The organism is Aestuariivirga sp., from assembly GCF_046294715.1.
Classification (GTDB): domain Bacteria; phylum Pseudomonadota; class Alphaproteobacteria; order Rhizobiales; family Aestuariivirgaceae; genus Aestuariivirga.
In genome coordinates, this window is record NZ_JBKBKI010000014.1 from 1 (window position 1) to 56,539 (window position 56,539).

Sequence of the window (56,539 nt, forward strand, 5' to 3'; positions counted from 1 at the left end):
CGGGGAAGGGGACATGGCGAAAGGGGGAACGGAGGGCAGGTCCCGTCCGGCCGGCGGTTCGCGCTCCAAGGAAGCAAACAAGCTGATGATGAACCGCTCCCTCGCCCTCAAGATGCTGTCGGCCATGCTTGTTTTCGGAGCGTGGGAAATCGCCGGACGCATCCCGGTGAGCTACGCTTTTCCGACCTTCACCGAATCCATGGCAGCGCTCGTCCGCATGATCCTCGACGGCACGATGTTCGTGGCCTACGCGGAGACCCTGAAGCCGCTCGTCGTCGGCGTCGCCCTGTCGGCGATCGGCGGAATCGGCCTCGGCCTCTGGATCGGCCTGAGCCGGGGCTTCGACTGGCTGTTCTCGCCGATCTTCATCGTCATGCAGGCAGCACCGCTCGCCGCACTGATCCCGATCCTGGTGATGGTCTATGGCATCGGCCTCACCTCGAAGGTCTTCGTGGTCTGCATCATGGCGCTGCCGGTGATCGTGCTGAACACGGCTGGTGCCGTGCGCAACACGCCGGCCTCGCTGAGGGAGATGGCCCGCTCCTTCATGGCCAGGGACAGCGACGTGCTGCTCAAGATCATTCTTCCTTCCGCCTCGCCGCTCATCTTCTCGGGCTTGCGGCTCGGCGTCTCGGCGGGTTTCATCGGCGCCATTCTCTCGGAATTGAAGATCACCCCGACGGGCGTTGGCGACATCATCACCCACAGCCGTTCCATTGCGGATTATGCCAGCATGTATGCGGCGATCTTCTCGATCATCCTCCTGGCCGTGCTTTTCCTGAACCTCCTCGAGAAACTCGAAAACGTCCTCTTCGAAGGGAACAACCGTGGCTATGTCTCAGATTAAGCCGGTCGTGCCGGAGCCGGCCGCCGGCACGTCGAGCGCGGTCTCGGTGCGCGGTGTCTCCAAGACCTACCAGGACGTCGAGGCGCTTCGGAACATGTCGCTCGAGTTTCCACGTGGCGAGCTCACCTCGCTGCTCGGGCCCTCCGGCTGCGGCAAGACGACCTTGCTCAAGATCATCGCCGGTCTTCTCGAGCCCTCGGCCGGGGAGGTGGAGGTCGATGGGAGGAAGGTCACCGGCCCCGGCCCTGACCGCGCCTTCGTATTCCAGGATTTCGCCCTGCTCCCCTGGGCAAACGTGCTGCGCAACGTGGCCTTCGGGCTTGAATTGCGCGGCGTCGCCCGCTCCGAGCGGGAGAGCATTGCCGAGAGGTACATCAGCCAGGTGGGCCTCTCAGGTTTCGAAAAGAAATACCCGCATCAGCTTTCGGGCGGCATGCGCCAGCGCGTCGGCCTTGCCAGGGCTCTCTCCGTCGATGCCCAGGTGCTTCTCCTCGACGAACCCTTCTCGGCCGTTGACGAGCAGACGCGCCGCAAGTTCCAGGAAGACCTCCTGGCACTGGTCCGCCATGAGAGGAAGACCTTCATCTTCGTGACCCATTCGATCGAGGAAGCGGTCTATGTCTCGGACCAGGTCGCCATCCTGCTGCCGCGGCCGAGCCGCGTATCGGAGATCATCCGGCCTTCGAGCTTCCGCGGAAAGAACGTGGACAACATCCGCCGCGACCCGGAGTATCTCGACATCGTCGACAGGATCTGGGCCTCCCTTCGCAGCTACGTGGAGTGAGACTGAGCATGACACTCTTCGGCATCAGGCTTCCCGACATGTCCTCCCTGCTCATCTGGGCTCTGCTGTGGGAGGTCATCGGCCGGCTGAAACTCACCTTCTTCGTGCCGCCGATCTCGGAAGTCGTCGTCACGCTGTTCGAGCTGCTTCCCACGCCCTCATTTCTCAACGCGCTCGGCTCGACGGCCTATGCCTTCGCGCTGGGCGTGTTCTTCGCGATCGTGATCGGCATTCCGGTTGGCATTCTCATGGGAAAGAGCCGCCTGCTGGACGAGATGCTGCTGCCCTGGGTCAACATCTTCCTTTCGGCGCCGCTAACGGCGCTCGTTCCGGTGCTGATGGTGCTGTTCGGTTTCGGCACCAAGACCATCGTCATCACCACAGCGCTTTTCGCCGTCTGGATCATCATCCTCAACGCCCGCGCCGGGGTCCGACAAATCAACCGGTCGCTCGTCGAGATGGCCCGGAGTTTCGGCGCCAGTTCCATGGATGCCTTTTTCAAGGTCTATTTCTGGGCAGCGCTTCCCGAGATCCTGGGTGGCGTCAGGATCGGGGTGATCCGTGCGGTGAAGGGCGTCATCATCGGACAGCTGCTGATCTCGATCGTCGGCTTCGGCGCCCTCTTTGAGCTCTATTCCAGCAATTTTCTGATGCCGGAGTTCTGGGCCGTGCTCATCGTGCTCTTCGGACTGGCCTTCACGCTGTCGGAGTTCCTGGGCTATCTCGAGCGGAAGGTCTCCTACTACGCCGCGGCCCGCTAGCAGGCAGGCGCGTCATGAGGATCTGCATCTTCGGCGCAGGCGCAATCGGCGGGTACATGGCGGCAAAGCTGGCGCAGGCCGGGGCGGATGTGAGCATCGTCGCAAGGGGCCCGCACCTCGCCGCAATCCGCGAAAAGGGTCTGACCCTGTTCGAAGAGGGGCAGGAGCCGGTCACCGTTGCCGTTCGCGCCAGTTCCGAGCCAGCGGAGCTTGGGCCTCAGGACTACCTCGTCGTGACGCTCAAGGCCCATTCCGTTGCCGGTGCTGTAGGCGCGATGCAGCCACTGATCGCCGGAAGGACGACGATCGTCAGCGGCGTCAACGGCGTGCCCTGGTGGTATTTCCACAAGATCGGGGGTCCCCTCGAGGGTACCAGGCTCCAGACCGTCGATCCCGGAAACGTCCAGTGGGACGGGTTCGGCCCCGACCGCGTGCTGGGCTGCGTGGTCTATCCTGCGGCGGAGGTCAGTTCTCCGGGAACCATTCGTCACATCGAGGGAAACCGTTTTTCCCTCGGTGAGCCCGATGGCTCGAGATCCGAGCGGGTCCTCGCCCTTTCCCAGGCGCTGCAGTCAGCCGGCCTCAAGGCCCCCGTGCGGCCCCGCCTCCGGGACGAGATCTGGGTGAAGCTCTGGGGCAACCTCTCCTTCAACCCGATCTCGGCCCTCACTCATGCGACGCTCGATGTGCTCTGCACAGATTCAGGCACCCGGGACGTGGCGCGCCGGATGATGCTCGAGGCGCAGGCGATTGCCGAGAAGCTCGGCGTCACATTTCCTGTCGACGTCGAGCGGAGGATCGACGGTGGGGCCGCCGTGGGCGCTCATCGCACCTCCATGCTGCAGGACCTGGATGCAAGCCGTCCCCTGGAAATCGACGCGCTGGTGAGATCCGTCCGCGAACTGGGTGAGATCACGGCGACGCCCACCCCCACCATCGACATCGTTCTCGCGCTCATCACATTGCGGGCCCGGGTTGCTGGGCTCTATTGAAACACCCTCGCCTTCGGAGCATTTCTTTGCCAAATTCGCCGCGCCGGCATCCGGTGGGACGGCCGAGGCCGCGGACTAGAGGCGCTGCGACGTCCGGCTGCCCGCTGCGTGGCCGAGCAGGGAGAATTCCAGGATGGCGGAGCCCTTGGGCAGGTTCGATATCATCGGCCCCCACAAGACCATGAAGGCGGTGGTGACGACAGGAAATGGCGGCTACGACAAGCTCGTCTATCGCGACGTTCCCGTTCCGCGCCCCGGGGCAGGTGAAGTTCTTGTGCGCGTGCTGGCCGCTGGCGTCAACAACAATGAGGTCAACACGCGCGTCGGCTGGTACTCATCCAGCGTAACGACCGGCACATCGGGCGCGGCAGAAACCGGAGAGAGGGAGGTTCGCCCCAAGGCCGATGGGGGATGGGACAGGCCCACCCCCTTTCCGCTGATTCAGGGCACCGACTGCTGCGGCATTGTCGTGGAGGCCGGGAGTGCGGAAGGCGAGGCGCTGATCGGTCGGCGCATCCTCATCCGGCCCTGCATGCGAACCGCGGGTTTCGGTAACCTGGAGAACGTTTGGATGGGATCGGATTTCGACGGCGTCTTTGCCGAATTCGTGAAGGCGCCGGCCGCCGAGGTCTTCCCCGTCGCGTGCAATTGGAGCGATGTTGAACTCGCCACCATTCCCTGCGCCTACGGAACGGCCGAAAACATGCTCCACCGCGCGAAGCTCGCGCCGGGCGAAACGGTGCTGATCACCGGCGCATCGGGAGGGGTGGGATCGGCAGCGGTTCAGCTCGCACGCCGCCGTCGCACCCGGGTGATCGCGGTGACGAGCCGGGACAAGATGGATGCAGTGCGGGAACTCGGCTGCGATCTCGTCGTCTCGCGGGAACATCACCTTGCCGGTGTCCTCGGCGAGAGAAGCATCGACCTCGTGGTCGACAATGTCGCCGGACCAGATTTCGGCCAGTTCCCGAAGCTCCTGCGCCGGGGCGGCCGCTATGTCTCATCCGGAGCGATCGGAGGACCCATTGTCTGTTTCGACGCACGAGACGTCTATCTCAAGGATCTCACGCTCATCGGCTGCACGGCCTGGGACGAGCCGGTCTTCCCGCACCTCGTCTCCTACATCGAGCGGGGCGAAATCAGGCCGCTCGTGGCGGGCGTCTTCCCCCTCGAGAAGATTGCCGATGCACAGCGCGAATTCATGAAGAAGCGCCATCTCGGCAACTTCGTTCTGGTTCCTTAGGCCCGCTCAGACGAGCAGGTCCTTCGAGATCGAGGCGCCGAGCGTGTATTTCGGATCGACCATGTTGCCAAGGCGCACGCGGCCGGCTTGGGTGAGCAGCATGTAGGCATCGAGCTCGGTGAAGCCGTAATCCTGCGCCATCCAGCGTACAAGCTCCCGGTAGGCGATGCGCGCGGCATCTTCCATGGGACGGCCAGAGCCAATCGTCATGATGCACCGCTCGTTTTCGAGCCGTGCCCACTTGAAGGTCCAGCCCTTGATGAGATCCACCTGAACGGTGGTCACCGTCGGGTGTTCGATGGCGACGCCGCAGAGTTCGCCATCACCCTGGGCGGCGTGGCAGTCTCCGAGGTAGAGCAAGGCGCCCGGCGCGTTCACCGGAAGATAGATCACCGCTCCGGGGCAAACGTCCGGAAGGTCCATGTTGCCGCCGTAGTAGTCAGGCTGCAGCGACGTAATCGCCTCGATCTCGGGCGAGGTGCCGATGGTCCCGATGAATGGCTCGTAGGGGAGCGTGATCTTCTCGTTCCACTTCACGCCCTTGATGGAATCGACCTCCACCTTCTTCACGCGCTCCGGCAAGGGCGCATTGAGCAAGGCGGTCTCCCCGGTGCCCACGAGCCCGCCGAACTCCGGGATGAGGCAGGTCGTTCCCGCAGGCTGCGGACCGCGCGGGCGGATGTCCTTGATATAGACGGCGAGGCAATCGCCTTTCTCCGCCCCGTTCACGTAGATCGGTCCATTCTGCGGGTTGAGATAGGGAAAGTTCAGGATCTGGCTCGGAACATCGCTCTCGCTCATGATCTTGCCCTCGAAGGCGTCATGCGTCTCGACCGAGATTTCCGCACCGGGATCGACCTTCAGCACCGGCGCGGCGTAAGGGCCATAGACATAGTGGTACTTGCCCTGGTCAGCTTCGGTCATGCTGTAGCTCTTGAAGACCTTGCCCTTGGCGGCGCCCCTGCGTGCCATGATCGAACGTTCCAGCCAGTTCATTCCTTCTCTCCTCGACCGTCATGTCTTTCGTGTCGAAGTCAACGGCGATCCCTGCACTTGTCAAGTGCCTGCTGACCCGAGATCAGAAGCCGATTGATAGAGGGCAGCCAACTCCTGTACGAAGTGCCGATGCATGAGGTGATGCCGATGGACCGCGATTTCTTTGACCTTGGCCTGCAGAAGCGCAGCGAGACGCTCGGAAAGGACTATGTCGAGAGGAACCTGAAAGCCGCCGATGATTTCACGCGGCCATTCCAGGAGGCGATGACGGCGTGGTGCTGGGGCTTCGGCTGGGGCGACGAGACGATCGATGCCAAGACGAGGTCCATGATGAACCTCGCCATGCTCGGAGCGCTCGGCAAGATGCATGAGTGGGAGATCCACTGCAACGGTGCGATCAACAACGGCGTCTCGGTCGAGGAGATCAGGGCCATCATCCATGTCGTCGGTATCTATTGCGGCGTGCCGCAAGCACTCGAATGCTTCAGGGCAGCACGAAAGGTTCTGACGGAAAGGGGCTTGCTGCCTGTCCATGCCGCTCCGCAATCCTGATCTGGACGTCGACGCGCAGCGCCTCGCCCGGTGGAATGCTCCCGACCGGCGGCGGCAGAGTTTCCGCAACCTGCACCTCATACACCGCCGCGGCTCGAGCTTCCGGTCGCCAGAAGTCTGGCCGCTCGCGCTCCGACCCGACCCACTGCCTGCCGTCGCGCCAGGTCTCCGCCGGCTCACGGACCAGCCCGCCTTCTGCGCCCTCACCGTTGCCCAGGCCGACAGGATCGTGTTCGAGCGCTATGCCGAAGACTTCGGGCCTCGCCGGCTTCACAGCATCCAGTCGATCACCAAGACCTTCGTGCACCTCGCCATGGGCCGCCTCGTCGCGGACGGGCTCGTCGATCCGGGCAGGCCTATCGGCGATTACGTGCCGGAGGCAGGCTCCGCCTACGCCGCGGCGAGCGTCCAGCAGGCGCTGGACATGGATGTTTGCAGCAATTTCTCCGAGGACTATGCCGCGCCCTACACGCCTTGTCCTGCTCCTGGAGAGCCTGTTGGCTACGCTCGCCAGGAAATCGCCATGGGTTGGCGCCTTCCGCCCGAGGGCGAAGCGGAGTTCGGGGTGCGAGCCTTTGCCTCGGGCCTGGTGAAGCTCCCGCGCCAAGGTCATGGCCGAGAAACGCTCTACACATCCCCCAATACGGACATGCTGGGCTGGGTCATCGAACGGGCGAGCGGCAGAGGGCTGTCGGAGCACGTGGAAGCGATCGTGGAGGCCGCAGGGCTGGAGGATGCCTTCCACATCTCGGTCGATTGTGAGGGTGTGCCCGTGCTGAGTGGCGGCGGCGTCATGACGCCCCGCGACCTCGTTCGTTATGGCCTGCTGATCGCCCGGAGCGGTGCGGGACTGGTGGGACCCACGGTCGGCAGTGCCGCTTTCCTGGCAGACACGTTGACGGGCCCGGGGACCCGCTACAGCGGACCGGATAACCTTCGCTATCGCAACCACATGCTCACCAATGGCAGGTGGGTCGGCCATCCGGGCTATGCGGGGCAGTTCCTGATGATCGATCCGGCGAAGCAGGCCGCAGCGGCTTTCTTCAGCGTGCTCGAGACGCCCTACGGCGACCGCGAAGGCTACTTTCAGGAGATCATGACCTCTCTTGGAATCGTGCTCGCACGGCTGCCGTGACCTTCCGAGCGCTCCGGCGAAATCTCGGAGTTGCTGTCGGATTTCTGACAAACTCCGCAGGCGCCGCATTTGACTATCCTGCCAATGCTCGCAGAAGCGAGAGAGGTCAGGAGAAACGCTCATGAAATTCCAACTCGCCATCAACCTCGAGCGCATGGACGACAGCCTCGACATGCAGGACGTGGCTCGGCACACGCTCGAAATGGTGCAGATGGCGGAGGATGGCGGCTTCAACATCGCCTGGGCGGCCGAGCACCACGCGCTGGAGATGACGATTGCGCCAGACCCATTTCAGATCCTTACCTGGTGGGGTGCGCACACTTCGACGATCAGGCTCGGAACGGCCGTGGCGGTGGCGCCCTACTGGCATCCGATCAAGCTCGCGGGCGAGGCGGCCTTCACCGACCTCGTCACCGGTGGGAGGCTGGAATTCGGCATCGGATCAGGGGCTTACCAGCGCGAGTTCGACCGCATGCACCCCGGCCTCAAGCAGACCGACGGCTGGAAATACATGCAGGAGATGTTGCCCGCCGTCATGGCCCTCTGGCAGGGCGACTACGAGCACAAGGGCGAGTACTGGCAGTTCCCGCTCTCGACCTCGGTGCCGAAACCGTTGCAAAAGCCGCACCCGCCGCTGTGGGTGGCGGCGCGGGCCCCGATTACATACGATTTCGCCGTGAAGCACGGGCTCAACATCATGTCATGGCCGCTGACCAGGCCGATGTCCGAGGCCGAACTCTACAAGTCGAGGCTCGACGAGGCGATGGCCAACAACCCCGGCAAGCGGCGGCCGATCTTCGCCATGATGCGCCACACGGCGGTCTATGACCGCAAGGAGGACTGGATGGTGCCGGTCAAGGCGGCGCAGCGCCAGCTTGGCCAATTCGAGAACCTCTTCAAGAACTTGGGCGATGTGAAGAACGGCTTCCCGAAGGAGGTCGACCTGGGCGAGATCGCCAACCGGGCGGAGTATGACCCCAAGATGCTGTCCACCAACCTGATGTTCGGCACCCCCGACGAGGTGATCGCCAAGCTCAAGCCCTACAAGGCGCTGGGAGTGGACGAGTTCACCTACTACGCCAGCCTGGGTCTTGGGCTGAAGGAGCAGAAACGCTCGCTCGAACTGTTCTGCAAGCACGTTATTCCGGCGTTCAAGTGAGTGCATTTGCATGTCGAAAGTTGTCGAAATCACGCGCAACGGTCATGTCCTCGAGGTCAAGCTCGACAAGCCCAAGGTCAACGCCATCGACCATGCAATGAGCCGGGAGATGGGGGCGGCCTTCGCCCTCCTCCGCGACGACCCCGAGCTCCGCGTCGGCATCCTGACGGCCGAGGGCGACCGGATCTTCTCCGCCGGCTGGGACCTGAAGGCCCTGAACGCCGGCGACATCAAGCTCGACAACTGGTGGGAGGACGGCGACTATGGCGACGGCGGCTTCGCCGGCCTCACCGAGAACTGGAACCTGAACAAGCCGGTGATCGCCGCGCTGAACGGGCTGGCGATCGGTGGCGGCTTCGAGATCGCGCTCTCCTGCGACCTGGTCATCGCGGCCGACCACGTGGAGTTCGCGCTGCCTGAAATGCCGCTGGGGATCGTGCCGGACGCTGGCGCCCTGCAGCGCCTGCCGCGGCGCATTCCCTACAACATCGCGATGGAGATGCTGCTGCTCGGACGCCGCATGGGTGCGGAGGAGGCCGCGCGCTACGGGCTCGTCAACAAGGTGGTGCCCAAGGCCGAGCTGATGGCGACGGCGAGGGCCTGGGCGGACCAGCTGGCGAAGTCGGCTCCGCTTGCCATGCAGACGGTGAAGGAGGTGCTGCGCGCCATCGAGTGCCGGCCGCTCCGCGACAGCTTCGCCACCATGCGCACGGGCGACCTGCCGGTCTACCGCGCCATGCTGAAATCCGAGGATGCCGCCGAGGGTGTGAAGGCCTTCGTCGAGAAGCGCGAACCGGTGTTCAAGGGGAGATAGCGATGGCGAGGCCGGACGTGACGGCGGTGAAAAGGGTTGCAAGTCTCGGCGGGGGGCCGATCGGCGCCGGCTGGGCAGCGCATTTCCTGGCGCGGGGCTATGACGTGACGGGCTACCTCCACGACATGCGGGAAGAGGAGGCCTACCGCAACATCCTCGACACCGCCTGGATCAGCCTCACGGCACTGGGCCTAGCGCCGGGCGCCTCGCGCGAGCGGCTGAGGCTGACGAGCGATCTCGAGGCGGCGGTGGCCGATGCCGGCTTCGTGCAGGAGAGTGCGCCCGAGCGGCTCGAGCTGAAGCAGACGCTTTACGAGAGGCTGGGCGCCATCGTTCCCGAGGGCGTGGTGATCGCGTCGAGCACGTCGGGGCTCATGATGACCGACATCCAGGCCCTCTGCCCGACGCCGGAGCGCACGGTGATCGGCCACCCCTTCAACCCGCCCTATCTCCTGCCGCTCGTCGAGATCATCGGCGGCAGGAAGACCGCGCCCGAGGCGGTGGCCTGGGCGCGCGACTTCTACGCCCATGCCGGCAAGGCGCCGCTGGTGATGAAGAAGGAAATCCCCGGCTTCGTCGCCACGAGGCTGCAGGAGGCGCTGTGGCGCGAGGCGCTGCACATGGTGGCCAATGGCGAGGCCACACCGGAGGACATCGACATCGCGCTGATGAACGGCCCTGCCCCGCGCATGGCGATCCAGGGCCAGTGCATGGCCTTCCACGTGGCCTGCGGCGAAGGCGGCATGGCCACCAACCTCGACCAGTTCGGCCCCGCGCTGAAGCTTCCCTGGACGCGTCTCGCCGCGCCGGAACTGACGAAGGAGCTGCGCGACCGCATGGTGAACGGCTGCAACGCCATCGCCGGAAACCGCCATTTCGAGGAGATGGCCGCCGAGCGCGACCGGGCGATCGTCGGCGTGCTGAAGGCGGTGCGCGCTGCGCGGGCGGGAAGCTAGCCCTTCCGCCGCGGCTTCCTGCCCGTGCCCTGCAGGAAGGAATAGACGGTGCCGGGCCACGATGGGGCGGCGTCCTTCTCGGGCCAGGCCTGGCGGTATTCGCTGGGCTTCTTGCCGAAGGCCTCGAGGAAGCTCTGCGAGAAATAGGACATGGAGTTGAAGCCGCAGGCGGCCGAGACCTCGCGGATCGACATGCGGGTGGAACTCAGCAGCACGCGCGCGTATTGCAGGCGGAGGAGCTTCGAATACTGCACGATGGTGCAGCCGATGTCGCGCTTGAACAGGCGTTCGAGCTTTCTCTGCGAGACGCCGATCTCGCGGCAGACCCGCGGCACCGGTGTCGGCTCCTCGATCCGCGCCTCGAGCAGCGTCATCGCGGCGCGCACGTCCTGATGGACGTCGTCGTGCTTGCCGCCGGTGGCATAGCGCTGGAGAGCTTCCGGCGGCCTTCGCGGATGGTGCATCACCTGGTTGGCGATCTCGGCGGCGAGCTGGTCGCCGTTCTTGCGGCCGACGATATGGAGCATGAGATCGAGCCCCGCCGTTCCGCCGGAACAGGTCATGACCGGGCCTTCCACCGAAAAGAGCTGCTCCACCACCTGGAGCTCCGGATAGGCTTCGGCGAGACCCGCCATCATCGACCAGTGGGTGGTGACCTTCTGGTCGGTGACGATCCCCGCCTTGGCGAAGGCATAGATGCCGAGCTCCACCGCCACCATCTGCACCTTGGAGCGCGCCAGCCGGCGCAGCCAGCGGAAGAGGCGCTGGTCGTCGAGGTGCTCCGCGCCCCAGCTGCCGCACACGACGATCATGTCGGGGACGGGAAGCCCCTCCTGGTCGAAGCTGCGGCAGGCGACCGTCATTCCGCTGCTGGCCGAGACGGGGCCCTCGAAGGAGGCCCGGAAATCCCATTCATAGAGTTTTTGCGGTGCGAGATAATTGGCGATGCGCATCGGCTCCATGAGCATGGTGAGCGTCATCATGTTGAAGCGCGGCAGGAGCACGAAGCTCACGCGCGTCAGCTCGCCCTGCGCCGCGCCCCTGCCGTTCGGCTGACCTGCCTCGCTTTCCGTCATGCACCCGCCACCCGGCGAAAAAAACGAATTCGTGGCGATAAATTTATAACGTCCCGCGCCGTTCGGGCAAATCATTTCGGCCAAAACAACAGGACGGGGAGCGAGACAGCGTGAACTTCGAAGTCATCGTGACATGTGCCGTCACCGGCGCGGGCGATACCGTGGGCAAGCATCCCGGCGTGCCCGTGACGCCGGATCAGATCGCCCAGGCGGCGATCGACGCGGCCAAGGCGGGCGCCACGGCCGCCCACCTCCATGTGCGCGACCCGCAGACCGGCAAGGGCTCGCGCGACCCGGAACTCTTCAGGCGCGCGGTGGACATCGTGCGCGCGAGCAACACGGATGTGGTCATCAATCTCACCGCCGGCATGGGCGGCGACTGGATGATCAGCGAGGACGACCCCTGCAGGGCGGGACCCGGCACCGACATGATCGGCCCCGAGGAGCGCCTGCGCCACGTGGAGCTGCTCAGGCCCGAAATCTGCAGCCTCGACTGCGGCTCGATGAACTTCGGCGACGGCAATTACGTCTACATGTCCACCCCGCCCTATCTTCGCCGCATGGCGGCGCTGATCAAGGAGTGGGGCGTGAAGCCGGAACTCGAGGTGTTCGACCTCGGCCACATTCGCCTCGCCAAGCAGCTGATCAAGGATGGCCTGATCGAGGACCCGCCGATGTTCCAGATCTGCCTCGGCATCCCCTGGGGCGCCGACCAGTCGGTCGACAACATGAAGGCGATGAAGGACCAGCTTCCCGCCAATGCCAGCTGGGCGAGTTTCGGAATCTCGCGCATGCAGATGCCGATGGCGGCGGCGGCCGTGGCCATGGGCGGAAACGTGCGCGTCGGCCTCGAGGACAACCTCTATCTCGACCGCGGCGTTCTGGCGAGCAACGCGCAGCTCGTCGAGCGCGTCGTCGGCATCATCGAGCGCATGGGCGCGCGCGTTCTCACCCCGGCAGAGGCCCGGCGCAAGCTCGGCCTCAAGAAGCAGGCATGACATTGACGGAAAGCCCGACCGGCATCGGCGTCGCCTTCCACAGCGTGACCAAGCGCTACGGGAAGATGACGGCCGTCGACGGCATCACGCTCGACGTCAAGGCGGGAGAATTCCTGACGCTGCTCGGGCCATCGGGCTCCGGCAAGACGACGCTGCTGATGATGCTGGCGGGCTTCCAGGACGTGACCTCGGGTGACATCCTGGTGGGTGGCGCCTCGATTTCCGGAACGCCGCCCGAGAAGCGAAATTTCGGCATGGTGTTCCAGGGCTATGCGCTCTTTCCCCACATGAGCGTGAAGAAGAACATCGCCTACCCTCTCGAGATCAGGCGAAAGCCCGCGGCCGAGATCGAGCGCCGGGTGACCGAGATGCTCGAGCTCGTGCAGCTTGGAGGCTTCGCCGAGCGCTTCCCGCACCAGCTCTCGGGCGGCCAGCAGCAGCGCGTGGCGCTGGCGAGGGCCTTGAGCTTCGCGCCGCGCGTGCTGCTCCTCGACGAGCCGCTGGGCGCGCTCGACCGCAAGCTCCGCGCCGACGTCCAGGAGCAGCTGAAGGAGATCCACCAGCGGCTGGGCACCACCTTCATCTACGTGACGCACGACCAGGAAGAGGCCCTCACCATGTCCGACCGGATCGTGATCATGAACCGCGGGAAGGCGGTGCAGGTGGGAAGCCCCGTCGAGCTTTACGAGAGGCCCGCCACGACCTTCGCCGCGAGCTTCCTCGGCAAGAGCAATTTCATCCGGAAGGACGGGCGCACCTACGCGCTCCGCCCCGAGAAGATCGACGCCGCGCCGGCGGGCACGGGAACGGGCGAGCACCGCCTCACCGGAACGCTCCGCGCCATCACCTACATGGGCGCCACCCTGAAGCTGATGGTGGATGTGCCGGGCCATGGCGCAATCGAGGTTCACGTGCCGACATGGCGCAACACCGGGCAGTTTTCGGAATCACAGGCCATCGACCTCTGCTGGAGCCATGACGCTCAAGTCGAGGTCGAGGGCGGTGACGGCGAGGAAGCGGGCGCAAGACCCGCATGAGAAGGCCGGGCCGCAAAGCCCGGATCAACACCGGCGGTTGATGGCCGCCACAACTGGAGGAACTGACATGCAGGACAAGGCATTCATGCGCGATCTCGCCCACAGCGGCGCCGTCGCGTTCCGCTCCGGCCGGCTCGACCGGCGGAGCTTCCTGGCGCTCTGCGCCATGGCGGGTGTCGCATCGCTCGCCGTTTCGGCCGGCGACGCGGAAGCCGCCGCCAACGAGATCGTGATGTGGAACTGGGGCGGTGAGTCCGAACAGTGCCACGGCAGTGCCATCGGCACGCCCTTCACCGCGGCGACCGGCATCCCGCTGAAGTTCGACACGTCCGGGCCGCTTCAGGGCAAGATCAAGGAAATGGTGGATTCGGGCAAGGTGACGGCGGACGTCTGCGACGCCGACGGCTTCGACGCCATCGCACTCGGCCGCTCGGGCCATCTCGAGCCCATCGACTACAACATCGTCAACAAGGCGCAGATCAAGGAAGGCTTCGCCTGGGAACACGGCGTTTGCGTGATCTTCTACGGCTATGCCTTCATGTATGACACGCAGGCCTTCGGCAGCAACCCGCCGCAGAACTGGGCGGATTTCTACGACACCGCCAAGTTCCCGGGCAAGCGCTCGCTCTATAAATGGGCGAACGGCTCGATCGAGAGCGCGCTGATGGCGGACGGCGTTCCGAAGGACAAGGTCTACCCTTGTGACGTGCCGCGCGCACTGGAGAAGATCAAGTCGATCAAGGAGCACAGCCTCTACTGGGGCTCGGGCTCGGAAGCCCATGACATGATCGTCAACGGCGAGGTTGCGCTGGGCATGGTCTGGCAGAATCGCGGCAAGGCCATCGAGGAGCGCACCAACGGGCGCTACAAGCTCGTCATGAACGAGGCGATCGCCATGCCGGGCGCCTATATCGTGCCGCGCGGCAACCCGGCCGGCCGGGAGAACGTGATGAAGTTCATCCAGCAGGCGCTGCAGGTGGACTCGCAGCTCGCCATCCTTGAGTGCCTCGGCATGACCCCTTCCAACCCGGAAGCCTTCGCGAAGATCCCCGAGGCCTGGCAGCCCTATGCCGCCAACTCGGCGGTGAACATCGACAAGGTGGTGTTCAACGACCCGGTGTGGTGGGCCGAGAACGGCGGCGACGCCGTGAACGCATTCCTCGACGCGATCGGCTGATCGCGGGCGGGGCGGCACGCGCTCTCCGGGGGGAGCGCGTGCCGGTTTTACTCCAGGCCCAATTGCATGACCTCCATGGAACAGCGTGGACACTTCAATCCCTATTGGCTGCTGGTGGCGCCCGCGGTGCTGCTGGTGCTGGCGCTCTACGTGGCGCCGATCGCCAATGTGCTGTTCCTCAGCGTGACCGACCCCAAGCCCGGCCTCGCCAACTACTACAAGGTGATCGAGAGCGACACCGTGGCGAACCTGATCCTGCGCACGATCAGGCTCTGCCTCATCACCACGCTGGCCGCCGTGACGCTGGGATATGTCGTGGCCTATGCCATGCTGCATGCGCTTTCGCATGTGCGCCGCCGCATGATGGCGATCCTGCTCATCTCCTTCTGGATCTCGGTGCTGGTCCGCTCCTTCGCCTGGCTGATGCTGCTCGGCCACAACGGCCTCCTCAACAACGCACTGATCGGCGCCGGGCTGATAACCGAGCCTCTGCCGCTGATGCGCAACGAGCTCGGCGTGCTGATCGGCATGACCGAATACATGGTGCCCTATGCGATCCTCCCGCTGCTCGCCAACATGCAGGGGATCGACCCCCGCGTGACGAGCGCCTCGCGGAGCCTGGGCGCCAGCCACGCCCAGACCTTCTTCCGCGTCTTCCTGCCGCTGACCAGGCCCGGCATCATCGCCGCCTCGCTCCTCGTCTTCATCAGCTCGCTCGGTTTCTACGTGACGCCGGCCATCCTCGGCGGCGGCAAGGTGCAGATGATCGCGGAATATATCTCCGTGCAGCTCCTGGTGACGGTGCGCTGGGGCACGGCCGCGATGCTGGCGACGCTGATGCTGGCGAGCGTGCTGGCGCTCATGTATGTGCTGAACCGCTTCATGAAGCTTTCCACCGTGTTCGGCGGGGGCGCCAGGTGAAGCCCTCACCCGCCCGCCGCATCGCCAATATCGGGGCCTGGGTGATCCTGCTGGTCCTGATCATCCCCTCGCTCGTCTCGATTCCCGTCTCCGTCACCTCCAAGACCTATCTCTCGCTGCCGTGGGAGGGCGTGTCGCTGCAGCATTTCCGCAACCTCTTCACCAGCGCGGAATGGCTGTCGAGCTTCTGGCAGAGCTTCGTGATCGCGCTCGCCGCTTCGGCCCTCGCGACTCTCATCGGCACGCTGGCGGCCATCGGGCTGTGGCGGCTCTCCGGGCGCTTCACCGAGACGCTCCGCGCCTTCCTGCTCCTGCCGCTGATGGTACCGCCGATCATCTCCGCCATGGCCTTCTACCGCTGGTGGGTGCCGCTGGGCCTCATCGATTCCTATCTCGGCATCATCCTCGCCCACACCATCCTCGCCATTCCGATGGTGCTGATCACCGTCTCGGCGGCGCTCGCCAATTTCGACCTCCGCCTGGAACAGGCCTCGAGGAGCCTCGGCGCCCCGCTCGCAACGACGGTGCGGCGCGTGATCTTGCCGGTGATCCGGCCGGGCATACTGGCGGGTGCCGTCTTCGCCTTCATCCTTTCCTGGGACGAGATCGTCGTCACGCTGTTCATCTCGAAGTTCGACGTGTTCACCCTGCCGCGCCGGTTGTGGAACGGCATGCGCGAGAACACCGACCCGACGGTGGCGGCGGCGGCCGTCGTCCTGATCTCGATCACCCTCGTCGCGCTCGCCGCCTTCACGCTCCTGTCGAAGAAGCGGCGGGAGGACGAGGCCTGAAATACGCGGAGGACATGGTGAGTCTCGTCAATTCCCACGAAAACCGGCTGCTGCTCGAAACCGTGCAGGCCTTCATGAAGGCGGAGCTCCACCCGCACGAAGACCTCGTGGACAGGCTGGGCGAAGTTCCCATGGAGCTCGGCCGCCAGATCGAGAAGCGCGCGATGGCGGCGGGCCTCTATGCTGCGAACCTTCCCGAGGAGGTGGGCGGCGGCGGCCTGAGCCTCGAGGCCAAGACGATCATGGAGCGCGAGTTCGGCAAGACCAGCCATGCGCTGCACAGCTGGGTGGCGCGGCCCACCGAGCTGCTGCTCGCCTGCGAGGGCGACCAGCGCGAGCGCTACCTCTACCCTTGCGTGAAGGGCGAGAAGCGCGAGCTCTTCGCGCTCACCGAGCCCGAGGCGGGCTCGGACGTGATGGGCATGAAATCCCATGCCCGGCGCGACGGCCCCGACTGGATCCTGAACGGCTCGAAGCATTTCATCTCGGGGCCGGTGCTGCCGGACTTCGCCATCGTCTTTGCCGCGACGGGGGTGGACGAAACGCCGCGCGGAACGCGAAAGCGCGTCACCGCCTTCCTCGTCGATGCCGGGACGCCGGGCTTCGACGTGCGCGACGGCACGCATTGCGTGAGCTACCGCGGCTACAAGACCTTCCAGCTCAGCTTCGACAACGTCCGCCTGGGGCCGGGGCAGATTCTCGGCGAGGAAGGCCGCGGCCTCGAGCTTTCCGGCCAGTGGCTCACCTACGGCCGAATCTTCGTCGGCGCCTCCTGCTGCGGCAAGGCGGAGCGGCTGCTGGGGCTTGCCACCGAGTGGGCGGCGAGTCGCAAGCAGTTCGGCCAGGCCATCGGCAAGTTCCAGGGCACCGGCTTCAAGCTCGCCGACATGGCGACGGAACTCCGCGCCGCCGACCTCCTCGTCGAGGATGCGGTCCGCCGCGCCAATGACGGCACGCTGACGGATGCCGACATCTCCATGGTGAAGCTCTACTGCTCGGAGATGGTGAACCGTGTCGCCGACCACACGGTTCAGATCTATGGCGGCATGGGCCTGATGGAGGAACTCCCCGTCCAGCGCCTGTGGCGCGACGCCAGGCTCGAGCGCATCTGGGACGGCACCTCCGAGATCCAGCGCCACATCATCTCGCGCGCCATGCTGAGGCCGCTCGGCGCATGAACGAGAAGCGCCGCGCCAATCTCGAGCGGCTGCTGAAGCCGCGCCACGTGGCGGCGATCGGCGGGCGTGACGCCGAGACGGTCGCGGCCGAATGCAAGCGCATCGGCTTTGCGGGGCCGTTCTGGCCGGTGAACCCGAAGCGCAGCCACATCGGCGGGCATGCCTGCTTCGCCTCGCTCGACGAGCTGCCGGAAGCACCCGACGCGGTATTCCTCGCCGTTCCGAAGGACGCCGCCATCGAGACGCTGGCGAAGCTCGACCGGATGGGAGCGGGCGGCGTCGTCTGCTACACGGCGGGCTTCGGCGAGACGGGAGCGGAAGGTGCGGACGCCGAGGCGCGGCTCGTCAGGGCGGCGGGCGACCTCGCCCTCGTGGGACCCAATTGCTACGGCGTCATCAACTACGTGGACCGCGTGGCGCTGTGGCCCTTCGCGCATGGCGGCTCCTGCCCCGGCTCCGGTGCGGCGATCATCACCCAGAGCGGCATGCTCTCCTCCGACTTCACCATGAGCCAGCGCAGCGTTCCGCTGGCCTACATGGTCTCTGCCGGAAACCAGACGATCCTCAGGCTCGAGGATTTCGTCGATGCGCTGGCGGAGCGCCCCGAGGTCAGGGCCATCGGCCTCCACATCGAGGGGCTGAAGGACGTGGCCGCCTTCGAACGCGCGGCGCTGAAGAGCCTCGACCTTGGAAAGCCCATCGTGGCCTTCAAGACCGGCACCTCGCGGCTGGGCTCGAGCCTGACGGTAAGCCATACGGGTTCGCTCTCGGGCACGGAGGAACTCTATGACGCGCTGTTCGACAGGCTCGGCATCATTCGGGTGAGGAGCCCGGCACAGCTTCTCGAGACGGTGAAGCTCCTCTGCGTGGCGGGCGTGCCGAAGGGGCCGCGCGTGGCCGGCCTCACCTGCTCGGGCGGCGGGGCCACCATGCTGGCGGACTATGCCGAGAGGCTGGGCCTCGTCTTCACTCCGCCCGATGCCGCCACTGCGGAGAAGCTCCGGGCGCAGTTGCCCGCCACTGCCACCGTCTCGAACCCGCTCGACTACACCACGCCGATCTGGGGCATTCCGGAGAAGACGGCGCCCGTCTTCGAGACGCTCCTCTCCGCCGGCCACGACGCCGCGGTGATCGTGCAGGACTATCCCGCCCCGGGCCTCGACGAGAGCAAGTTCTATTACCGCAACGACACGGAGTCCTTCATCGCCGCCGCAAGGCGGAACGGGCTCGCCGCGGCGGTATGCAGCACCATTCCGGAAAACCTCGACGCCGACACGCGCGACGTGCTGGTGAGGGAGGGCGTGGCTCCCATGCAGGGCATCGAGGACTGCATGGCGGCGCTTGCGGCAGCGGCCTGGCACGGCGCGCGCCGGGCGGAGATTGCCGCGGTCCCGCCGCCGCCGCTCATGTTGGCACGTCAGCAGGAGGTCAAGCCAAGGCTGCTCGATGAAGCTGCCGCCAAGACGCTGCTCGCCGCGGCAGGAATTGCCGTGCCCGAGGCTCGGGTGGGAGACGGCGCGGAAATCGCGAAGCGTGCGGGCGAACTCGGCTTTCCAGTGGCCCTCAAGATGGTGAGTGCGAAACTGCCGCACAAGACGGAAGCGGGCGCGGTGAGGCTCGGGCTTTCTTCCGCCGAAGCGGTTGCGGAAGCCGTGCAGCGCATGCGGACGGACGTGGCGGCACATGATGCGCATGCGGTGACCGACGTTTTCCTCGCCGAGCGCATGGTGGAGGCCCCGGTGCTGGAGCTGATGGTGAGCATCAGGCGGGACCCGCAATTCGGCCTTGCCATGACGCTTGCCGCCGGAGGGGTGCTGGTGGAACTGCTTGCCGATGCCACGACGATCCTGCTGCCTGCAACCCGCAAGGACATGGCGCGCGCCATCGCCCGCCTCAGGCTGAGCCCGCTGCTCGAGGGTTTCAGAGGCAGGCCCGCGGCGAACCGCGAGGCCCTGCTGGACACGCTGGAACGGCTCGCGGGCTTCGCGGCGGATGAAGCCAACGAGGTGGTCGAGATCGAGATCAACCCGCTGTTCGTGGGCTCGGAGCGGAGCTGCGCCGTGGACGTGCTGATGCAGGTCAGCGCATGACGAAGGGGTTCGCCATGGGCTGGTCCGAGGTGTTGATCCACACCGTCTTGGGGCGCGTGTAGTCATAGAGGGCCTGGAGGCCGCTTTCGCGCCCATAGCCCGACTCCTTGAAGCCGCCGAACTCGGCGATCGGCGAAACCACGCGATAGGTGTTGACCCAGACGATGCCGGCGCGGAGCTGTTTCGTGACGCGGAGCGCCCTGCCGCCGTCGCGGGTGAAGATTCCCGCCGCAAGTCCGTGCTTTGTATCGTTGGCAAGCCGCACCACCTCTTCCTCGTTCCTGAAGCGGAGCACGCTGAGGACCGGCCCGAAGAGCTCGGTATCGACGATGCGGTCGGACTGGCTGCGGCACTCGATGATGGTTGGCTCGTAATAGAGGCCGCGGTTCTGTGAGGGTGGGCGCTGGCCGCCGGCGAGCAACTTTCCGCCCTGCTCCTGCGCGAAGGCCACTTCCTTCTCGATGCGCGCGAGCTGGCCCTGCGTGGCGAGCGGGCCCATCTGGGTTTCCTCGAGCAGCGGATCGCCGATGCGGATCTGGCGGGCCCGCGAGACCATGGTGTCGAGGAACTGGTCCGCCACCTTCTCCTGCAGATAGAGGCGCGAGCCCGCCACGCAGGACTGGCCTGCCGCGCCGAAGATGCCGGCGATCGAGCCGTTCACCGCACTTTCGAGATCGGCGTCCTCGAAGACGAGGAAGGGCGACTTGCCGCCGAGCTCGAGCGAGACCTGGGCGAAGTTCTCCGCCGAATTGCGGATGATGTGGCGCGCCGATTCAGGCCCGCCGGTGAAGCTGATGCGCTGCACCAGGGGATGGGAGGAGAGGACGCGGCCGCAAGGCTCGCCATGGCCCGTCACCACGTTGAAGACGCCGGGCGGAAAGCCCGCCTCCTCCATGAGACGCGCGAATTCCAGCATGGGGGCCGATGCATGCTCGGAGGCCTTGAGCACGACCGTGTTCCCCGCCGCGAGCGCCGGGCCGATCTTCACCGCGACGAGGAAGAGCTGCGAGTTCCACGGCACCACGGCGGCGACGACGCCCAGGGGCTCGCGCAGCGTCATGGCCAGCATGTCCGGCTTGTCGATGGGGAGCGTCTGGCCCATCACCTTGTCGGCCGCACCGGCATAAAACTGGAAGAACTCGGCGATGTATTTCGCCTGCCAGCGGGTCTCCTTCAGCATCTTGCCGGTATCGACCGTCTCGGTCCGGCCAAGCGCCTCGGACTTCTCCGCCAGGAGCTCGGCGAGGCGGCGGAGATACTTGCCGCGGGCCGTGGGCAACAGCCGCGCCCATTCGCCCTCGGAGAATGCGCGATGCGCCGCCTTCACCGCGCGGTCGACGTCGGCGGCCGTCGCCTCGGGCACCTCTGCCCAGTCATCGCCCGTCGCTGGGTTCATCGAGGTGAAGGTGCGCCCGTCGGCGGCATCCACCCATTTTCCGTCGATGAACATCTGGTAGCGCTGCAGCGTGCTCATGGTTCGGCCTCCATCAATCAGCGGAAGAGAGTGGCGCGCCCGCCGACCCTGCTATGCAAGATTTTCGCCGGACGCTGTCGGAAATTTTTGGGGCACGAAGGCCGCGCACCCTGGCTGTCCGCTTGACGCGGCGGGGTGCAGGTTCAACCTAAACGACCTTCGGGGGGCAAATCACGCCCCCCGAGACAATCCAGTAAAGTTCCCGAGGCGAAGTATTCCTGGGGGCTCATGATTTCGCGGAGAACGGCGAGGTGCTGCCTGCCGAGCCGTTGGCGGAGATGAAAGCTTGGTAGCCGGATGATGTCAGCCATGTGCCAAGAATCAGCGTCGATCCGTCGGCAAAGCGGACCTCTTCGATGCCTCCCGCACGATAGTTCACGATCTTGATGGCGCTCCGGGACTCGCCCTTGATTCCCAGCAGCATGTCCGAACCTGAATAGCTGACTGAAACGTCGCTCCGGCTAATACCCTCGCCGAGGATCAGACGATCCAAACCTGCACCCTGTTCCACGATCACGTCGTTGCCACCACCGCGACTCCAGTTATATGTGTCGCTGCCTTGTCCGCCGTCGAGACGGTCATTGCCCCCCAGCCCGTCAAGATAGTCATCGCCCCAGCCACCGGTGATGACGTTGCCGACGTCGCTTCCTATCACGTAGTCGGATCCGCCGCCGCCAATGTAGTCCTCGATGCTGGTGAACCGGTCTTCACCCGTATCGTGTATGGCGAATCCAGACCCGAGGTTCACCGATTTGATGTACGAAGAGACTTTCGACCAGTCCAGCGTATCCACTCCGGAGCCGCCATCGATGTAGTCCCGTCCCTCGCCGGGACCGATGATGTCGTTGCCGTCGCCCCCGTAAATGCGATCATTGCCAACGCCGCCGTACAGGCGGTCATTCCCTGTACCGCCGTCGATGAAGTCGTCGCCATCCCCGCCGTCGATCACGTCGTTGCCGCCTTGGCCGTAGATGGTGTCGTTTCTCCAACTCCCCGTGAGGTTGTTGCCGCGATCGTTGCCTGTCAGCAGCAGGCCTTCGTCGATCAGGTCCGGGGCGGGGTCGGCATCCGCCTGCCTGTTGCCCAGAAGCATGTTCCAATCCGGAAGATTGTCGCTGGAGCTTGCGGTATTCGTCATGTTTTCATCCTCTCTCTGTTTCCATGCAGTCACGATCGTCCTTGGGACCGGTTCAATCTAACGGTCGAGGGGCTAGTTACAACCATGCGTAGAGGACCATACCGATTTAAGATGCAAAGTAGTATCTAACAGGTCGCTGTATTGTGCCGATTTGAATGCCGCCGGGCGGGCAGCCACGGGCAACTGCGGAGGCCGCACGTCCTGTGCGCGCCGTTCCGGCCCTGCAAGATTTTCGCCGGGTGCTGTCGGAAATCTTCTATCTTCCGGAAGCCGCGCGCGCCTAGACTTTCCGCCTCTTGCGAAGTGGGGAGTGTATGGTGAAGGCCAAGCAGGTGATCGGCGGGCCCCTGGTGATCGGCGGCCGCAAGCTGTCGCTCTCCCGCGCCATCCGCGCGGGGGACTTCGTGTTCCTGACCGGCCAGGTGCCCTTCAAGGACGGCCAGGTGATGACCACCGGCACCATCGAGGAGCAGACCCGCGCCGTCCTCGAGGACATCAGGGCGACGCTCGCCGAAGCAGGCTGCGCACTCTCCGACGTGGTGAAGGCGATGGTCTGGCTGCGCGATCGCGCCGACTTCCCGGGCTTCAACGCCATCTATGCCGAGTATTTCCCCGAGGCGCCGCCAGCCCGCTCCGCCGTCGTCAGCGATCTCCTCGTCGATGTGCGGGTCGAGGTCGAGGTGGTGGCCTACAAGCCGATCGAGGCTTGAGATGAGCGCCGTGACGCCGCGCGGAACCGCCTACGACGTGCATGGAGGCGGCGAGGCTGCCGTGGTGCTGGTGCATGGGCTGGGTCTCAACCGCCGCTCATGGCAGTGGCAGGTGCCCGCACTGGCGCGTGACTATCGCGTCATCACCTACGATCTCCACGGCCATGGCGAGAGCAGCCCGCCGCCGGGCGCTCCCTCGCTCACCCTGTTCTCCGAGCAGCTGCGCGAGCTCCTCGATCATCTCGGGATCGGGAAGGCTGCCGTGCTGGGCTTCTCGCTCGGCGGCATGATCGCCAGGCGCTTCGCCATGGACCACCCGCAGCGGCTCTGGGCGATCGGCATTCTCCATTCCGCCCATGCGCGCGACAAGGCGGCGCATGACGCGATCCAGGCGCGCGTGGTCCAGGCCGCGAAGGACGGCCCCGGCGCAACGGTGGAGGCGGCCCTCGGGCGCTGGTTCACCGACGCTTTCCGCCGCGCGCAGCCCGGCATCATGGACGAGGTGCGGGGCTGGATCCTCGCCAACCGCAGGGAAGTCTATGCACCGATCTACCAGGTGCTCGTCGACGGCGTGACGGAGCTGGTGGCGCCGACCCCCCCGATCGCCTGCCCCGCGCTGGTGATGACGGGCGATGAGGACTATGGCAATTCCCCCGAGATGAGCCGCGCCATCGCGGCGGAGATTCCGGGCTCCGAACTGGTCATCCTTCCTGGCCTGCGCCACATGGCGCTGGCAGAGGCGCCGGACCTCTTCACCGCGACGCTCGCAGGTTTTCTTGCCAGGGCGCGGCGCGATGGCTGAGGCGCGGGCGGGAATCCTCTCCGGCATCTGCGTGCTCGATTTCAGCCGCATGCTGTCCGGCCCCTATTGCACCATGATGCTTGCCGACCACGGCGCCGAGGTGATCAAGGTCGAAGGTCCCGAGGGCGACACGAGCCGCAGCAACGGCCCCTGGCGGAGCGACGACGAGGCCCGCGAATGGGCCGGCTATTTCGTCAGCCTCAACCGCGGCAAGAAGAGCATCGTGCTCGACCTCAAGAACCCGGAGGCACAGGCGGCGGTCCGCGAGCTCGTGCGCACCTCCCACGTTCTCGTCGAGAACTTCCGTCCCGGCGTGATGGAGCGGCTGGGGCTTGGCTATGAAGAGCTGGCGCGGGAGAACCCGTCCATCGTCTATGCCGCGATCCGCGGCTTCGGCGACCCGCGCGGCGGCGAGAGCCCCTACGCCGCATGGCCCTCCTATGACGTCGTTGCCCAGGCCATGGGCGGGCTGATGAGCATGACTGGCGCCGACCGCGACCATCCGATGAAGACCGGTCCCGGCATCGGCGACGTCTTCGCCGGCATGATGATGGCCTTCGCCATCGTCTCCGCCCTTCGCCACGCGGAGAGGACGGGACAGGGCCAGTTCATCGACATCGCCATGTATGACGCGATGCTGAGCCTGTGCGAGCGGCTGGTCTATCTTTACGACATGGAAGGCAGGATCGCCGAGCCCTCGGGCAACGGCCACCCGCTGCTCGCCCCCTTCGGCATCTTCCCGGCGGCCGATGGCTGGGTGTCGATCGGCGTCGTCGACGACGGCTTCTGGCGCGAGCTCACGCGCATCATGGAGCGCCCGGACATGATGGCGGATGAGCGCCTCGCCACCAAGGCGGGCCGCCGCGCCCATGCGCCGGAGGTGAACGACGCCGTTTCCGGCTGGACGCGCCGCCTGAGCAAGGCCGAGCTGGCGAAGCTCCTCGGCGGCAGGCTGCCCTTCGGCCCGGTGAACGATGCGAAGGACATCTTCAACGATCCGCATGTGGCGGCGCGCCGCATGATCGCCGAGGTGCCGCATGCGGAGCCCGGCAAGGCCGGCTGGCGCGTGGCGGCGAACCCGATCCGCTTCGCCGCGACGCCCGCCGTCGCTCTCAAGGCGCCGCCGCGCCTAGGCGAGCACAATCGGGCGTTCGGCATCATGCCGGCGCGCCGAAGCAAACCCTGAGACTGGAGGCGAAGATGGAACTGAAGATCAGGAAGCTCGTGAATTTCGAGGAGGAGATCCGGCTCGAGGGCGAGCGCGCCGCCACCCCGCCGCTCCGCATGCTGGGCGTTGCCGCGGTGGTGAAGAACCCCTGGGCGGGGCGGGGCTTCGTCGAGGACCTGAAGCCCGAAATCCGTGCCTTCGCGCCGATCCTCGGCAAGCTCCTGACCGAGCGCATCGTGGCGATGGCGGGCGGGGCGGAGAAGATCGAGGCCTATGGCAAGGCGGCGATGGCCGGGCTCGATTGCGAGCAGGAGCACGCCTCGGCGCTGATTCACACCCTGCATTACGGCAATTTCTACCGCGAGGCGCTGGGCGCCAAGACCTATCTCGGCTTCACCAACACGCGCGGCCCCGCCAACACGCAGATCCAGATCCCGCTGATGGACAGGCACGACACCGGGCGGCGCTCGCATTATCTCACGGTGCAGTTCTCGATCGCCGACGCACCGGCCGACGACGAACTGATCGCCGCCCTGGGCGGCGCCACCGGCGGCAGACCGCACCACCGGATCGGCGACCGCTACCAGGACCTCGCCGACATCGGCGCCGACGTCAGCAACCCGGCGAAGCTTTCGCGATAGCGGCCGTCAAGCGAGAACGCCGCGGATGGAAGACGACATCAAATCGAGCTTTGGACTGATCTGGCCTCGTCACGTCTCGAGCCTCACCGAGCTCCTCATCGCCGCGCGCAAGGCGTTCGACGGCGATCTCGACCTGTTCCTCGTCCTCGCCGTGATCGGCGACCGGACCTTCTCGCAGCGCCATGTCGACCCGGACATGCAGTACAAGCAGTGGCAGGCGGAGGGCGCGGTGAAGACCCGGCCCGAGGATATCAACATCCGCTCCATCGCGGCCTACAGCGGTATCCCGCGCGAGACGGTGCGGCGGAAGCTCGCCATCCTCGTCGAGAAGGGCTGGATCGAGCGCGAGGGAGGTGAACTGATCAAGGCGACCCGCAAGGCGCGGGAGGATCTGGAACCCCTGACCGAGGCCTCCATCAAGTACCTGGATCGCATGTTCCGGCTTCTGGAGCCCCTCAAGCAGAAGTGACCCACATTGGGCCACTTCGCACTTTACCGGTATTGCGGAGTGGCTATCTTCCTCAACTTCTGCTCGGCAAGAGGTTGAGGTGCGAGAGACATGATCCCGGGAATGAAGCAGAGTGGCGCATGGTACCGGTTTGCGCTTCTGCTGCTCACGGCGCTTTTCGCGGTGACACTCATCGTCTCGCCCTCACGTGCCCAGAGCTACGGCGCAGACCAGGGCTTCCTCAGCCTGCCCATCGAAACGGTGGACATCGTCATCACCAACCCTTCGGGAGACCAGGCCTATAACGCCAAGGTGATCGACGGGCTCAGGCGCTATCTCGCCTTCTATCCGGGAGACCTGTTCAGCGAGAACCGCGCCGCCTTCGCCATCGCGCGGGCGCGGCGCAGCCCCGACCTCGCCGGCATCACCTATGATTACGCGCTGGGCCGCGGCGGCGGGCTCGCCGTCACCTTCCGTATCACGCTGGCCGAGGGTGCGGGCGCAGAACGCGGACGGGGTTATCTCCTGACCAGCGACAAGTCCGACCTGCCGGTGCTCTACGACCTTGACGGAACCTATGTTCGGGCGAAATTCGAGGCGCTCTCGCTCTATTACGGCAACGGCAATGCCTGGTACGGCAAGCCCGAGGACATGCTCGCCGGCAATCCGCTGGTCCAGGGAGAGCCGGCCGGCGAGGGCTACAGCGACTGGCTCGAGGGCTACGCGCATTACGGCCTCTACGGAATCACGCCGCTCACCGACAATTTCTATGTCTACGGCGGGCTGAGTGGTCTCAGTTCCGGCTCGACGGGGCGGGAGCTTTTCACCGACGAGACGCGCGGCTACACCTATTTCGAGGACGCCTATGCCGGTTTCATCACCGGCAAGACCGACGAGAAGGGAAACCGCCTCGCCTTCAACGCCAGCGCCGGGCGCCAGCGCTTCACCCTCGCCAACGCCTTCCTCATCGCCAATACCGCCGGCAACGGCGACGAGCGCGCGGCGCTGCAGGCCAATGCCCGCTGGTCGGCCGACATGGTGGCGCTGGCGCAGCTCTCCTACAACAGCACGAGGCTTGAGGCCTTCTACGTCGACCCCGACGAGCTGCCGGCGGTCGACAGCAAGACCAAGCTCGCCGGCCTCAACGTCGAGGCGCGGCCAGTGGACGGGCTTCTGGTGGCGTCGAGCTACGTCACCGGCCTCGAATCGGAATACGGCTATTTCGGACCGACCGGCAGCCAGATCGGCACGCGCGAGGGCCTCAACGTGTTCGACGCGCGCTTCACCTACAGGCCCAACCTGCCGAGCGAGCCGGGGCCGTTCCTCGGTGCCGAGGCGGCGGTCCAGACGCATCGCGACATCGACATGTTCGCGACGGCGGGCTACGCCGAGATCGGCTACAGCTTCACCGATGCCGCGTGGTCGCCCGCGATCAGCTACCGTCTCGGCTATTTTTCCGGCGACGACCCCGACACCGACACTTACGAGCGCTGGGACCCGCTGCTCTCCGGCGGCAATGGCGAGCAGTGGGTGCAGGGTGCCAACCACTTCAAGGTGGTGCAGGACAGCAATGTCATCGCCCACCGGATCCAGGGACGCCTGCGCCCCCTGCCCGCCGTCGAACTGGTGCCGCAGCTCTGGGTGTTCCAGGCGGACAGCCTCAACAACATCGGCGGCAACCCGGCGCTCAGCTTCCTCTCCGACGACGTCTACGGTTACGAGGCGAACATGACGGTGAAGTGGTTCGCCTCGCGCAACTGGTACGTCCACGGCCATGTCGCCTACACCGTGCCGGGCGAGGCCGCCGACGACGCGCTCGACGGCGAGGCCGAGGACTGGCTCAGCGTGATGCTCTTCGTCCGCTACGCGCTGTGAGGAGCAGGACGAACGCGCACTTCAATCGTAAACCAGAAAGGAACCTCTCATGGTTGCTCGTCGTGATCTGATGATGGGTGCAGCTGCAGCTGCCGCCGCTGCCACAACGACCGTCGTCAATGCCCAGGAGGCAGAGGCAAAGGACGTATCGCTCGGCCTCGATCCCTACGCCACACCCTGGGACCCTCAGGATCCGGAAATCCCCGGTCGCATGAACATCGCCCGCGTACCGGACGATTACTTCATGCCTGGACGATTTGCCGGCAAGACCGTGATCGTTACCGGAAGCGCGCGCGGCATGGGCGAGGTTGCCGCGCGACGTCTCGCCCGGGAGGGCGCCAACGTGGTTGGTGTCGACATACTGGAGAAGCTCGGCGCCTCGGTGATCGAGCAGATCAGGGCGGAGGGCGGCAAGGCGACCTTCGTCGGCGGCGACGTCTCCGAGGACAAGGTATGTGAGGAGATGGTCCGCGTCTGCGTCAAGGAATTCGGGCAGCTCGATGGGGCCATCAACAACGCCGGCGTGATGGATGCGCTCCATCCGGATGAACCGATCGACTACGTGAACCAGAAGAACCGCCTGATGGCTCGCATCACGGAAGCAGGTGACGAGTATTTCGACCGAGTCATGAAGGTGAATGTCTGGGGCGTCTTCTATTCCCTCCGCCATGAATTGCGGCAGATGCTGAAGCAGGGCACCGGTGGGTCGATCGTCAACATTGCCTCCGTGACAGGCATCCGCGGCTTCGGCGGCACCGCGCCCTACACCGCATCGAAGCATGCCGTTCAGGCGCTGACGAAGAGTGCCGCGATTGACTACGCGCCCTTCGGCATCCGTGTGAACTCGACCGGGATGGGAACGACGCTGACGCCGATGTACGAGCGGGCGATCGAGATCATCAAGCAGCGGCGGGCGGCGGGTTACAAGGACACCGGGATTGCCCTCTACAAGAGCAAGAGCCTGCTCGAATTCAGCGATCAGAAAAACAAAGGTTCCACCGCGGCCGAACAGGTGGCAGTCATGCTGTTCCTCCTGTCGCCGGAATCCTCGAACATCACCGGCTCGACCTATAACACCGACGGAGGCTTCACGATCTTCTGACGCGGCAGGCCCGGTCTCGCCTGGCATCAGGCCCGGCCGGGCGATTTCCTTGATTTTCAGACCCGGAAAGACCAGGAGGACAGGACATATGGAACGCCGTGATCTTCTCAGAGGCATTACGCTTGCAGCCGGAGCCATCGCAACCACCACCAACGTGAACTCTGCTGCGGCGCAGTCCGCGGGGCCGCCCCAGGGGAACGCCGTGGTCACCATCGCCCCGCCCGACCCAGACGCCTTCATCGCGGGGCGCTTCGCGGGCAGGACCTTCATCGTCACCGGCTCCGCCCGCGGCATGGGCGCGGCGGCGGCGAAGCGGCTGGCGCGCGAGGGCGCCAATGTGGTGGGCGTCGACTGGCTGAAGGAACTGGGCGAGGCCACTGACGCCGAGATCCGGGACGCTGGCGGGAAGAGTGTGTTCGTCCTGGGCGATGTCGGCGATGCGGCGACCGGCGAAGCCGCTGTCGAGGCGGCGGCTTCCACATTCGGCGGGCTCGACGGCGCCATCAACAATGCCGGCGTGATGGACGGCGTGTTCTCCGGCGATGCGCCGGATTACGAGGCCCAGAAGCCTCTCGTCTTCGCGCCGATCCACGAGGCGACGGAGGACTACTGGAACAAGGTGTTTCGCACCAACGCCACCGGAACATTCCTCACTCTGCGCGCCCAGCTCCGCTTCCTGGTGAAGCAGGGCCGCGGCGGATCGATCGTCAATGTCGGCTCGATCGCGGGGATGACGGGCCTTGCGGGCAACCCCGCCTATGTGGCGAGCAAGCACGCGCTGAACGGCCTCACGCGGAATGCCGCGATCGACTATGCGCCCTATGGCATCAGGGTGAACTCGGTCAACATGGCAGCGACCGACACCCCGATGATCGCCCACGCCGGGGCGATGGTGGCCGCCTCACGAAAGCAGACGACAGGGCCGACGATGGGAGCGATCAAGACCAACAGCATCCTCTCCTACACCGACACCAGCCACCGGCCGGCGACGGTCGCCGAGCAGGTCTCGATGATGCTGTTCCTGCTCTCGAACGAAGCATCGAATTTCACCGGCGGGATCTACGCCACGGACGGGGGATGGACGGCCTATTAGAGGGGTCGTGCCCGGTGGGGCGGAAGTCCGGCCAATAAGCAACAAACCTGTCGATTTTTTCGTAATCCCGGCCCGTCCTCTCCGATGAACTTCGTCGCGTCGCTTCCTTGCCGCAGTTGCGGCAGGCTTCACGCCGCTGCGGGAGCGACCAGAAAACAAGGGAGGAAATCGGGATGCTGAAAAGGGTCTTACTCGCTGCAGCGATGACGGCGAGCCTGTCGATGCCTGCGCTCGCCGCCGAGCAAATGGTCTTCACCGCCTGGGGCGGCACCACGCAGGAAGCCCAGAAGCAGGCTTTCGCGGATACGTTCACCAAGCAGACCGGCGTGGAGGTCCTGCAGGACGGCCCGACCGACTACGGCAAGCTCAAGGCGATGGTCGAGAGCGGCAACGTCACATGGGATGTGGTCGACGTCGAGATGGATTTCGCCATCGCCGCCGCCAAGGAAGGACTGCTCGAGCCCATCGACTTCGGCGTCGTCGACAAGAGCAAGATCGACCCGCGCTTCGTGGCCGACCACTTCGTGGGAAGCTTCTATTATTCCTTCGTCATCGGCTACAACAAGGACGTGCTGAAGGAGACGCCGCAGAACTGGGCCGACCTCTTCGACACGGAAAAGTTCCCCGGCAAGCGCACCTTCTACAAGTGGTCGGCACCGGGCGCCCTCGAGATCGCGCTTCTCGCCGATGGCGTGGCCCCCGACAAGCTCTACCCACTGGACCTGGACCGCGCCTTCGCCAAGCTGGACACCATCAAGAAGGACATACTCTGGTGGGGGAGCGGTGCCGAATCGCAGCAGTTCCTCGCCTCCGGCGAAGCGCCGATCGGCATGTTCTGGAACGGCCGCATCTATGCCATCCAGCAGGAGGGCGGCAATGTCGACATCGCCTGGGGCCAGAACCTCACGGCGGCCGACGTGCTCGTGGTGCCGAAGGGCTCAAAAAAGAAAGACATCGCCATGAAATTCCTGGCGAACGCCACGAGCGCCGATGTTCAGGCCGAGCTCTCGCGGCTCACCACCCTGTCGCCCATCAACGTCGACTCGAAGGGCAAGATGGACGCGGCGGCGGTCGCGGCACTCCCCGATTCGCACACCGAGGGGCAGATCAACCTGAACATGGATTACTGGGCAGAACACCGCGACGAGATCGCCAAGCGGTGGTATGACTGGCAGGCGAAGTAACGCGATGCCGGCAGGCCGTGCTTGGCCTGCCGGCCCCAAAGCGACGTGCGCATGATTGGTGTTGCGGCCAGAGACCGACGGCAGCAGGGTACCGGCTTCGCTCTGGCGCTGCCGTCGCTCCTGCTGATGCTGGTCTTCTTCATCCTGCCGGTGGCGGCACTCCTGCTGCGCAGCGTGACGGAGCCTGAACTGGGCTTGCAGAACTACCGGGAACTGCTGGCCACCAGCACCTATGCCCGCGTATTCCTGAACACCTTCCTGGTGGCGGGCATCACCACGCTCGTCACCCTGCTCATCGGTTATCCGGTGGCGTGGCTTCTCGCCATCCTTCCGCAGCGTGCGGCGGCACTGATCTTCGGCCTGATCCTGCTGTCGATGTGGACCAACCTGCTGGCCCGCACCTATGCCTGGCTGGTTCTCCTGCAGCGCACCGGGGTGATCAACCGGATGCTCATGGAGGCAGGGCTGATCGGCGAGCCGCTGCAGCTCGTCAACAATCTCACCGGCATCATCATCGGCATGGTCTACATCATGCTGCCCTTCATCATCCTTCCGCTCCATGCCTCGATGCGCGCGATCGACCCCGCGGTGCTGCAGGCTGCCGCCCTCTGCGGCGCCGGGCGCTGGCAGTCCTTCCGGCGCATCCTTCTTCCGCTCTCGGCGGGGGGTGCCGCGGCAGGCTCGCTGATGATCTTCGTCATGTCCCTCGGCTATTTCGTCACTCCGGCGCTGCTCGGCGGCGCCAACAACATGATGCTCGCCGGCATGATCGCGCAGCTCATTCAGTCGCTGCTCAACTGGGGGCTCGGTGGTGCGGCGGCGCTGGTGCTGCTGGCGGTGACACTGGCGCTGTACGGACTCCAGATCCGGCTTATGGGCAATGCTCTGGCGAGGGGGCGCTGATGCTTCTCACTTATGAACGCCTCGGCTCACTCCGGATCCTTCTCTGGGCCGTCACCCTCGCGGTGTGCGTCTTTCTTCTGGTGCCCATCGTCTTCATCATCGCGCTGTCCTTCGGCTCATCAAAGTGGCTGGTATTCCCGCCGCCCGCCTGGACGCTGCGCTGGTACGAGGCGTTGGCGGCAGATCCGCGCTGGCTGACGGCGGCCCTGACCAGCCTCAAGATCGGGCTCCTGGTGACGGTCTGCTCGGTTCTGCTTGGGCTGATGGCGAGCCTGGCCGTGATCCGTGGCAGGTTCCCGGGCCGGCAGTTCCTGAGCGCGCTCTTCCTGACGCCGATGATCCTGCCGGTGGTGGTCTTCGCCGTCGCCACCTATCTGCTATTCCTCCGGGTGGGGCTTGGCGGAACGCTGATCGGATTCGTGATCGCGCACACCGTGCTGGCCTTCCCCTTCGCCTTCATCTCGATCAACAATTCACTCGAGAGCTTCGACAAGTCGATCGAGGACGCGGCCGTTCTCTGCGGTGCGCATCCCATGATCGCGTTCCTCAAGATCACCGTGCCCTCGATCCGGTTGGGCCTCTTCTCGGCAGCACTCTTCTCCTTCCTCATCTCCTGGGACGAGGTGGTTGTCGCGATCTTCATGGCGAGCCCGGAACTGCAGACCCTGCCGGTGCTGATCTGGGCAGCGCTGCGCCAGGAACTTAGCCCGACGATCGCCGCCGCCTCGAGCCTGCTGGTGCTGATCACCTTGATCACCATCATCCTGATCGCCATGCTGCGTCGGAGATTCGCGGAATGAACGAGCCTTTCCTCACCATCCAGGACCTGCGCAAGAGTTTCGGCGAGGTGGCCGCCGTGGACGGCGTGACGCTGCAGGTGCGGAAGGGCGAGTTCCTGAGCTTCCTGGGGCCGTCGGGCTCCGGCAAGAGCACCACGCTCTATGCCGTCGCCGGGCTCGACATGCCGACCGCAGGCGACGTGCTGCTCGACGGCAAGTCGATGCTGGCCACGCCGCCCCACAAGCGGAACATCGGCATGGTGTTCCAGCGCTACACGCTGTTCCCGCACCTCAGGGTATTCGAGAACATCGCCTTTCCGCTGCGTGTTCGCGGCTGGGCCGAGAAGGACATCACGCGGCGGGTGGAAGAGATGCTGTCCCTCGTGCGGCTCGAGGGCTTCGCAGGGCGGATGCCCGCGCAGCTCTCGGGCGGGCAGCAGCAGCGCGTGGCCCTGGCCAGGGCGCTCGCCTACGACCCGCCGGTGCTGCTGATGGACGAGCCGCTCGCCGCTCTCGACAAGAAGCTGAGGGACGAGATCCAGGTCGAGATCCGGCGCATTCACCAGACGACCGGTGTCACCATCCTCTACGTGACACATGACCAGGAGGAGGCGCTGCGCCTCTCTGACCGCATCGCAGTGTTCAACCGCGGGCGGATCGAGCAGGTTGGCACCGGCCGCGAGCTCTACGGCAATCCGGCCACGCGCTTCGTCGCCGGCTTCGTGGGGGACAGCAGTTTTCTTCAGGCTGCCTCGATCGAGCCGCAGCCGGGCGGGCGCGCCTCGGCGATCATGCCGGATGGCACGCGCTTTGCGGACGTTCCCCTCCATGCCTCATCGCGGGAGGCGGAGGGCCGCTACGAACTGATGGTCCGGCCGCAGGCGATCCGCTTCGTTCGCGAGGGAGAGCTGGGGCTTGCCGTGACCATCAAGGATGTGACATTCCTCGGCGACACGGTCTCCGCCCTGCTCGCCACCGCCTGGGGCCAGGAGCTCTGGTTGCGCATGCCCGCGCAGGAGATCGGGGCACATGCTGCGGGGCAGCAGGCGCGCGTCACGTGGCGAGCGGAAGATTGCCACCTGTTCCCGGCCTGAGGCGCTATCGGTGAGGTGGTGCTGCGCTCGCGCCCCGCGCCAGGGTGAGCATGGCGAGCATCATGATCCCGCAACCTGTCGCCTGCCACACGCTGAGCGCCTCATTGAGCAGCAACAGGGCGAGGAGCGCTGCCACTGCGGGCTCGATCATCGAGGCGACGAGGCCGGGAATGGCTGAGCTGCAGCGCGCCATGCCGCTGCAATAGCAGATATAGGCGAGCGCCGTGGGCCCGAGGCCGAGATAGAGGAGAAGGCTTGCGTTCTGCCAGCTGCCGGCGGCGGCGGCGAGGACCTCGCCCACGTTGGGCACGCCGGCCGCCACGACCGCGAAGAGCACCACTGCCGCGGCGATGAGCCCCCATCCGGCGACGAGCATCGGCGAATGATCGGCAGCGAGGCTGCGGCCGGCCGCCGTCATCACCACGAAGGCGACCGAGGCCGCAGCGGAAAGCCCGAGGCCCAGAAGCGTGGAGCTGCCTGAGCCGCCCGCCAGGTCTTCGCTCACGAAAACCAGAAGCCCGCCTGCGGCCAGCGTGAAGGCAAGAAGGAGCTGCGCCGAGACGGCCTCGCTGCGCCGCGCCGCCGCCCAGCCGAGCGCGATGACCGGCGGCAGGCAAACGGTGAGGAAGACAGTTATGGTGACGCCCAGATGCTCGAAGCTCCGGAACAGGCAGAGCTGAAAGACTGCGCAGCAGAGCCCGAAGACGGCAAAGCTGGCGCCGCTGCCCCGCCGCGGCGCGATGGACTTCCGCCCGCCTGCCGCGAAGGCGATGAGCAGGATGACGGGTCCCGCCACCAGCGTGCGCACGAAGCCATAGACATCCTGAGGCAGGGCCTGATCGACGGGTACGAGTTCGCTTGCAACGCCGACCGTTGCCCACAGCACGGCCGCCAGCATCACCAGCGTGAGGCCGGAGGCGCGGTGCAGGTCGACGCGCGGGACGAAAGAAGGCCTTCCATGGGAAGTATGAGCGATCATGGCGCGCGATCCCTGCTCCGAACGGGCCTCCGCGAAATGCGTGAAGCTCGTTCAGGCTAGGAGAGGCGGCGGCGGAACGCTGTGGGAATTGCCACAGGCGAGGATGAAACCGTCTAAGGCAGGCCCATCAGTCGACGTTCAGGTTGTAGCAGTCGTAGAGGACCTTCCAGCTGTCGTTCACCTTCTTCCAGACGACGAGATATTTCGCCACGCGGAGGGTCGTGGTGTAGGGATTGTCCTTCTGCTCGAAGCGGACGATGCCGTAGTCCGTGGCGAGCTGGCCGTCCGGCGAGAAGGTGATGGTTTCCGGAATGAACTCGAGCTTCAGCCCATCGATGTCCGCCATCATCTGCTTCCACATGGCGCGCAGCGCCACCGTGCCGTGGGTCGGCGGCGTGCCTGGCCAGACGAGTGAGCCGTCGGCGGCGTAGAAGGCCACGACCGCATCGAGGTTCTTCGCGCTGGCGGCTTCGCCCCACAGCCTGTCGAGTTCGCGGATGCGCTTCTCCTCCTTGCGGAAGTCTCCATCCTCGTGGTGGTGCTTGCCGTTCATCCTGCCGTCCTCCTGTGGTTATCCAATGTTTCTGCCGCACGCGGCGGCACTCCCCCCAACCCCTCCATGAGCCGGGCGGCGGCCATGATGTCCTGTGTTCCAAAGCCCTCGCTGAACCACCCGAGGATCGGGGCGAGAATCTCCCGCGCCTCATCGCGCGCGCCATCTTGGGCGAGAAGTTCCGCCAGCGTCACTGTGCTGCGGAGTTGCCAGGATTTCGCCTCCTGTTCTTCCGCAACCGCGATGGACCGGAGGAGCAGCCGCTCGGCGCGGCCGCGGTCGCCCTCGAGGGCGGCAAGCCAGCCGCGCAAGCGCAGCACTTCCGCGAAATGGCTGCGCTCCTCGCCCTGCTCGATGCGGGCGATGCTCTGGTCCATCACGCGGGCCGCCGCCGCGCGCTCGCCGAGCCGCGCCAGCGCCTCGCCGCGGAGCGCCAGGAGATAGGCTAGCCAGATGCGGTGTCCGGTCGAGGCGAGCCGCGCCACGCTGCGCTCGATCTGCTCGGCGGCCTCGGCATGGCGCCCGGCGCGAAGCCAGGCGACACCCCGGCTGATCTCGCCCATGATCTCGAAGAACAGCGACACGCCATAGCGGCGGCCTACCGCGCTCGCCTCGTCGGCGCGCCGTTCGAGCTCCTCCGGCAGACCGAGGAAATCGAAGACCTGGGCTCCGAGCGTGAGCGAGAACGCGAGATCGAAGGGATGGCCGCGGCGGCGGGCATGCTCGTCGCGGGCATTGCTCGCCGCCACCGCCTGGTCGGGATAGCCGAGCATCCACAGGTACTGTCCGCGGTAGATGGCCTCGCCGGTGAGAGGATCGGTGTTGGTCTGCTGCACCACGTGCCAGTGCTTCTCGGGATCGTAGATGGACTTCAGCCGGTCGCCGTGGTGGCGTGCGAGGACGAGTTTGCCCTGCCAGTAGAAAGAGCCCGACAGCGCCCGGTGCGCAACGACGGAGAGATCGCCGTCACCCGACAGCTGACCGAGTTCCAGCATGCGCTCCGCCCAGTTGACCGAGAGGGCGAGCTGGTCGGTGCACATGTAGTGCACCCAGAGCGCGTTGAGGATCGGCAGATAGCTCCTGCGGTGACCGAGAGAAGAGGCAAGCGCCCAGGCCGGCTCGAGCACGGTGCTGAGTTCGGGATGGCCCCAGCCGCGCTCCGCCACCAGCACTGGCCCGAGAGCGGCACGGTAGCGGAGCTCGAGCAGGTCGCGCTCTTCACTCGCCGGAACGGCGGCGATCTGCGCGAGGCCCCTGCGGAGATGGCTCGCTGCCTCGCTGACGGCGAAGCGCTGCATCGCGATTTCCGCCGCCTTGAGCCACAGTGGCACCGCCTTCGCCTCCGCTCCCGCCGCCGAGAGATGATGGGCGACGAGCTCCGGCTGGCGCTCCGCGAGGCCCGGGTCCTGTGCGGCGAGGAGTTCGGCCACGCGATTGTGGAGGCTTTTCCTCTGGCTCAGCAGAAGCGAGTCGTAGGCGGCATCCTGCACCAGAGCATGCTTGAACACGTAAGTCCTGCCGCCGTCGCCGCGTTCCTCCATATGCGCAAGCCCGGACTCGACGAGCTGCGCCAGCCCGTTGTCGAGCTGCAAAGGGTCCTGAACGCCGAGTGCGGAGAGAAAGTCCCGGCTGAAGCTGCGGCCGACGACGGCACCGAGCTGCGCCACGCGCTTGGCCTCGGCGTGGCGGTCGAGGCGTGCGGTGAGGGAATCGCGCAGCGTGTCCGGCAGCGTGACGGCGAGGATGCCGCCTACCTGCACGTAGCGGTCGCCGGCAGCGACCAGTTGCCCCGACTCGACGAGCGTGCGTGTCATCTCTTCGAGGAACAGCGGCACGCCATCGGTTCTCTCGACGATGAGGTCCTCGAGCGAAGGTGGCAGCGATTTCTCGGCGCAGCGACGGACCATCGCGCGACTCTGCGCGGGTGTCAGCCGCGGCAGTGCAAGCAGGCTGCAACCGGGAGCACCAGCCCAGCGCGGCGTGAACTCCGGCCGGTAGGTCGCTACCACGAAGACCGGAATCTGCCTGAGGCGCGAAACCAGGAGATCGATTACCTCGCAGGTGGTGGCGTCGGCCCAGTGAAGATCCTCGAACAGCATCACGGCGGGCGCCGCCGTGGAAGCCGAGGCCACCATTGCCACAAGGACGCGCAGCGTCTCCGCCTTGGCGAGCCGGGGTGGTTCCGTGATCTCGCCGAAGCGTTGCGCAAACGGCACCGACATGAGGGCGGCGATGAAGCGCACGTCCGATGCGGGAAGGCCGTGCCGTCCGCAGACCAGATCTTCAATCCTTTGCAAGCGCTCCTCGGCGGAGGGGTTGCCGGCGAAGGCCATCACCGTCTCGAGGTGCGCGATCACCGGGTGGAGGGGCGTGGCGAGATGGAAGGGCGAGCACTGGAAACGGATGAGGCGGTTCTCGGGCGTTACGATCCGCGCGCAGATGGCGGCGGCGATGCGGCTCTTGCCGATCCCCGGCTCACCGCTGATGCCGATGATGTGGCCCTCCCGCCGCGAACGAACCTCGTTCCACAATGTGCCGAGCCTCTCCAGTTCACCATCCCGTCCGACGGGCTCCGCCGCCATCGGCGCTGCGCTGTCCGCCGGGACGAGTTCCTGCCCTTCCACCTGATAGGCGGAGACGGGCCTCGGGAAACCCTTCAGCTCCACATCGCCCAGCAGCGCATAGCGGAACGCCGGTCCGGCGACTTTCTTCACGGTGGAACTCACGGCGATGGCGCCAGGCGCGGCCACCGCCTGGAGACGCGCTGCGAGGTTCATCGCATCGCCCACTGCCATGCGCCCGCCCGCAGAGATGACGACGATACCGGTGGCGATGCCGACGCGCAGGTCGAGGGGAAAGTCGAGCCCCTTCGCGCCCTCCAGAATGTCGAGCCCGGCGCGGATGGCGCGCTCAGCCTCGCGCTCATGCGCCTGCGGATAACCGAAAAAGGCGACGATGCCATCGCCGAGGCGCTGGAAAAGGTAGCCCTCGTAGCGCGCGACGCAGATGGCGCAGAGGTTCTCGTAGCTTGTTACGACACCGGTGAGGATCTCTGGATCGAGCCGCGCGGAAAGCGCGGTATACCCCACGATATCGCAGAACAGCACGGTAAGCTGGCGGCGCTGCTCCTCCTCCATGGATCCGCCGGACTTGACCAGGCCCTTGGCTGCGGCCAGCAGCCGCTTTCGGGCGCCGAAGGGCAACCCCAGTTCCTCGAGATCGCGCTCAGTGAGGATTGCGAGCGTCGCGAGATCCACGTCGTTGCGGGAGAACAGTTCCGCGTGCTGCTCGAGGCCATGCGCGCGGAGCCAGCTGTCGAGATCGCTCATGCGGCGGCTCCGGGCCCGGCCTCGGCGGCGGGAACCAGCACACGCCTGCGGCGGAGCCACAGTGCGATGGACAGCGCCGTCTCGAAGGGCATGCGCCGCGACCAGGCTCGCGCGAGAGCGAGGAGGCTCCCCCGCGGCACGCTCGCAAGCAAGGGTGCGAGGGGTTGATGCGCCAGAAACGCAATCGGTTCTCCGAGTGAAGGATGGGTGAGCGCCTGTCTCAGTTCCACGAACTCTTCACCGAGGCAGGCGCAGTCGGCGAGTCGCGCCGCCGGGGAGAGCGCCACCACCTCCTCGGGAAAGACCTCCTCCGGCTCATCCTCCGGAACCGGCGAGGGAGTGGCGCGTGCTGTCCAGAACGGATCGCTCCGCCCCCGAGCGGCGGCGCCGTAGTGCCCGGCGGCCCAGCCCGCATGGCGCGCCGCGGCGGCGGCAAGGCTGTCGCGATAGAAGTGCAACGCATGCTGCGAGGTGGACGGCCGCCGCAGCATGGTGTTGGCGACAATGGCGCCCGACAGCGCGGTTTGGATTGCCTTCTGCACGCCACTCGAGGAGATGGGGTCGAGTGTCATTGCGGCATCGCCCAGCCGGATGACGTTCTCCGAGATCGGTTCCTGTGCCAGGTAGGGCGTGGCATCGATCGCCTGGACGGCGCTGGCAATCCGGGCATTGCTGAGCCCCTCGGCCAGTGCTGATCCTTCAATCAGCACACGATAACGGGCTTCGAGCCCCGCGGTGCCGCGAACGTGAAAATCTCCAGGCGAGACAAAGGCCTGTGCCGCGTAGCGGCCACCGGGAAGCGGAATGCCCCAGAACCAGCTGCGCTCGCCGGCGGCAACGGTGGCATGGGTAGGGAAGTCTTCGTTCCGCCAGTCGGCGAAGATGGCAAGCGTTTTTTCGCCCATGGCACGCCTTGCTACGCCGGCGAGCGCCTTGCGACCGCGGGCGTCGGCGAGGAGACCGGCACGGATCAGCTCGCGCCCGCCATCATGTGCGACGAGAACGTCCCAACCCTCTCCGGAGGACGTCCGGGACAGGATTTCCGCCGGCTGCAGCACGCGGACACCTTCGCGCGCGGCATGATCGAGAAGCAGCTGGTCGAAGCGGCCACGGTCGACGAGGAGGCCTTCCGCTTCGGCCCTCAGTCGTATGACCGCATCATCCTCCCAAAGGAGCCGCACGTCGCGCGCATGCAGAAAATTTTCCTGTTCGACCAAGGGCCAGGCACCCGTGACGGCGAGAAGATCCCTCGTACCGGGGGTGAGGGATTCGCCCAGGCGCGGGCGCGGGAACGGCAGCTGCTCGACGATCGTCACCTCGGCACCGAGCTGCGCCATGCGGGTGGCGAAGCTTGCCCCCGCAGGGCCGCCGCCGATCACGAGCACGCCCGCCATCACTCCAACCTCAGGACAGCCCTGCCCCGGCGGGCAGGCGCAGATAAGCCTCGATGCAGTATTGCAGCCAGCCCCGGATATAGTCGCAGGCAGGCCTTCCCCGGCGGATCACCTCGTGATGGCAGCCGCCGCCGCAGAGATAGCGCGCCCAGCAGCTCCTGCACGGGTCCTGAAGGTGAACATGCCGCTCGGCGAGCCATTGCGCGCGGCGCTCCGCATCAATGCCGCCCGAGAGCGAACCCATGGCACCCGCCTCGTCTCCGACGAAGCGGTGGCAGGCCGAGAGATCGCCCTCCGCCGAAACGCCGAGATAGCCTGCCCCCGCCCCGCAAGGATAAGGACGATGGGTGCCGCGGCCGATCTCGCGCATCGCACTCACCATGTTGGCGAAAGCATAGCGCTCGCCCATTGCCACGCGGCGCTCGAACTCGCGACCGCAGTCGATCATCTCCCCGAGCATGAGTTCGAGATCGGCCGCGGCCATTTCGTCCCTTCCGGTGGGCGAAGCGAGCATGGGCGAGAACCCCACGCTGTGAAAGCCGAGGGCGAGGAGGCTGTCCAGTGTCTCACGCAGATCCAGGTTTCGCGGCGTCACCGTGACGCGCGCCGAGACCTGCATGCGCTCCTGGGCGGCGAGCAGCGGTGCGATCCGGCGCAGGATCGCATCGAAGCTGCCGCGGCCGTTGCGGTAGGGTCTCAGCGCATCATGCGACTGACGCGTGCCATCGAGGCTGACGCTGACGGCAAAACCATGCTCCTCGAAGAACACGGCGTCTTCCTCCTCCACCAGAGTGCCGTTGGTGGTGATGGAGAAGGTGACCGTCTGGTTGCGTGATTTCCCACGCTGCTCGGCATGGAGAGTTGCTGCCCGCAGTACGGCGCGGTTGGTGAGGGGCTCGCCGCCCATGAAGGCGAGGTTCAGCCTGGCGCCCTCCGGCGCACCATCGGTGAGCATGCCCACGGCGGCGAGCGCAGTCGCGAGCGGCATGTCCTTTGGCCGGCCGCCGAACTCGCCCTGCTGAGCATAGCAATAGCTGCAGCCGAGATTGCACTTCTGCGCCACGGCAAGGGACAGCGCGTGCACGGTGGGAGACGAGAGCGGCGTGTCGTCGATTGCGGCAGGACCAGCGAGGCCGGCTTTTGAAAGGAGTTCCGGCAGGACTACCCGCCCCTCCCCAGCGATCGCCTGGTCCAGCCCGGCGAAGAGATCTTCGTCGATCTCGAAGAGCCGGCTGCCATTGGCCACGAAGACGTGGCGGGCACCATCCGCAGCGATGAGGTGAAGCTCCGGCGTCCGCGGCGCCGCGGCGGTCATGTAATGCCTGGCGGAGGCCGCGCTCATCAATCCTTCTCTTTCTGCGGTTCCGGCTGCACGTCGCGCCCACCCACCTGGAAGCGCAGCCATCTCTCCCAATGGATAAAGAGGTCGTCGTAGAAGACGAGGCGCGTGTCGGCGTAGTCATCCGGCACATAGCGGCCGGTGCGGTTCTTCTGGAACCAATTGTCGCCGTGGCTCAATCCGTCGGGACCCGGCTCGACATTGACGAAATCCGGCCGGGCGGAAGCCCAGTAGTAGCAGGAGCATTCGCGATAATCGTTCTGCCAGGGCGAGCACAAGCCCTGCGTCAACTCTCCCGGTGCTGCGAGAGCTTCCGAGATGAAGGCGGTTCCGGGATCGAAGAACCGCCGCACCTTGAACGGGTAGGGCCGCCATTCACGGTGGGCCTCGGGATCTGGGATCGAATCGCGGTGGTCGCCCGTGGCGAACCAGCAGGTGACGGTCTTGCCTTGGCAGGTGGCGAGCACCCGTGACATGGCGTTCGACCATTCGAGAGGTGCAGCACCGAAGGGGTTGTCCGAGGTGGTGAGAACGATGGCCCCCTCTGTATCAGAACTCGCGGGACCAAGCATGAGGTTGGTGGTGCGGACGACGTCCGTGCTGCGGAGGCGCTTTCGGAGGGTCTTTTCGTCGTCCTCCGGATCGCCGTCAGGATCGATGGTCATGAGGCGGCCATATCTCAGGTCCTGGCCGGTCTCGTCCTCCATCACGAGGTTGTCGTATTCCCGGAGCGTGATGCCTTCGAACATCCGCCGCCAGACGGCGCGAAAATCGAGCTCGAGACCAGGACAGCAATTCGCGACAGACGTTTGAGGCCGCGAGCTCACCGGGTTCCCGGCCGCGACGTGGAAGAGCTGCGCGGTGAGATTGCGGGGCGTGAGGCGCGGCTTCGCAGCGGACGAGGCGCCCTGTAGTTCGTGGCCGGGCTCGAAGCGCCTGTCGGCGACACGCCGGATCGTTTCGATCTGCCGGTAGGTGAGCGCCAGATAGCTGTTGTCGGCGCCGCACATCAGGGCCGGCATCTTGCGCCGCCCGTGATCCGTGAAGTCCGACACCTCGTGGGGCTTTCGCAGGAGCTTCACGAACCACGGCGCGGCACCGCCGCGGAGCGCTGCATAGACCTGCTGGTGCAGCGTCATGATGGCGAACGTGTCGACCCCGTCCGGCGCCATCACCGGCCTGATGGCGCGCTCGGTGTCGGCGGCCTCCTCCTCCGGCATCGAATCGAGGATGAGCGCGGAACGGCCGTTGACGTCGTTGCCGTTCATCACCTGTACGTTCATGAAGCGCACCGTCTCGAAGGCGCGCCGCACGATGTCTTCAGCGCGGGCACGGGTGACTTCGAGAGGCTCGCCCGGGTCGACCCCCGGGCCAGCGATCACCTGCTCGAGGTCGTCCGCGAGGCTGCGTACGAAGAGCGAGTCGGGCACCACCATCGGCGGCCCTGCGCAGATGCGGGCCGAGGCCACGAGCTTCTCCCCGCCCACCGAAAGCGACACTTCCACGATGCCGTCGCAGGCGTCGTCGAAATAGCCGCGGCTTATGGCGCGGTTGTTGTAGAGCCATGAGGGCGCCGGCGGGGTGATGGCGAAGAGCGAGGGCGGCACCGTTTCGGCGGTCTCCTTCGTGTTGGCGAAGTGATACCAAGTCCCGCGCTTGTGATCGTATATCATGCGCTCGGGCGGAATGATCTGCTCGCCGCTCTCGGTATCGCCGGGCTCGAACCTGTCGGCGCCGTAGATCAGGCCCTTGGCCGGCGTGAAGCGCATCCTGACCTGCGGATGCAGGAGATTGGGGCTGATGTAGCGTACGTTGCCGAAGGCCACCGCGCTGTCCTTCGACACGAAATTCCGGCAGCGGCCAAGCAGCGGTTCCTCCCGGTGATGCGAGAACCAGTGCGTGTCGGCTTCGATGATGTCCTTCTTGTCCCGGGTGCGGCGGAAGATCTTGCGGTTGGCCACCCGCACCCGCCAACGGACTGCAGATGGATCAAGCCCGTTCCGGTTGAGGAGGTCCGCGGTCAGCGGAACGAGGTCGTCCGTGTCGGTGACGGCAAAGACCTCGAGAAAGGGCGCTGCCGGCCTGATCTTCCCATCCTCCGCGAAGGCGACGTTGCCCGCCGTCCTGCTGCCGCTTATCTCCCCGGTGAAGGGATCGACGATGAGCGTCTCTGCAGGAACGATCCGGCGGTAGCCGAGCGTCTCCTGCTCATCGACCTCGATGGTGTAGTTGTCGAGCGGCTCGTCCGCCGAGCCAAGGCGCCCGATGGCGAGCGGCGGCAGGATGCGCAAGGCCTTGATGGTGGTGCCGGAACCCTTCACGTCATGCCCTCTCTCTTTCTGCCGGTGCGCGGAGCATCGTTTCGATCCAGCGCAAGGCCGCGCGATCGAGTTCATGGAGGCTCTTGAGATAGGAGAAAGCGGGCCCGCCGGTATTGGCCTGCAGCTTCTCATTCACGTCGAGCGCGCCGAGATAGAGATCACGATGCAGCCTGAAACAGTCGGAGTTTGCCGGCGGCATGTTGAGCGAATAGGGCGTTTCGAAGGGCGGCCCCGCGTAGAGATCGGGCTCCCCGTGCTTCGACACTTTCAACCGAACCAGGATTCCCGCGACGGCCTTGAGATTGTACATCTCGCCAAAGGCGCGGTGCATGATCATGCCCCTCAAGCCCGGTACGCCGGACGGAGTGACGCGCGAAAGACGGAAGCTGTGCGCCAGGAAACTCAGCAGCATGCGGTAGCGGAGGTTGAACAGCACCGCCCAGTCCAGCGCCTGCGGATCGGTGATCATGCTGCGGTGCCTTGCAGCCGATGGCCGCGTCGCCGGATTGCGCATCACGTTGCGGTATGGTCGCCAATTCTGCGGGTAGTGCTGCCAGATGGCAAGGAAACGCTCGAAATGGGAAGCCTCGGCGCCGGCGCCATCCTCCTCTTCTTCTTTCAGCTTCTGCTTCAGCTTATGGGGATGCTGCAGATGGATCGCCTCGCCCTGCCCGCTGATGGCGCGCAGCGCCTGCAGCGCGTCGGTGCGCGTGGCGGCGCGCATGACGATGACATTGGCGCGGTGCCGCTTGGCCCTCTCGGAAACAAGGTCGCCCGTGGCCGACAGGCGCTTCGGGTCCGGTGCATAGCCTCGGCCCCAGTCATCCCACGAGGCCTGGGCCTCGTAGCTCGTTTCGTCGAAGTCGCTGTCGGGGATGAGCGCCTCGTCGCCGATGACCCTGATCACTTCCTCATAGAGCAGTGCCACCGGTTGCGGCTTGGTGTCGGGAGAGCCGAGCGATCGGGAAAGGCGCCGTGTCTCCTTCGTGAGCGGCTTCAACTGATGATGATCGAGGAAATCCTCGAGCCCCCTGCGGAGCCTCTTGCTGGTCGCGAGGTGAAGCTCGAGATCGGGCGACATCTCGGCGAATGTGAAACTCGCCGCCACCTCCCGGGTGAGCGGTTCGAGCGAGAACGGGATGGGGCTCAGCGCCTCCTCGAAGGGCGTCTCCGTGCGCGTGAGGTTGGGAGGCGCCCCCAGCAGCGCGAGAAGGTTCTGCACCGTCAGCAGGTGACCCATCTCCTCCTTGGCCACGTCGAGAATGTTTTTCTGCCAGCCCGCTACCTCGGCCGCCTGCTCTTCGGTGAGCCCGGGCCCGCCCAGTGAATAGGCGGCGTAGAGATACTGCACCATCAACCCGTGCTCCACTTCCGCGGCCACGTGCAGCAGGGCGATGAGGTAATCCCGCCAGGTCATGCCCGGAGGCTTTTGAAAACGGAGCTGACCTTTCGCGGCTTCGTGCGCGTCGACGATGCTGTGGAAACGGGAGCCGCTCACGGACGTTGCCCAGCCCGGCCCGGCGGCGCGAAATCAGTGACCTCCTCCGCAGCGGCCGCTTTCATCTAACCTCCCGTTAATTATTCATATATTTCTACTTGCATGACTAGCATGGACGCAGCGTAAAGTCGATCCCTCTCCTCGCGGAGTGGTGCACTGCACAAACGAAAGGCGTGGCCAAGTGAGCAAGATGACCGGGAGCGACCTGCGGGCTTTCGAACTGTTCCGGGATCTCGACGATGCGACCCGGCAAGACATCGCTGCCTCGTGCAGCGCGAGGGAACTGGGCAACGGCGAACTCGTGATCGCCTACAATGATCCGGACTTCGACGTGCATTTCTTGCTGTCAGGAACGCTGCAGGTGAACCTCTACTCGGCCGACGGGCAGCGCGTGGGCTATCAGGAACTGACGGCTGGCGTGATGTTCGGCGAGATCTCAGCGCTCGACGGTCTCCCGCGCTCCGCGAGCGTCGAGGCCCACGGCCGCTGCCGCGTTGCCAGGATGCCGCGCAGCCGCTTCCTCGGCCTCATGGAGAAGAACCCGCGCTTCGCCATGGCGGTCTGTCGCCAGCTCGCCGCCCATGTGCGCCGGCTGACCACGCGGGTGTTCGAATTCAGCACCATGGCGGTGAGGCAGCGGCTGAGGGCGGAACTCCTGCGGCTCGCGGAGCGCGGCGCTTCCGGCCCGGATTCGGCCCTCATCGATCCCCTCCCCACCCACGCGGAACTGGCGAGCCGCATCAGCACCCACCGCGAGGCCGTTTCACGCGAAATGGCGTGGCTCGAGGCCAATGGCTTCACCGCGAAGCGGGGCCGCAGTCTCTCGATCCCCAGCCTCGCCAAGTTGAGCGCCCTGCTGGAAGAAGGCTGGGAGCAGTGAAGATATCTTGCGCTCTGTGAGAATCCCCACAGCACCCGCGGCCGTGCGTCTCTAGCCTGAGGACATGTTTCGCCGCTTCCCCGCGAAACGCACCGCAGAGGAGAACGCCGATGACCACTCAATCATATGAGATCATCCCGCAGCGGGCCCGCCACGGTCTTGCATCGCGTGCCTGGCGCGTCCTGTCCCACGCCGCAGAAGCATGGCGCGAGAACCGCCGCCGCAAGGCACAACTCGCCGAGCTGATGAGCATGGACCCGCATGTCCTGAGCGACATCGGCGTGAAGCTCACCCCCGTGAGCAGCGCGGCATCTTCGCTCGTCGAGTTCACCCCGGCCGTCGTGGCGACGAGGATCTACAGGGGATCGGGCCCGCGCTGAGGGCCGGTCCTCCCGGGGGATGATGGACAGCCTCGCCGGAATTCCCTAGCCTTCCTCCACGAGGGGGAGCAGCATGGGAACGGAGTCCTCAGGTTCCGAGAGTGCACGACATGGCGGACCATCCGCCATCGAGGCCGGCGGCAAGGGCCTTCTCCCGATCCTCGTCGCCGGCCTGATTGCGGGGCTGGACGGGATCGGCTTCGCCGTCGCCATGGCATCGCTCCTGTTCACGGGCGGCCTCGCCACGGGGCTTTCAATGGGTGCGGGTGCGGCACTGCTGTGCACCATCATCCTCGCCGCCCTCGTCGGCTGGCGCAGCAGCATTCCGATCACCATCGCCCATGTCCAGGACATGGGCGTTGCCGTTCTCGCGGTGACGCTCGGCGGAACAGCGGCGGTGATCGCCGCGCCACCGGAGGTGCGAGTCGCCACCGCCTTCGTCGTCATCGCGGCCTCCTCTCTCGCGGCCGGGCTTCTGATGTGCCTGACGGGCTGGCTGCGGGCGGGCCAGATCGTGAAGTTCTTTCCGCTCGAAGTGCTGGCAGGCTTCATGGCAGGGACGGGCTGGCTCCTCGTCCTCGGCGGTCTCGCCATTACAGCGGGCGTCGAACCGGAATCCTCCCTGTGGGCGTCACTCGCCGACCCGGAGCGCCTGAAGCTCGTCCTCCCCGGCCTGCTCTTCGGCGCCGTTCTCTATTGGGCCATGGCGCAGTACGGCCATCCGCTCACGCTGCTCGCGCTCCTGCTCGGCGGCATCGCCGTCTTCTATGCCTGGCTTCTGGCCACCGGAGCAAGCATCGAGGAGGCCACTGCGGAAGGCTACCTGCCCCGCGTGGACATGGATGCAGTACTGGCACTCCCCTTCCCGTCCATGCTTTGGCAAGCGGACTGGGGCGTGGTCGGCCAGGCGCTTCCCGGCATCCTCACCGCGGCCCTGCTCTGCCTCTTTGCGGCACTGATGAACACCAGCGCCCTCGAACTCGCCTCTGGCCGTGACGGGGAAATGAACCGCGAGATGAAGATCACCGGATACGGCAACCTGCTGGCGGCCGGCGTGGGCGGGCCTCCCGGATATTCCGGCATCGCCATCTCGGTGCTGGCGCAGAAGCTCGGCGTCACGCGCCGCGGAGTCGGACTCGTCACCGCCGCGGTCGTGCTCTTGGGATTCCTCTTCTCCCGCCAGATCGTTGCGCATGTGCCGGTCTTCGTGAACGCCGGGCTCATCTTCTATTTCGGCTTCGACTTGCTGAAGGACTGGCTCGTCGACACCCGCCGCCGGTTCAGCGCACGGGAGTGGAGCGTGGTCGTGCTCATCGTGCTGATCGTCGCCCTGTCGGGTTTTCTCGAGGCGATTGCCGTGGGGCTGCTGGTGGCGACGGTGCTCTTTGCCTGGAGCTATGCCAGCGTTCCGGTGATCCGCAACGCCGCCACGCTCGCCACACTTCCGAGCAGCATCGAGCGCGGACCGGCCGAAACCGCCTACATCGCCGCCAATGGCCACCGGGTAAAGATCATCCAGCTGCAGGGCTTCCTGTTCTTCGGCACGGCGGAGAAGCTGATGGCGCCGTTGCGCGAGGCGATCGACGGGCGCGGCGGAGGCACACAGGCCCTGGTGCTCGATTTCACCCATGTCACCAGCCTCGATTCCGCCTCGGGCGGCGCGATCGCGCGGGTTGCCGAGGCAGCAGATCAGGCAAGACTCCCGCTCTATGTCTGCGGCCTCAGGCTGGAGGTGCTCGAGGGCCTGGAGCGGGCTGGCCTCGCCATGCCGAAGTGGGGCCATGCCACGGTGTTCGATACGCTCGACCAGGCGCTGGAGAACGTGGAGCGCCGGCTGCTGTCGGAACGCGAGAGCCCCCCCGAGACGCGCTCGGCTCTCATGCTGCGCCATGCGGATGCGGCGGGCGAGGCCAACTTCGAGCGCCTGCTCGCACTCATGCATGCCGAAGTGGTACAGCCGGGCGGAGCGATTATCCGCCGCGGCGAAAAGGCCGACCGCATCTTCTTCCTCGAACGGGGTCGCGCCCAGGTGCTCCTGCCCCGTGCCGACGGCGGCAGTCGGCGGCTGCGCACCATGGAAGCGGGCGCCCTCCTGGGAGACGTGGCCTTCGCCATGGAATTGCCGCGAACGGCGGATGTCCTCGCAGAGGAGGAATGCCGGGTACTGTCGATCTCGGCGGACGAGATCCGCAAGCTCGAGTCGGAGCAGCCGGCCCTCGCCGTGGCGATCCAGCGCATCCTCAGCCGGGCGCTTGCCGAGAAGGTGATGGCCGCCAACAGGCTCACCGACCACATGCGCGACTGAGGTGCGGACGCGCGGAGCGAACCAGCAGGAAGGGAACGGCGTTCATGCGGAAAAGGGAGTGACCATGCCGAAGAACACGATCTGCATCTGGTATGACAAGGAAGCCGAGGCCGCCGCCCGTTTCTACGCCGGGGTCTTTCCCGACAGCGCCGTTCAAGCGGTTCACCGCGCGCCCGCCGACTATCCTTCCGGCAAGAAAGGCGATGTGCTCACGGTCGAATTCACTGTCGCCGGCATTCCGTGCCTCGGTCTCAACGGCGGCCCGGCGTTCAAGCACAACGAGGCGTTCTCGTTCCAGATCGCGACCGACGACCAGGAAGAGACCGATCGCTACTGGAACGCCATCGTCGGCAATGGCGGACAGGAGAGCGCCTGCGGTTGGTGCAAGGACAAGTGGGGCATTTCCTGGCAGATCACGCCGCGGGTGCTGACGCAAGCCCTGGCGGCGGGCGGGGAAGAGGCAAGGCGGGCTTTCGAGGCGATGCTCGGCATGAAGAAGATCGACGTCGCCGCGATCGAGGCCGCCCGGCGCGGCTGACCGCCGGGATGTCGCGAGCGCCGGCTTTTCAGTTGATCGGTGTTGCGCTTTTCCGCATTCTGCACGGATGAAAAATCTGCTGACCGATGTCGCGGGCCTGAGTGTCGGCAACGCCGAGAATCCGTTGATCGCGACCGGCGTGACAGCGATCGTGTTCGAAGAGCCGGCGACAGCGTCGGTCGCGGTCCTCGGCGGCGCGCCGGCGGTGCGCGACACCGCCCTGCTCTCCCCCGAGATGACCGTCGAGAAGATCGATGCCGTGCTGCTCTCCGGCGGATCGGCATTCGGGCTCGATGCGGCAGGAGGTGCAATGGCTGCACTGGCAGAGGCTGGTCGCGGATTTTCCGTTGGCGCGGCACGGGTCCCGATCGTACCGCAGGCGGCACTCTTCGATCTCCTCAACGGCGGCGACAAGGCGTGGGGCGCGGAATCGCCCTATTTCCGGCTCGGCCATCAGGCCGTTCTCAATGCCGGCCGCACGTTTCTGCTCGGAACTTCGGGCGCGGGCTATGGCGCGACGACGGCGACCCTCAAGGGCGGCCTCGGATCGGCCAGCGCCGTGACCAGCCAGGGCATAACCGTGAGCGCAATCGTGGCCGTCAATGCCGTCGGCAGCGCAACGATCGGCGATGGCCCACACTTCTGGGCAGCGCCCTGGGAGAAGTCCGCGGAATTCGGCGGTCTCGGCCTTCCCGCAGCTTTTCCGTCGTCCGCGCTGGACGTCCCGCTGAAGGGGACCGTGCGCGAGAACACGACGATCGCGCTCGTGGCGACCGATGCGCGCCTCTCCAAGGCGGAAGCGCAGCGGGTCGCCCTCTCGGCACATGACGGATTGGCACGCGCTCTTCGCCCCGGTCACACGCCGCTCGACGGCGATACGGTGTTCGCGGCGGCGACAGGGCGCAATGCTCTCGCGATGAGCCTTGCCATGCTGACGGAAATCGCCATGCTCGCCTCCGATACGCTGGCGCGGGCCATTGCCAGGGCGGTCTACGAAGCGCGCTCGCTCGACGTTCCGAACGCCCTGCCCAGTTGGAGAGACAGGTTCGGCGGACCGTCACATCAGTTCCCAGTCAGTACGTGATGGTGACGATCACGGTGTCAGAATAGGTGCCGGCAGACGGCGTCATCTGAGGTGGAATGCGCCCATAAACGGTGATTTGTTGTGAAGCACCCGTGCCGGCGCCGTCGAAATCAGTTGCGGTCTGGTCGCCCCAGACCGTAGTGCGGGCGGCGTTCTGGTAGAGGCCGTAAGTGATGCTCTCGCTGCCTTTCGTCATCTTGCGCGCGGCCGGGTTCGTCACCCCGCCGCCCGCGCCGAGCCCGAGCGAGATGCTGTAGGAGACGCCGCTGGTGCAGTTCGCCGTCACCGTCGCCTCGGCATCGGTGTTGCCGGCAAGCGCGGTGATGCTGCCGAAGCTCAACGGCGAAACGTCGAGAGTGCAGGACGGCGCGATCGTCGCCGTGACATTGAAGGAAGGGCTTGCGCCGGCGGTGCCGCAATTGCCCTGGCCAAAGGAAAAAACCGCATCGGCACCGCTGAACGAGCTCGCATAGCTGCCGCCCTTGACGGCCGTTCCGGTCGATGTCGCCTCGGCGAAGATCGTCGTCGAGAAATTTGCGGCACCATTGGCGTTGAGAGTGGCGTTGGTCGTCACCGTGTTCCACGTCGGTCCGTTCTGACCGCCGCTTCGGAGATCATAGTTCAGGGACGCGCCGTCTCCCCTCCTCATGTAGCGCGGCACATTTCCTGCAGCGGCTCCGCCCGAGCCGGCGCCGAGAGCCAGACATGCCGAGACGGCAGCGCGCGGCGTTCCGCCGGAGCAGGAGAAATTCACGGTTCCCGTCGTCCTGTCTCTCGGCCCATCGCGAACCGTGATCTGCCCGAAGGCGACGCCCGTGACCGAGGCGGTACAGGTGAGGGCCGCCGCGGCCGGCGCGGCCGCAGCAATCGCGGCGGCGAGTGCGAGCAAGGGCCAAAGAACGAGGCGAAGAATCGTCATTTGCATTCCACGGGATCGATGATGACCTGGTTGCCGGGGTCCGGGGCATAGGAGAAGGATGCCGTGCAGGTGGTGCCGCCATTCTGAACGGTAATGGTGTTCTCCGCGGCGAGGCCCTCGAGCCAGAGTTGGCCGTCATAGCCGACGTGACTTTCGGCATCGCTGCCATTGAGACGGGCGAGGGAACCCGGTTGAACATGTTGTCCGGACCCATCGCGCAGCACCAGCAGCGCCGCCGCCTGCGTGCCGCCGCGGAAATCGACGAGGACGCCGCTTGCGCGCGCCGGAATCACGGTTTCGTCGGTGGCGGCGACGATGGCATCGACGGGGAGTTCCGTGACGTCGATCGACACCTTGTTCCTTGAGTAGGACCTGAGGCCGGGAACGAGTGCCTTGCCGTTCCTGCCGGTCCTGGTCACCTGCTGGTTCTGCAGCAGCACCGGCACGTCGGGCACCCCGGCATCGACGATGGCGAAGCTGTCGGTGACGGTGTTGCTCGCGAAGACGCCGCCGCCCGCCACGACGAGTGCCCCATCGAAGCTCGCCGAGGCGGAGGCGCGGCCCTTGTTGGCGCTGACCCGGGCCTCTGCGACGCCGAATGAACTGCGGTAGGAAGCCCCCGCCCCGCCCTGCCCGTAGAAGTCGGTGCCCGTTCCGTCCACGTGGTAGCCGTAGCTGCCAACGTCGCTGCCGAGGGGCTTCTGCACGCTGGCGGCCGGCGTCAGAGCCCCGTCGGGGTCGCGCGCCAGTCCGGCATTGAAGTGCCGCTCGCCGCCGAGCGGCATGGAGAAGCCGGCGACCAGCCCGAGCCCGCCGTCTTCCGCAAAATCCATGAAGCCGTTGATGCGGATGCTCGCATCGCGCCAGCCAATGCTGCGCGAATAGGAGGCGGAAAGGATCAGGTCCTCGTCATCCCTGCGCTGTGCGTGGACGAGGCTGAGATTGACCGAGGAGTCGTCGAAGAACAGAGGAATGCCGAGGCTCACGACATCCATGGCCTTGGGCGGCTCCAGATAGCTGAAGTCGTCGGCAAGCGTGCCGCGACCGAATTCATCGACGCCCGTCACATAGGCGAGATCGGCGAAATCACCAAAGGATCGAAAGCTGCTGACGTCGAGATCGAAGCCATGGAACTCCGTGCTGAGCCTGCCATGGACGAAAAAGCCCGTCTCGCCGTCATAGGCGCTCCCGCCCGCGGCGATGCTCACCTCTGCACGATTGAAGAGAACCGTGGAGAGCCCTGCTCCGCCCATGATCAGGTCGGGCTTGGCCTCGGCGTGGGCTTCGAGCGTCAGCCGGTCGGTGAGGCCGTAGCGGATGCTCCCCGACACGACGGGGTCGCTTCCATAGGAGAAGCTGTCCTGCCCGAAGTCCTGCCGCGCGAAGCCCGCCTCGACGGAATAGTCGAGCATGCCCTCCTTCAGAAGGTATTGCGCGGCATAGAACGGCACCGATACTTCCGTCTGGCGTCCGCTCACGTCGCGCAGCACGATGCGGGCATTGCCCTGCCTGTCGATGACCGGCACGTCCGTCAGCACGAAGGGGCCCGGGTCCACACTTCCCGTATAGGTGCGCACATTGCCGATGAAGACGTCGACGGTGGAGGGGAGCGCGGCCGATCCGGACGCGGTGAGGAGCGGCGTCGTGATGATGTCGCTGCGCATGCCGAAATCGCGCTTCACCTGACCGCCGCCGAGCCGGATCGGGCGAGTCCATGGAAGCGAAGAGGAGACGACGTCGCCCACCGTGTAGGAGGTCATCGTCTCCTGGTCCGCATAGTTGAAGGAGCTTTCCGCGCGGATGGCCGTAGCACCCTCATAGCTCAGGCCCACCGTACGGATGGCTCCGGTGTTGGTGAGGACGCCATAGGGTGTGTAGAGCCGGTGATCGAGCGACAGTGAGGCGCCGGAGAGCTCGGCATTGCCGTCGAGCAGCTCGTCGGGCGTGCTGGCATAGATCCCATAGTTGAGCACCGAGCCGAAGCCCGGCTGCGGCGCCAGCAGGTCGGTCTTGCCGCTCCCGGAAATCTGTTTCGCGAGGAGGGCGTCGTCTTCCGCCGTGATGGCGAGAACCTGCGCTTGCTCGTCATAGGAATAGGAAAGGCCGGCAAGCGTGTCGAGAAACACCTCCGCACCGGACCCGGACGGCGTCCTGATGCCGAGTTCGGCAAGTTCCGAGGCGGGAGAGGACATTCGCCCATCCGGATGCAGCGAGAAACTGGCGACGAGCCGTGTGTCGTTGCCGTTGATGACGACGCCGAGATAGAGCGGCGTTGCGGCCTCCTCCAGCGAGGCTGTTTCGGTCTTCTCGACGACCGTCTGGGCATGCGCGATCGCTCCCGCCGGCAAGAGACCGGCGAGAACGGCTGCGATGAAAAACGGGGTGTGCGGCCGGCGCTCAGCTGCCCCCGACCTTGCCATCGAATTCGACTGTCTTGCCGTTGATGGTGGCGGAGATCGTGAAGCGGGCACCGGGCTTCAGCCCGGCGGGCGCGCGTTCGATGGGCCAGCTCATGCTCGAACCCCCGAGTACCGTTGCGGGACCGAGCGCCAGCGGTGCGCCCTTCGGCCCCAGGATCTTGAGATCGCTGGCCACGACCCGGCGCTGCCCCGAATTCGTGCCGGTGAGCACGAGCTTGCCGCCCTCGCGGCGCAAGCTCCAACCGATCGCCCCCTGCTTCTGCTTTGCACCGTCGAAGCAGAGCGGAATCGAGTGCCGGAGGGCGAACTTGACGGCGAGCCCGTCCTGTTCGGCGCCGGGAAGCTGATCCACCATGACCCGGTAGCATTCCTCGCCGCTGACCGGCTTCTTCGTCGTGCGGACGAGCCGAACGGTGAGCTCCTTTCCGGGATCGAGGCGGAGGGCGGGCGGGCTCGCCACCACGTCGCGCGTGGGCACGAGCCGTTCGGCGCCATCCTGCTGGATCCAGCGCAGAACGCGCACCTGGCCCGCCGTCTGGCCCTCACCCTTGCCGCTGACCGTCAGCTTTGCGGTGGCCGCCGGAGCGGCGAGCGCGAGCGATGTCGGCGTGGCGCTGAGCGAGCCGGCCGACGCTGGTGCCAGGGGCACCAGCGCGGCTCCGGTGAAGGCCGCCAGGCCGGCGAGCGCCGTCAGCCGACCATGTCGAGACTTGTGACTGAAGATCACCACGTGAGCCGCCTCGGATCAGGGAGCAGGCTCATAGGTGGTGGTGATCGTCACGGTGTCCGTGTACTCGCCTTCGGACAGGGCCTGGCCCGACGGCACCCTGCCATAGATCGTCACCACGGCGCCCGCCGAATGCGTATCCCCAAGAGTGGGATTGAGCGTGCCGCCGACGGCGATCGGCGTGCTCCTGCCGTTGTCGCTGTAGAGATCGTAGTTCACGAAGGCGGTTGCGCCGGAATTGGCCATGCGGCGCTGGCTGCCCGTGAGGTGGCTGCAGCCGCCCACCGCGATGCTGGCCGAGGCGGCGTCCGCCGTCGAACAGGTCAGGGTGAGATCGACGCTGGCATCGTCTGCAACGTTGGAGCCATCGTTCACGTCGATGGTTCCGAAGGCGAGACCGCCGCTGCCGACCACCAGGCTGCACTGGTTGGTGACGGTCGCCGAGACCGACATCGTGTCCGTCTCAACGGCCGCCTGTGCATTCGCGCCCAGGCACAGCACGGCGCCGATCAGGATCGGCAACCTGGCTCCTGCATACACTTTCATGACTACCCTCCGGTTTATCTGTCGAATGCTGGACAACTTTCTTCTGCATTCGATTGCAGAGCTACCCGGCAAATTTTAATCGAAGGAAAACGAGGGGCGGAGTCTCTGGTTGAGCGAACTTCCGCATTCGCTTCAGTATTCCCACGTAAGGCGTAACACCGACCACTCGTCATCTTTAAATTGCGCATTTAAACCCTTGAGCGCGAAAGGGGAATTCATGCACGCATCACGAGTCGGAATACCGCTGAACCGGTGTGAGATCCTGCGGCGAGTGCGCGAAACTCATTCGAGTCAAAGTTAATGGTCTGCTACCGCGCTGCGCCGGGACGCTGCGATCCATCTCCCTCTCGCATGAGAGAAGTCATGTGCCGCCGGTCACAGCAAGTTGTGCGCATTTCGGCTCTTCTCCTGTTCGGCCAACACCCGCGGGCAACCTGCCCCCGACACGCCGACAGGAGAAACACATGTCCAGGATTCTCACAGCCCTTGCCGCCGCAGCTGCCGGAATGATCGCCGCCGCGCCGGCGCACGCCGCCAGTCTCGACTTCGACATCCTCACCAACCAGTTTTCCAAGCCTGCCATGCACTTCGACTACAAGGACGGGAAATTCGTGTGGGACCGGAAGCCCATCACCACCGGTTTCCGTGCAAGGGGATCGATCGACAGAGGCTATGAGTGGGACCAGTACGTGACGCTGGCGCCGAACGGCAAGGGCGGGAAGCCGCTCTCCGGACGCATGCCCTACAAGGACCGCAGCTTCACCCACGCGGATTCGATCACCTTTCCTGCGAGCTTCCTGGCGGCCTACACGGCCGGCTTCGCGAAATTCTGCGCCCGGAATGCCGGGCCCGAAAAGAAGGTATCTCACGATCTCTCCGCCACCTTCACCTTCATCCGCGGCTACCATCCGCGCAACGAGCCGCCGGAAGTGGGAGGCAGCGGCGGGCTGAAGGTGACAAAGGCCGTCACCATGCCGATGTCGGTGTCCTGCGCTGCGATCCCGAAGCGCGTGCCCAGTGAGGCGCTCAAGGTCACGGAGCTGAAGCTCTACACCAGCCCGGCCACACCCCGCTGCGGCAAACCCTTCCGGCTGGTAGCCGAATTCCACACCAACAAGCCCGGAAAGGTGAACTTCACCCTGCATCGGCACGACGGTGAACGGCAGAACGCGTCGGTTGAGGTTGGTCAGGTGCAAGGCGGCTTCGCCAAGCGCTGGTTCAAGGACTACCTCTACAACAAGTCCATCGAGCGCTCCTACAAGGTGAGCGTCAAGGGCCAGGAGCTTCCCGCCCAGTGGGTCCCGGTCAAGGTCGACTGCGGCGCCAAGGACGAGCAGAAGCCTGCGGACGCCCTGACGGACTGATCATGCCCGCAGAGGTGCGCGGCGGCTCCTGTGCCGCCGCGCACG

At 65.8% G+C, this 56,539-nt stretch carries 50 protein-coding genes; 35 read left to right on the plus strand and 15 right to left on the minus strand.

The features are described from left to right. The 5 genes from ACK4HL_RS11045 to ACK4HL_RS11065 form a co-directional block, all read left to right on the plus strand. Nucleotides 1-847, plus strand: an 847-nt coding sequence (locus tag ACK4HL_RS11045; protein WP_409760117.1) for an ABC transporter permease, incomplete at its 5' end; no start/stop codon positions are given. Next, on the plus strand, nucleotides 834-1,631 hold the full coding sequence (locus ACK4HL_RS11050) for an ABC transporter ATP-binding protein (protein ID WP_409760121.1): 798 nt from the start codon (nucleotides 834-836) through the stop codon (nucleotides 1,629-1,631). The genes ACK4HL_RS11045 and ACK4HL_RS11050, both read left to right, overlap by 14 nt. A gap of 8 nt (nucleotides 1,632-1,639) precedes the next feature. Continuing rightward, nucleotides 1,640-2,392 (plus strand): ABC transporter permease, encoded by a 753-nt coding sequence (locus ACK4HL_RS11055; protein WP_409760124.1) that lies wholly within the window; start codon nucleotides 1,640-1,642, stop codon nucleotides 2,390-2,392. Between the two features lie 14 nt (nucleotides 2,393-2,406). Beyond that, nucleotides 2,407-3,384 carry a 2-dehydropantoate 2-reductase gene (locus tag ACK4HL_RS11060; protein WP_409760127.1) on the plus strand — a complete coding sequence of 326 codons (978 nt, stop codon included), beginning with the start codon at nucleotides 2,407-2,409 and terminating at the stop codon, nucleotides 3,382-3,384. Nucleotides 3,385-3,517: 133 nt separating this feature from the next. Further along, nucleotides 3,518-4,627: an alcohol dehydrogenase family protein gene (locus ACK4HL_RS11065; protein ID WP_409760130.1), complete on the plus strand. Its 1,110-nt coding sequence runs from the start codon at nucleotides 3,518-3,520 to the stop codon at nucleotides 4,625-4,627. A 6-nt stretch (nucleotides 4,628-4,633) separates the two neighbouring features. On the opposite strand, the gene ACK4HL_RS11070 is transcribed toward ACK4HL_RS11065, so the two are convergent. Further along, entirely contained in the window at nucleotides 4,634-5,623 is a 990-nt protein-coding gene (locus ACK4HL_RS11070; protein ID WP_409760133.1) for an acetamidase/formamidase family protein, read from the minus strand. 147 nt (nucleotides 5,624-5,770) lie between these two features. Here ACK4HL_RS11070 and ACK4HL_RS11075 point away from each other — a divergent pair, with 147 nt between their 5' ends. From ACK4HL_RS11075 to ACK4HL_RS11095, 5 genes are all read left to right on the plus strand, one after another. Next, complete coding sequence (locus ACK4HL_RS11075) at nucleotides 5,771-6,175, plus strand: carboxymuconolactone decarboxylase family protein (RefSeq protein WP_409760136.1); 405 nt, start codon at nucleotides 5,771-5,773, stop codon at nucleotides 6,173-6,175. Continuing rightward, the gene (locus ACK4HL_RS11080) at nucleotides 6,156-7,310 is read left to right on the plus strand and encodes a serine hydrolase domain-containing protein (RefSeq protein WP_409760139.1); all 1,155 of its coding nucleotides are present in this window, start codon (nucleotides 6,156-6,158) and stop codon (nucleotides 7,308-7,310) included. Before ACK4HL_RS11075 ends, ACK4HL_RS11080 begins: the two co-directional genes overlap by 20 nt. A 121-nt stretch (nucleotides 7,311-7,431) precedes the next feature. Further along, the gene (locus ACK4HL_RS11085; RefSeq protein WP_409760142.1) at nucleotides 7,432-8,469 is read left to right on the plus strand and encodes an LLM class flavin-dependent oxidoreductase; all 1,038 of its coding nucleotides are present in this window, start codon (nucleotides 7,432-7,434) and stop codon (nucleotides 8,467-8,469) included. 10 nt (nucleotides 8,470-8,479) lie between these two features. Then, nucleotides 8,480-9,283: a carnitinyl-CoA dehydratase gene (locus ACK4HL_RS11090; RefSeq protein ID WP_409760145.1), complete on the plus strand. Its 804-nt coding sequence runs from the start codon at nucleotides 8,480-8,482 to the stop codon at nucleotides 9,281-9,283. Nucleotides 9,284-9,285: 2 nt separating this feature from the next. Continuing rightward, entirely contained in the window at nucleotides 9,286-10,239 is a 954-nt protein-coding gene (locus tag ACK4HL_RS11095) for a 3-hydroxyacyl-CoA dehydrogenase NAD-binding domain-containing protein (protein ID WP_409760148.1), read from the plus strand. Here ACK4HL_RS11095 and ACK4HL_RS11100 read toward each other — a convergent pair. Next, on the minus strand, nucleotides 10,236-11,315 hold the full coding sequence (locus tag ACK4HL_RS11100; RefSeq protein WP_409760151.1) for a GlxA family transcriptional regulator: 1,080 nt from the start codon (nucleotides 11,313-11,315) through the stop codon (nucleotides 10,236-10,238). The two genes, ACK4HL_RS11095 and ACK4HL_RS11100, sit on opposite strands and share 4 nt — an antisense overlap. 110 nt (nucleotides 11,316-11,425) lie before the next feature. Here ACK4HL_RS11100 and ACK4HL_RS11105 point away from each other — a divergent pair, with 110 nt between their 5' ends. The 7 genes from ACK4HL_RS11105 to ACK4HL_RS11135 all read left to right on the plus strand — a co-directional run bounded on the left by ACK4HL_RS11105 (nucleotide 11,426) and on the right by ACK4HL_RS11135 (nucleotide 19,507). Continuing rightward, the gene (locus ACK4HL_RS11105; protein ID WP_409760154.1) at nucleotides 11,426-12,313 is read left to right on the plus strand and encodes a 3-keto-5-aminohexanoate cleavage protein; all 888 of its coding nucleotides are present in this window, start codon (nucleotides 11,426-11,428) and stop codon (nucleotides 12,311-12,313) included. Then, a complete protein-coding gene (locus tag ACK4HL_RS11110) occupies nucleotides 12,310-13,350 on the plus strand; it encodes an ABC transporter ATP-binding protein (protein WP_409760157.1) in 1,041 nt (346 codons plus the stop codon). Before ACK4HL_RS11105 ends, ACK4HL_RS11110 begins: the two co-directional genes overlap by 4 nt. Before the next feature lie 67 nt (nucleotides 13,351-13,417). Continuing rightward, complete coding sequence (locus ACK4HL_RS11115; RefSeq protein ID WP_409760160.1) at nucleotides 13,418-14,527, plus strand: extracellular solute-binding protein; 1,110 nt, start codon at nucleotides 13,418-13,420, stop codon at nucleotides 14,525-14,527. A 75-nt stretch (nucleotides 14,528-14,602) separates the two neighbouring features. After that, the gene (locus tag ACK4HL_RS11120; RefSeq protein WP_409760163.1) at nucleotides 14,603-15,448 is read left to right on the plus strand and encodes an ABC transporter permease; all 846 of its coding nucleotides are present in this window, start codon (nucleotides 14,603-14,605) and stop codon (nucleotides 15,446-15,448) included. Next, nucleotides 15,445-16,239, plus strand: coding sequence for an ABC transporter permease (locus tag ACK4HL_RS11125; RefSeq protein ID WP_409760166.1), 795 nt, complete (start codon nucleotides 15,445-15,447; stop codon nucleotides 16,237-16,239). Before ACK4HL_RS11120 ends, ACK4HL_RS11125 begins: the two co-directional genes overlap by 4 nt. A 14-nt stretch (nucleotides 16,240-16,253) precedes the next feature. Further along, on the plus strand, nucleotides 16,254-17,417 hold the full coding sequence (locus ACK4HL_RS11130) for an acyl-CoA dehydrogenase family protein (protein ID WP_409760169.1): 1,164 nt from the start codon (nucleotides 16,254-16,256) through the stop codon (nucleotides 17,415-17,417). After that, entirely contained in the window at nucleotides 17,414-19,507 is a 2,094-nt protein-coding gene (locus ACK4HL_RS11135; protein ID WP_409760172.1) for an acetate--CoA ligase family protein, read from the plus strand. The genes ACK4HL_RS11130 and ACK4HL_RS11135 overlap by 4 nt, the downstream gene beginning before the upstream one ends. Here the strand turns inward: ACK4HL_RS11135 and ACK4HL_RS11140 are convergent. Further along, nucleotides 19,497-20,972 (minus strand): aldehyde dehydrogenase, encoded by a 1,476-nt coding sequence (locus ACK4HL_RS11140; protein ID WP_409760355.1) that lies wholly within the window; start codon nucleotides 20,970-20,972, stop codon nucleotides 19,497-19,499. The genes ACK4HL_RS11135 and ACK4HL_RS11140 overlap by 11 nt on opposite strands. A gap of 235 nt (nucleotides 20,973-21,207) precedes the next feature. Continuing rightward, the gene (locus ACK4HL_RS11145) at nucleotides 21,208-22,119 is read right to left on the minus strand and encodes a calcium-binding protein (protein ID WP_409760175.1); all 912 of its coding nucleotides are present in this window, start codon (nucleotides 22,117-22,119) and stop codon (nucleotides 21,208-21,210) included. Between the two features lie 314 nt (nucleotides 22,120-22,433). On the opposite strand from ACK4HL_RS11145, the gene ACK4HL_RS11150 reads away from it, so the two are divergent. The 12 genes from ACK4HL_RS11150 (at nucleotide 22,434) to ACK4HL_RS11205 (ending at nucleotide 33,918) form a co-directional block, all read left to right on the plus strand. Next, nucleotides 22,434-22,829 (plus strand): RidA family protein, encoded by a 396-nt coding sequence (locus tag ACK4HL_RS11150; RefSeq protein WP_409760178.1) that lies wholly within the window; start codon nucleotides 22,434-22,436, stop codon nucleotides 22,827-22,829. Between the two features lies 1 nt (nucleotide 22,830). Beyond that, nucleotides 22,831-23,631: an alpha/beta fold hydrolase gene (locus ACK4HL_RS11155; RefSeq protein ID WP_409760181.1), complete on the plus strand. Its 801-nt coding sequence runs from the start codon at nucleotides 22,831-22,833 to the stop codon at nucleotides 23,629-23,631. Further along, nucleotides 23,624-24,817: a CaiB/BaiF CoA transferase family protein gene (locus ACK4HL_RS11160; protein ID WP_409760184.1), complete on the plus strand. Its 1,194-nt coding sequence runs from the start codon at nucleotides 23,624-23,626 to the stop codon at nucleotides 24,815-24,817. The genes ACK4HL_RS11155 and ACK4HL_RS11160 overlap by 8 nt, the downstream gene beginning before the upstream one ends. Before the next feature lie 14 nt (nucleotides 24,818-24,831). Beyond that, the gene (locus ACK4HL_RS11165; protein WP_409760187.1) at nucleotides 24,832-25,440 is read left to right on the plus strand and encodes an amino acid synthesis family protein; all 609 of its coding nucleotides are present in this window, start codon (nucleotides 24,832-24,834) and stop codon (nucleotides 25,438-25,440) included. 25 nt (nucleotides 25,441-25,465) lie between these two features. Continuing rightward, nucleotides 25,466-25,909 carry a helix-turn-helix domain-containing protein gene (locus ACK4HL_RS11170; protein WP_409760190.1) on the plus strand — a complete coding sequence of 148 codons (444 nt, stop codon included), beginning with the start codon at nucleotides 25,466-25,468 and terminating at the stop codon, nucleotides 25,907-25,909. A 90-nt stretch (nucleotides 25,910-25,999) separates the two neighbouring features. Then, the gene (locus tag ACK4HL_RS11175; protein ID WP_409760193.1) at nucleotides 26,000-27,763 is read left to right on the plus strand and encodes an alginate export family protein; all 1,764 of its coding nucleotides are present in this window, start codon (nucleotides 26,000-26,002) and stop codon (nucleotides 27,761-27,763) included. Nucleotides 27,764-27,812: 49 nt separating this feature from the next. Then, complete coding sequence (locus tag ACK4HL_RS11180) at nucleotides 27,813-28,865, plus strand: SDR family NAD(P)-dependent oxidoreductase (RefSeq protein ID WP_409760196.1); 1,053 nt, start codon at nucleotides 27,813-27,815, stop codon at nucleotides 28,863-28,865. 88 nt (nucleotides 28,866-28,953) lie between these two features. Continuing rightward, entirely contained in the window at nucleotides 28,954-29,958 is a 1,005-nt protein-coding gene (locus tag ACK4HL_RS11185) for an SDR family NAD(P)-dependent oxidoreductase (protein WP_409760199.1), read from the plus strand. A 173-nt stretch (nucleotides 29,959-30,131) separates the two neighbouring features. Next, the gene (locus tag ACK4HL_RS11190; protein WP_409760202.1) at nucleotides 30,132-31,142 is read left to right on the plus strand and encodes an ABC transporter substrate-binding protein; all 1,011 of its coding nucleotides are present in this window, start codon (nucleotides 30,132-30,134) and stop codon (nucleotides 31,140-31,142) included. A gap of 51 nt (nucleotides 31,143-31,193) precedes the next feature. Further along, a complete protein-coding gene (locus ACK4HL_RS11195; protein WP_409760205.1) occupies nucleotides 31,194-32,045 on the plus strand; it encodes an ABC transporter permease in 852 nt (283 codons plus the stop codon). Beyond that, entirely contained in the window at nucleotides 32,045-32,845 is an 801-nt protein-coding gene (locus ACK4HL_RS11200; RefSeq protein WP_409760208.1) for an ABC transporter permease, read from the plus strand. The genes ACK4HL_RS11195 and ACK4HL_RS11200 overlap by 1 nt, the downstream gene beginning before the upstream one ends. Further along, a complete protein-coding gene (locus ACK4HL_RS11205; RefSeq protein WP_409760211.1) occupies nucleotides 32,842-33,918 on the plus strand; it encodes an ABC transporter ATP-binding protein in 1,077 nt (358 codons plus the stop codon). Before ACK4HL_RS11200 ends, ACK4HL_RS11205 begins: the two co-directional genes overlap by 4 nt. A gap of 4 nt (nucleotides 33,919-33,922) precedes the next feature. On the opposite strand, the gene ACK4HL_RS11210 is transcribed toward ACK4HL_RS11205, so the two are convergent. The 7 genes from ACK4HL_RS11210 to ACK4HL_RS11240 form a co-directional block, all read right to left on the minus strand. Next, nucleotides 33,923-34,897, minus strand: a complete 975-nt coding sequence (locus tag ACK4HL_RS11210; RefSeq protein ID WP_409760214.1) for a DMT family transporter — start codon at nucleotides 34,895-34,897, stop codon at nucleotides 33,923-33,925. Nucleotides 34,898-35,024: 127 nt separating this feature from the next. Continuing rightward, nucleotides 35,025-35,450, minus strand: a complete 426-nt coding sequence (locus tag ACK4HL_RS11215; protein ID WP_409760217.1) for a YybH family protein — start codon at nucleotides 35,448-35,450, stop codon at nucleotides 35,025-35,027. Then, nucleotides 35,447-38,779, minus strand: coding sequence for an AAA family ATPase (locus ACK4HL_RS11220; RefSeq protein WP_409760220.1), 3,333 nt, complete (start codon nucleotides 38,777-38,779; stop codon nucleotides 35,447-35,449). Before ACK4HL_RS11220 ends, ACK4HL_RS11215 begins: the two co-directional genes overlap by 4 nt. Further along, nucleotides 38,776-40,173, minus strand: coding sequence for an NAD(P)/FAD-dependent oxidoreductase (locus ACK4HL_RS11225; RefSeq protein ID WP_409760223.1), 1,398 nt, complete (start codon nucleotides 40,171-40,173; stop codon nucleotides 38,776-38,778). The genes ACK4HL_RS11220 and ACK4HL_RS11225 overlap by 4 nt, the downstream gene beginning before the upstream one ends. Before the next feature lie 10 nt (nucleotides 40,174-40,183). Continuing rightward, nucleotides 40,184-41,515: a radical SAM protein gene (locus ACK4HL_RS11230; protein ID WP_409760226.1), complete on the minus strand. Its 1,332-nt coding sequence runs from the start codon at nucleotides 41,513-41,515 to the stop codon at nucleotides 40,184-40,186. Next, a complete protein-coding gene (locus tag ACK4HL_RS11235; protein WP_409760229.1) occupies nucleotides 41,515-43,833 on the minus strand; it encodes a hypothetical protein in 2,319 nt (772 codons plus the stop codon). Before ACK4HL_RS11235 ends, ACK4HL_RS11230 begins: the two co-directional genes overlap by 1 nt. A 1-nt stretch (nucleotide 43,834) precedes the next feature. After that, nucleotides 43,835-45,250 (minus strand): ferritin-like domain-containing protein, encoded by a 1,416-nt coding sequence (locus tag ACK4HL_RS11240; RefSeq protein WP_409760232.1) that lies wholly within the window; start codon nucleotides 45,248-45,250, stop codon nucleotides 43,835-43,837. A gap of 271 nt (nucleotides 45,251-45,521) precedes the next feature. Here ACK4HL_RS11240 and ACK4HL_RS11245 point away from each other — a divergent pair, with 271 nt between their 5' ends. The 5 genes from ACK4HL_RS11245 to ACK4HL_RS11265 all read left to right on the plus strand — a co-directional run bounded on the left by ACK4HL_RS11245 (nucleotide 45,522) and on the right by ACK4HL_RS11265 (nucleotide 50,518). Then, nucleotides 45,522-46,211, plus strand: coding sequence for a Crp/Fnr family transcriptional regulator (locus tag ACK4HL_RS11245; RefSeq protein WP_409760358.1), 690 nt, complete (start codon nucleotides 45,522-45,524; stop codon nucleotides 46,209-46,211). 110 nt (nucleotides 46,212-46,321) lie between these two features. Further along, nucleotides 46,322-46,591, plus strand: coding sequence for a DUF1127 domain-containing protein (locus ACK4HL_RS11250; protein ID WP_409760235.1), 270 nt, complete (start codon nucleotides 46,322-46,324; stop codon nucleotides 46,589-46,591). A 73-nt stretch (nucleotides 46,592-46,664) separates the two neighbouring features. Beyond that, entirely contained in the window at nucleotides 46,665-48,896 is a 2,232-nt protein-coding gene (locus tag ACK4HL_RS11255) for a SulP family inorganic anion transporter (RefSeq protein WP_409760238.1), read from the plus strand. Between the two features lie 64 nt (nucleotides 48,897-48,960). After that, nucleotides 48,961-49,434 (plus strand): VOC family protein, encoded by a 474-nt coding sequence (locus tag ACK4HL_RS11260; protein WP_409760241.1) that lies wholly within the window; start codon nucleotides 48,961-48,963, stop codon nucleotides 49,432-49,434. A 67-nt stretch (nucleotides 49,435-49,501) separates the two neighbouring features. Beyond that, the gene (locus ACK4HL_RS11265) at nucleotides 49,502-50,518 is read left to right on the plus strand and encodes a P1 family peptidase (protein ID WP_409760244.1); all 1,017 of its coding nucleotides are present in this window, start codon (nucleotides 49,502-49,504) and stop codon (nucleotides 50,516-50,518) included. Here ACK4HL_RS11265 and ACK4HL_RS11270 read toward each other — a convergent pair. From ACK4HL_RS11270 to ACK4HL_RS11285, 4 genes are read right to left on the minus strand one after another with little or no spacing between them, the layout of a single operon-like run. Further along, on the minus strand, nucleotides 50,508-51,437 hold the full coding sequence (locus tag ACK4HL_RS11270; protein WP_409760247.1) for a spore coat U domain-containing protein: 930 nt from the start codon (nucleotides 51,435-51,437) through the stop codon (nucleotides 50,508-50,510). The genes ACK4HL_RS11265 and ACK4HL_RS11270 overlap by 11 nt on opposite strands. Then, nucleotides 51,434-53,857, minus strand: a complete 2,424-nt coding sequence (locus tag ACK4HL_RS11275) for a fimbria/pilus outer membrane usher protein (RefSeq protein WP_409760250.1) — start codon at nucleotides 53,855-53,857, stop codon at nucleotides 51,434-51,436. The genes ACK4HL_RS11270 and ACK4HL_RS11275 overlap by 4 nt, the downstream gene beginning before the upstream one ends. After that, the gene (locus tag ACK4HL_RS11280) at nucleotides 53,835-54,587 is read right to left on the minus strand and encodes a molecular chaperone (RefSeq protein WP_409760253.1); all 753 of its coding nucleotides are present in this window, start codon (nucleotides 54,585-54,587) and stop codon (nucleotides 53,835-53,837) included. The genes ACK4HL_RS11275 and ACK4HL_RS11280 overlap by 23 nt, the downstream gene beginning before the upstream one ends. 15 nt (nucleotides 54,588-54,602) lie before the next feature. Continuing rightward, the gene (locus ACK4HL_RS11285; RefSeq protein ID WP_409760256.1) at nucleotides 54,603-55,130 is read right to left on the minus strand and encodes a spore coat U domain-containing protein; all 528 of its coding nucleotides are present in this window, start codon (nucleotides 55,128-55,130) and stop codon (nucleotides 54,603-54,605) included. Nucleotides 55,131-55,594: 464 nt separating this feature from the next. Between ACK4HL_RS11285 and ACK4HL_RS11290 the strand changes: the two genes are divergently transcribed. Then, nucleotides 55,595-56,494 (plus strand): hypothetical protein, encoded by a 900-nt coding sequence (locus tag ACK4HL_RS11290; RefSeq protein ID WP_409760259.1) that lies wholly within the window; start codon nucleotides 55,595-55,597, stop codon nucleotides 56,492-56,494. Nucleotides 56,495-56,539: the final 45 nt, after the last annotated feature.

Coding starts and splice junctions, on each gene's coding strand:
- ACK4HL_RS11195 (WP_409760205.1), top strand. CDS start 31,194: ATGATTGGTGTTGCGGCCAGAGACCGACGGCAGCAGGGTACCGGCTTC.
- ACK4HL_RS11175 (WP_409760193.1), top strand. CDS start 26,000: ATGATCCCGGGAATGAAGCAGAGTGGCGCATGGTACCGGTTTGCGCTT.
- ACK4HL_RS11110 (WP_409760157.1), top strand. CDS start 12,310: ATGACATTGACGGAAAGCCCGACCGGCATCGGCGTCGCCTTCCACAGC.
- ACK4HL_RS11205 (WP_409760211.1), top strand. CDS start 32,842: ATGAACGAGCCTTTCCTCACCATCCAGGACCTGCGCAAGAGTTTCGGC.
- ACK4HL_RS11075 (WP_409760136.1), top strand. CDS start 5,771: ATGGACCGCGATTTCTTTGACCTTGGCCTGCAGAAGCGCAGCGAGACG.
- ACK4HL_RS11270 (WP_409760247.1), bottom strand. CDS start 51,437: ATGACGATTCTTCGCCTCGTTCTTTGGCCCTTGCTCGCACTCGCCGCC.
- ACK4HL_RS11230 (WP_409760226.1), bottom strand. CDS start 41,515: ATGAGCGCGGCCTCCGCCAGGCATTACATGACCGCCGCGGCGCCGCGG.
- ACK4HL_RS11130 (WP_409760169.1), top strand. CDS start 16,254: ATGGTGAGTCTCGTCAATTCCCACGAAAACCGGCTGCTGCTCGAAACC.
- ACK4HL_RS11095 (WP_409760148.1), top strand. CDS start 9,286: ATGGCGAGGCCGGACGTGACGGCGGTGAAAAGGGTTGCAAGTCTCGGC.
- ACK4HL_RS11080 (WP_409760139.1), top strand. CDS start 6,156: ATGCCGCTCCGCAATCCTGATCTGGACGTCGACGCGCAGCGCCTCGCC.
- ACK4HL_RS11070 (WP_409760133.1), bottom strand. CDS start 5,623: ATGAACTGGCTGGAACGTTCGATCATGGCACGCAGGGGCGCCGCCAAG.
- ACK4HL_RS11100 (WP_409760151.1), bottom strand. CDS start 11,315: ATGACGGAAAGCGAGGCAGGTCAGCCGAACGGCAGGGGCGCGGCGCAG.
- ACK4HL_RS11260 (WP_409760241.1), top strand. CDS start 48,961: ATGCCGAAGAACACGATCTGCATCTGGTATGACAAGGAAGCCGAGGCC.
- ACK4HL_RS11255 (WP_409760238.1), top strand. CDS start 46,665: ATGGGAACGGAGTCCTCAGGTTCCGAGAGTGCACGACATGGCGGACCA.
- ACK4HL_RS11170 (WP_409760190.1), top strand. CDS start 25,466: ATGGAAGACGACATCAAATCGAGCTTTGGACTGATCTGGCCTCGTCAC.
- ACK4HL_RS11265 (WP_409760244.1), top strand. CDS start 49,502: ATGAAAAATCTGCTGACCGATGTCGCGGGCCTGAGTGTCGGCAACGCC.
- ACK4HL_RS11210 (WP_409760214.1), bottom strand. CDS start 34,897: ATGATCGCTCATACTTCCCATGGAAGGCCTTCTTTCGTCCCGCGCGTC.
- ACK4HL_RS11275 (WP_409760250.1), bottom strand. CDS start 53,857: ATGGCAAGGTCGGGGGCAGCTGAGCGCCGGCCGCACACCCCGTTTTTC.
- ACK4HL_RS11060 (WP_409760127.1), top strand. CDS start 2,407: ATGAGGATCTGCATCTTCGGCGCAGGCGCAATCGGCGGGTACATGGCG.
- ACK4HL_RS11185 (WP_409760199.1), top strand. CDS start 28,954: ATGGAACGCCGTGATCTTCTCAGAGGCATTACGCTTGCAGCCGGAGCC.
- ACK4HL_RS11160 (WP_409760184.1), top strand. CDS start 23,624: ATGGCTGAGGCGCGGGCGGGAATCCTCTCCGGCATCTGCGTGCTCGAT.
- ACK4HL_RS11150 (WP_409760178.1), top strand. CDS start 22,434: ATGGTGAAGGCCAAGCAGGTGATCGGCGGGCCCCTGGTGATCGGCGGC.
- ACK4HL_RS11290 (WP_409760259.1), top strand. CDS start 55,595: ATGTCCAGGATTCTCACAGCCCTTGCCGCCGCAGCTGCCGGAATGATC.
- ACK4HL_RS11250 (WP_409760235.1), top strand. CDS start 46,322: ATGACCACTCAATCATATGAGATCATCCCGCAGCGGGCCCGCCACGGT.
- ACK4HL_RS11065 (WP_409760130.1), top strand. CDS start 3,518: ATGGCGGAGCCCTTGGGCAGGTTCGATATCATCGGCCCCCACAAGACC.
- ACK4HL_RS11180 (WP_409760196.1), top strand. CDS start 27,813: ATGGTTGCTCGTCGTGATCTGATGATGGGTGCAGCTGCAGCTGCCGCC.
- ACK4HL_RS11120 (WP_409760163.1), top strand. CDS start 14,603: ATGGAACAGCGTGGACACTTCAATCCCTATTGGCTGCTGGTGGCGCCC.
- ACK4HL_RS11085 (WP_409760142.1), top strand. CDS start 7,432: ATGAAATTCCAACTCGCCATCAACCTCGAGCGCATGGACGACAGCCTC.
- ACK4HL_RS11220 (WP_409760220.1), bottom strand. CDS start 38,779: ATGAGCGATCTCGACAGCTGGCTCCGCGCGCATGGCCTCGAGCAGCAC.
- ACK4HL_RS11050 (WP_409760121.1), top strand. CDS start 834: ATGTCTCAGATTAAGCCGGTCGTGCCGGAGCCGGCCGCCGGCACGTCG.
- ACK4HL_RS11090 (WP_409760145.1), top strand. CDS start 8,480: ATGTCGAAAGTTGTCGAAATCACGCGCAACGGTCATGTCCTCGAGGTC.
- ACK4HL_RS11155 (WP_409760181.1), top strand. CDS start 22,831: ATGAGCGCCGTGACGCCGCGCGGAACCGCCTACGACGTGCATGGAGGC.
- ACK4HL_RS11215 (WP_409760217.1), bottom strand. CDS start 35,450: ATGAACGGCAAGCACCACCACGAGGATGGAGACTTCCGCAAGGAGGAG.
- ACK4HL_RS11135 (WP_409760172.1), top strand. CDS start 17,414: ATGAACGAGAAGCGCCGCGCCAATCTCGAGCGGCTGCTGAAGCCGCGC.
- ACK4HL_RS11165 (WP_409760187.1), top strand. CDS start 24,832: ATGGAACTGAAGATCAGGAAGCTCGTGAATTTCGAGGAGGAGATCCGG.
- ACK4HL_RS11285 (WP_409760256.1), bottom strand. CDS start 55,130: ATGAAAGTGTATGCAGGAGCCAGGTTGCCGATCCTGATCGGCGCCGTG.
- ACK4HL_RS11190 (WP_409760202.1), top strand. CDS start 30,132: ATGCTGAAAAGGGTCTTACTCGCTGCAGCGATGACGGCGAGCCTGTCG.
- ACK4HL_RS11240 (WP_409760232.1), bottom strand. CDS start 45,250: ATGACCTGGCGGGATTACCTCATCGCCCTGCTGCACGTGGCCGCGGAA.
- ACK4HL_RS11225 (WP_409760223.1), bottom strand. CDS start 40,173: ATGGCGGGCGTGCTCGTGATCGGCGGCGGCCCTGCGGGGGCAAGCTTC.
- ACK4HL_RS11200 (WP_409760208.1), top strand. CDS start 32,045: ATGCTTCTCACTTATGAACGCCTCGGCTCACTCCGGATCCTTCTCTGG.
- ACK4HL_RS11055 (WP_409760124.1), top strand. CDS start 1,640: ATGACACTCTTCGGCATCAGGCTTCCCGACATGTCCTCCCTGCTCATC.
- ACK4HL_RS11245 (WP_409760358.1), top strand. CDS start 45,522: ATGACCGGGAGCGACCTGCGGGCTTTCGAACTGTTCCGGGATCTCGAC.
- ACK4HL_RS11145 (WP_409760175.1), bottom strand. CDS start 22,119: ATGACGAATACCGCAAGCTCCAGCGACAATCTTCCGGATTGGAACATG.
- ACK4HL_RS11115 (WP_409760160.1), top strand. CDS start 13,418: ATGCAGGACAAGGCATTCATGCGCGATCTCGCCCACAGCGGCGCCGTC.